General features: G+C 61.8%; 60 protein-coding genes, 2 pseudogenes and 1 riboswitch (2 of these 63 cut by a window edge). Of the genes and pseudogenes, 31 read left to right on the top strand and 31 right to left on the bottom strand.

The genetic code is table 11. The features are described from left to right. From I6L36_RS14965 to I6L36_RS14925, 9 genes are all read left to right on the top strand, one after another. Positions 1-190: the 3' portion of a transcriptional regulator gene (locus I6L36_RS14965; protein ID WP_010675859.1), read on the top strand. Its footprint begins 173 nt before the window's first position; the window shows 190 of its 363 coding nt (coding positions 174-363); the start codon falls outside the window, past its left edge; the stop codon is at positions 188-190. Further along, entirely contained in the window at positions 191-556 is a 366-nt protein-coding gene (locus I6L36_RS14960; RefSeq protein WP_010675860.1) for an SFCGS family glycine-rich protein, read from the top strand. It begins immediately after the preceding gene. Then, the gene (locus tag I6L36_RS14955; protein ID WP_041211841.1) at positions 556-852 is read left to right on the top strand and encodes a DUF4312 family protein; all 297 of its coding nucleotides are present in this window, start codon (positions 556-558) and stop codon (positions 850-852) included. The genes I6L36_RS14960 and I6L36_RS14955 overlap by 1 nt, the downstream gene beginning before the upstream one ends. A gap of 25 nt (positions 853-877) precedes the next feature. Next, on the top strand, positions 878-1,654 hold the full coding sequence (locus tag I6L36_RS14950) for a DUF4311 domain-containing protein (protein WP_010675862.1): 777 nt from the start codon (positions 878-880) through the stop codon (positions 1,652-1,654). An 11-nt stretch (positions 1,655-1,665) separates the two neighbouring features. Continuing rightward, on the top strand, positions 1,666-2,316 hold the full coding sequence (locus I6L36_RS14945) for a DUF4310 family protein (protein WP_041211843.1): 651 nt from the start codon (positions 1,666-1,668) through the stop codon (positions 2,314-2,316). Between the two features lie 142 nt (positions 2,317-2,458). Next, positions 2,459-3,598, top strand: a complete 1,140-nt coding sequence (locus tag I6L36_RS14940) for an amidohydrolase/deacetylase family metallohydrolase (protein WP_109113027.1) — start codon at positions 2,459-2,461, stop codon at positions 3,596-3,598. Further along, positions 3,582-4,697, top strand: a complete 1,116-nt coding sequence (locus I6L36_RS14935) for a DgaE family pyridoxal phosphate-dependent ammonia lyase (protein ID WP_109113026.1) — start codon at positions 3,582-3,584, stop codon at positions 4,695-4,697. Before I6L36_RS14940 ends, I6L36_RS14935 begins: the two co-directional genes overlap by 17 nt. Further along, positions 4,697-5,437, top strand: coding sequence for a KDGP aldolase family protein (locus I6L36_RS14930; RefSeq protein ID WP_109113025.1), 741 nt, complete (start codon positions 4,697-4,699; stop codon positions 5,435-5,437). Before I6L36_RS14935 ends, I6L36_RS14930 begins: the two co-directional genes overlap by 1 nt. Before the next feature lie 103 nt (positions 5,438-5,540). Next, positions 5,541-7,445 (top strand): transcription antiterminator, encoded by a 1,905-nt coding sequence (locus tag I6L36_RS14925; protein ID WP_216986726.1) that lies wholly within the window; start codon positions 5,541-5,543, stop codon positions 7,443-7,445. Between the two features lie 15 nt (positions 7,446-7,460). Here the strand turns inward: I6L36_RS14925 and npr are convergent, their stop codons facing one another. The 10 genes from npr to I6L36_RS14875 all read right to left on the bottom strand — a co-directional run bounded on the left by npr (position 7,461) and on the right by I6L36_RS14875 (position 14,272). Then, complete coding sequence (npr, locus tag I6L36_RS14920) at positions 7,461-7,733, bottom strand: PTS phosphocarrier protein NPr (protein ID WP_010675868.1); 273 nt, start codon at positions 7,731-7,733, stop codon at positions 7,461-7,463. Positions 7,734-7,753: 20 nt separating this feature from the next. After that, entirely contained in the window at positions 7,754-8,620 is an 867-nt protein-coding gene (gene rapZ / locus I6L36_RS14915) for an RNase adapter RapZ (protein WP_010675869.1), read from the bottom strand. A gap of 40 nt (positions 8,621-8,660) precedes the next feature. Next, positions 8,661-9,107 (bottom strand): PTS IIA-like nitrogen regulatory protein PtsN, encoded by a 447-nt coding sequence (gene ptsN, locus I6L36_RS14910; protein WP_010675870.1) that lies wholly within the window; start codon positions 9,105-9,107, stop codon positions 8,661-8,663. A 2-nt stretch (positions 9,108-9,109) separates the two neighbouring features. Further along, on the bottom strand, positions 9,110-9,397 hold the full coding sequence (gene hpf, locus I6L36_RS14905) for a ribosome hibernation promoting factor (protein WP_005305957.1): 288 nt from the start codon (positions 9,395-9,397) through the stop codon (positions 9,110-9,112). A gap of 20 nt (positions 9,398-9,417) precedes the next feature. Next, positions 9,418-10,857: an RNA polymerase factor sigma-54 gene (locus I6L36_RS14900; RefSeq protein ID WP_039040474.1), complete on the bottom strand. Its 1,440-nt coding sequence runs from the start codon at positions 10,855-10,857 to the stop codon at positions 9,418-9,420. 65 nt (positions 10,858-10,922) lie between these two features. Further along, entirely contained in the window at positions 10,923-11,648 is a 726-nt protein-coding gene (lptB, locus tag I6L36_RS14895; RefSeq protein ID WP_010675872.1) for an LPS export ABC transporter ATP-binding protein, read from the bottom strand. 12 nt (positions 11,649-11,660) lie between these two features. Next, a complete protein-coding gene (gene lptA / locus I6L36_RS14890) occupies positions 11,661-12,179 on the bottom strand; it encodes a lipopolysaccharide transport periplasmic protein LptA (RefSeq protein WP_010675873.1) in 519 nt (172 codons plus the stop codon). Beyond that, a complete protein-coding gene (gene lptC, locus I6L36_RS14885) occupies positions 12,166-12,726 on the bottom strand; it encodes an LPS export ABC transporter periplasmic protein LptC (protein ID WP_109112475.1) in 561 nt (186 codons plus the stop codon). Before lptC ends, lptA begins: the two co-directional genes overlap by 14 nt. Further along, the gene (kdsC, locus tag I6L36_RS14880; RefSeq protein WP_042864828.1) at positions 12,723-13,277 is read right to left on the bottom strand and encodes a 3-deoxy-manno-octulosonate-8-phosphatase KdsC; all 555 of its coding nucleotides are present in this window, start codon (positions 13,275-13,277) and stop codon (positions 12,723-12,725) included. Before kdsC ends, lptC begins: the two co-directional genes overlap by 4 nt. Beyond that, the gene (locus I6L36_RS14875) at positions 13,277-14,272 is read right to left on the bottom strand and encodes a KpsF/GutQ family sugar-phosphate isomerase (RefSeq protein ID WP_029314845.1); all 996 of its coding nucleotides are present in this window, start codon (positions 14,270-14,272) and stop codon (positions 13,277-13,279) included. Before I6L36_RS14875 ends, kdsC begins: the two co-directional genes overlap by 1 nt. 206 nt (positions 14,273-14,478) lie before the next feature. On the opposite strand from I6L36_RS14875, the gene mlaF reads away from it, so the two are divergent. The 7 genes from mlaF to murA are packed head-to-tail and all read left to right on the top strand — an operon-like array spanning position 14,479 to position 19,000. After that, positions 14,479-15,279, top strand: a complete 801-nt coding sequence (gene mlaF / locus I6L36_RS14870; protein WP_039040471.1) for a phospholipid ABC transporter ATP-binding protein MlaF — start codon at positions 14,479-14,481, stop codon at positions 15,277-15,279. Further along, positions 15,279-16,058 (top strand): lipid asymmetry maintenance ABC transporter permease subunit MlaE, encoded by a 780-nt coding sequence (gene mlaE, locus I6L36_RS14865; RefSeq protein WP_010675878.1) that lies wholly within the window; start codon positions 15,279-15,281, stop codon positions 16,056-16,058. Before mlaF ends, mlaE begins: the two co-directional genes overlap by 1 nt. Positions 16,059-16,065: 7 nt before the next feature. Then, on the top strand, positions 16,066-16,563 hold the full coding sequence (gene mlaD / locus I6L36_RS14860; RefSeq protein ID WP_010675879.1) for an outer membrane lipid asymmetry maintenance protein MlaD: 498 nt from the start codon (positions 16,066-16,068) through the stop codon (positions 16,561-16,563). 2 nt (positions 16,564-16,565) lie between these two features. Beyond that, positions 16,566-17,198, top strand: a complete 633-nt coding sequence (gene mlaC / locus I6L36_RS14855) for a phospholipid-binding protein MlaC (RefSeq protein ID WP_039040470.1) — start codon at positions 16,566-16,568, stop codon at positions 17,196-17,198. Then, positions 17,195-17,467: a lipid asymmetry maintenance protein MlaB gene (locus I6L36_RS14850; protein WP_010675881.1), complete on the top strand. Its 273-nt coding sequence runs from the start codon at positions 17,195-17,197 to the stop codon at positions 17,465-17,467. The genes mlaC and I6L36_RS14850 overlap by 4 nt, the downstream gene beginning before the upstream one ends. Then, positions 17,467-17,724: a BolA family iron metabolism protein IbaG gene (ibaG, locus tag I6L36_RS14845; protein WP_109112474.1), complete on the top strand. Its 258-nt coding sequence runs from the start codon at positions 17,467-17,469 to the stop codon at positions 17,722-17,724. The genes I6L36_RS14850 and ibaG overlap by 1 nt, the downstream gene beginning before the upstream one ends. Positions 17,725-17,743: 19 nt before the next feature. Next, complete coding sequence (murA, locus tag I6L36_RS14840) at positions 17,744-19,000, top strand: UDP-N-acetylglucosamine 1-carboxyvinyltransferase (RefSeq protein WP_109112473.1); 1,257 nt, start codon at positions 17,744-17,746, stop codon at positions 18,998-19,000. A 164-nt stretch (positions 19,001-19,164) separates the two neighbouring features. On the opposite strand, the gene I6L36_RS14835 is transcribed toward murA, so the two are convergent. From I6L36_RS14835 to glpX, 3 genes are all read right to left on the bottom strand, one after another. After that, on the bottom strand, positions 19,165-19,416 hold the full coding sequence (locus I6L36_RS14835) for a YkgJ family cysteine cluster protein (protein WP_010675884.1): 252 nt from the start codon (positions 19,414-19,416) through the stop codon (positions 19,165-19,167). Between the two features lie 128 nt (positions 19,417-19,544). Further along, positions 19,545-20,873 carry an IS4 family transposase gene (locus I6L36_RS14830; protein WP_010676218.1) on the bottom strand — a complete coding sequence of 443 codons (1,329 nt, stop codon included), beginning with the start codon at positions 20,871-20,873 and terminating at the stop codon, positions 19,545-19,547. A gap of 121 nt (positions 20,874-20,994) precedes the next feature. Then, complete coding sequence (gene glpX, locus I6L36_RS14825) at positions 20,995-22,005, bottom strand: class II fructose-bisphosphatase (RefSeq protein ID WP_039040467.1); 1,011 nt, start codon at positions 22,003-22,005, stop codon at positions 20,995-20,997. Positions 22,006-22,223: 218 nt separating this feature from the next. Between glpX and I6L36_RS14820 the strand changes: the two genes are divergently transcribed. Next, positions 22,224-23,282, top strand: a complete 1,059-nt coding sequence (locus I6L36_RS14820) for a porin (RefSeq protein ID WP_029313567.1) — start codon at positions 22,224-22,226, stop codon at positions 23,280-23,282. Between the two features lie 82 nt (positions 23,283-23,364). On the opposite strand, the gene I6L36_RS14815 is transcribed toward I6L36_RS14820, so the two are convergent. Then, entirely contained in the window at positions 23,365-23,844 is a 480-nt protein-coding gene (locus I6L36_RS14815; protein WP_109112472.1) for a GNAT family N-acetyltransferase, read from the bottom strand. 272 nt (positions 23,845-24,116) lie between these two features. On the opposite strand from I6L36_RS14815, the gene I6L36_RS14810 reads away from it, so the two are divergent. The 3 genes from I6L36_RS14810 (at position 24,117) to I6L36_RS14800 (ending at position 28,056) form a co-directional block, all read left to right on the top strand. Beyond that, on the top strand, positions 24,117-26,159 hold the full coding sequence (locus I6L36_RS14810) for a TonB-dependent siderophore receptor (protein WP_109112470.1): 2,043 nt from the start codon (positions 24,117-24,119) through the stop codon (positions 26,157-26,159). Between the two features lie 65 nt (positions 26,160-26,224). Next, positions 26,225-26,845, top strand: coding sequence for a PepSY-associated TM helix domain-containing protein (locus I6L36_RS14805; RefSeq protein ID WP_162540576.1), 621 nt, complete (start codon positions 26,225-26,227; stop codon positions 26,843-26,845). Between the two features lie 176 nt (positions 26,846-27,021). Then, positions 27,022-28,056, top strand: a complete 1,035-nt coding sequence (locus I6L36_RS14800; protein ID WP_104455145.1) for an acyltransferase — start codon at positions 27,022-27,024, stop codon at positions 28,054-28,056. Here I6L36_RS14800 and I6L36_RS14795 read toward each other — a convergent pair. Next, the gene (locus tag I6L36_RS14795) at positions 28,028-28,384 is read right to left on the bottom strand and encodes a helix-turn-helix domain-containing protein (RefSeq protein ID WP_042015355.1); all 357 of its coding nucleotides are present in this window, start codon (positions 28,382-28,384) and stop codon (positions 28,028-28,030) included. The genes I6L36_RS14800 and I6L36_RS14795 overlap by 29 nt on opposite strands. 121 nt (positions 28,385-28,505) lie before the next feature. Here I6L36_RS14795 and I6L36_RS14790 point away from each other — a divergent pair, with 121 nt between their 5' ends. Beyond that, positions 28,506-28,811 carry a monooxygenase gene (locus I6L36_RS14790; RefSeq protein ID WP_041212361.1) on the top strand — a complete coding sequence of 102 codons (306 nt, stop codon included), beginning with the start codon at positions 28,506-28,508 and terminating at the stop codon, positions 28,809-28,811. A gap of 12 nt (positions 28,812-28,823) precedes the next feature. Here I6L36_RS14790 and I6L36_RS14785 read toward each other — a convergent pair whose 3' ends face one another. Beyond that, on the bottom strand, positions 28,824-29,438 hold the full coding sequence (locus tag I6L36_RS14785; protein WP_103259388.1) for an outer membrane beta-barrel protein: 615 nt from the start codon (positions 29,436-29,438) through the stop codon (positions 28,824-28,826). 201 nt (positions 29,439-29,639) lie between these two features. On the opposite strand from I6L36_RS14785, the gene I6L36_RS14780 reads away from it, so the two are divergent. Then, entirely contained in the window at positions 29,640-30,278 is a 639-nt protein-coding gene (locus I6L36_RS14780; protein WP_010672675.1) for an exopolysaccharide biosynthesis protein, read from the top strand. Positions 30,279-30,341: 63 nt separating this feature from the next. Here I6L36_RS14780 and I6L36_RS14775 read toward each other — a convergent pair whose 3' ends face one another. Together I6L36_RS14775 and I6L36_RS14770 are read right to left on the bottom strand one after the other, a co-directional pair. Next, the gene (locus I6L36_RS14775; protein ID WP_109113052.1) at positions 30,342-31,232 is read right to left on the bottom strand and encodes a sensor domain-containing diguanylate cyclase; all 891 of its coding nucleotides are present in this window, start codon (positions 31,230-31,232) and stop codon (positions 30,342-30,344) included. A gap of 406 nt (positions 31,233-31,638) precedes the next feature. Then, on the bottom strand, positions 31,639-32,223 hold the full coding sequence (locus I6L36_RS14770; RefSeq protein ID WP_010672673.1) for a hypothetical protein: 585 nt from the start codon (positions 32,221-32,223) through the stop codon (positions 31,639-31,641). A gap of 223 nt (positions 32,224-32,446) precedes the next feature. On the opposite strand from I6L36_RS14770, the gene I6L36_RS14765 reads away from it, so the two are divergent. Together I6L36_RS14765 and I6L36_RS22295 are read left to right on the top strand one after the other, a co-directional pair. Beyond that, positions 32,447-33,082 (top strand): Vat family streptogramin A O-acetyltransferase, encoded by a 636-nt coding sequence (locus tag I6L36_RS14765; protein ID WP_109113051.1) that lies wholly within the window; start codon positions 32,447-32,449, stop codon positions 33,080-33,082. A 204-nt stretch (positions 33,083-33,286) separates the two neighbouring features. Next, positions 33,287-33,646: a ParA family protein gene (locus I6L36_RS22295; protein ID WP_216986725.1), complete on the top strand. Its 360-nt coding sequence runs from the start codon at positions 33,287-33,289 to the stop codon at positions 33,644-33,646. On the opposite strand, the gene I6L36_RS14755 is transcribed toward I6L36_RS22295, so the two are convergent. Next, positions 33,555-34,505 (bottom strand): IS1595-like element ISKpn3 family transposase, encoded by a 951-nt coding sequence (locus tag I6L36_RS14755; protein WP_216986719.1) that lies wholly within the window; start codon positions 34,503-34,505, stop codon positions 33,555-33,557. The genes I6L36_RS22295 and I6L36_RS14755 overlap by 92 nt on opposite strands. 123 nt (positions 34,506-34,628) lie before the next feature. Between I6L36_RS14755 and I6L36_RS14750 the strand changes: the two genes are divergently transcribed. The 4 genes and pseudogenes from I6L36_RS14750 to I6L36_RS14735 form a co-directional block, all read left to right on the top strand. Then, complete coding sequence (locus tag I6L36_RS14750; RefSeq protein ID WP_162540720.1) at positions 34,629-34,970, top strand: ParA family protein; 342 nt, start codon at positions 34,629-34,631, stop codon at positions 34,968-34,970. Positions 34,971-35,246: 276 nt separating this feature from the next. Next, positions 35,247-36,278, top strand: coding sequence for an IS630-like element ISAhy2 family transposase (locus I6L36_RS14745; RefSeq protein WP_001809438.1), 1,032 nt, complete (start codon positions 35,247-35,249; stop codon positions 36,276-36,278). Next, positions 36,259-36,648 carry a hypothetical protein gene (locus I6L36_RS14740; protein ID WP_216986724.1) on the top strand — a complete coding sequence of 130 codons (390 nt, stop codon included), beginning with the start codon at positions 36,259-36,261 and terminating at the stop codon, positions 36,646-36,648. The genes I6L36_RS14745 and I6L36_RS14740 overlap by 20 nt, the downstream gene beginning before the upstream one ends. 301 nt (positions 36,649-36,949) lie before the next feature. Continuing rightward, positions 36,950-37,317, top strand: a pseudogene (locus tag I6L36_RS14735) (transposase); the annotation flags it as partial. Between the two features lie 21 nt (positions 37,318-37,338). Here I6L36_RS14735 and I6L36_RS14730 read toward each other — a convergent pair. Next, positions 37,339-38,952, bottom strand: a complete 1,614-nt coding sequence (locus I6L36_RS14730) for an IS1634-like element ISAs25 family transposase (RefSeq protein WP_049636888.1) — start codon at positions 38,950-38,952, stop codon at positions 37,339-37,341. A gap of 90 nt (positions 38,953-39,042) precedes the next feature. Between I6L36_RS14730 and I6L36_RS14725 the strand changes: the two are divergent. Then, positions 39,043-39,876: pseudogene (locus tag I6L36_RS14725) on the top strand (IS3 family transposase); the annotation flags it as partial. Positions 39,877-40,314: 438 nt separating this feature from the next. On the opposite strand, the gene thiH reads toward I6L36_RS14725, so the two are convergent. The 8 genes from thiH to I6L36_RS14685 all read right to left on the bottom strand — a co-directional run bounded on the left by thiH (position 40,315) and on the right by I6L36_RS14685 (position 48,450). Beyond that, a complete protein-coding gene (gene thiH / locus I6L36_RS14720; RefSeq protein ID WP_234888211.1) occupies positions 40,315-41,385 on the bottom strand; it encodes a 2-iminoacetate synthase ThiH in 1,071 nt (356 codons plus the stop codon). Positions 41,386-41,582: 197 nt separating this feature from the next. After that, positions 41,583-42,350, bottom strand: coding sequence for a thiazole synthase (locus tag I6L36_RS14715; protein ID WP_109112539.1), 768 nt, complete (start codon positions 42,348-42,350; stop codon positions 41,583-41,585). A gap of 85 nt (positions 42,351-42,435) precedes the next feature. Beyond that, positions 42,436-42,636, bottom strand: a complete 201-nt coding sequence (gene thiS, locus I6L36_RS14710; RefSeq protein WP_109112538.1) for a sulfur carrier protein ThiS — start codon at positions 42,634-42,636, stop codon at positions 42,436-42,438. Positions 42,637-42,638: 2 nt separating this feature from the next. Next, the gene (locus tag I6L36_RS14705; protein WP_109112537.1) at positions 42,639-43,418 is read right to left on the bottom strand and encodes a HesA/MoeB/ThiF family protein; all 780 of its coding nucleotides are present in this window, start codon (positions 43,416-43,418) and stop codon (positions 42,639-42,641) included. Further along, the gene (gene thiE / locus I6L36_RS14700) at positions 43,408-45,015 is read right to left on the bottom strand and encodes a thiamine phosphate synthase (protein WP_109112536.1); all 1,608 of its coding nucleotides are present in this window, start codon (positions 45,013-45,015) and stop codon (positions 43,408-43,410) included. Before thiE ends, I6L36_RS14705 begins: the two co-directional genes overlap by 11 nt. Then, positions 45,012-47,015, bottom strand: coding sequence for a phosphomethylpyrimidine synthase ThiC (gene thiC / locus I6L36_RS14695; protein ID WP_109112535.1), 2,004 nt, complete (start codon positions 47,013-47,015; stop codon positions 45,012-45,014). Before thiC ends, thiE begins: the two co-directional genes overlap by 4 nt. A gap of 263 nt (positions 47,016-47,278) precedes the next feature. Further along, positions 47,279-47,392: riboswitch (TPP riboswitch) on the bottom strand. A gap of 62 nt (positions 47,393-47,454) precedes the next feature. Beyond that, a complete protein-coding gene (locus I6L36_RS14690; RefSeq protein ID WP_109112534.1) occupies positions 47,455-47,943 on the bottom strand; it encodes a hypothetical protein in 489 nt (162 codons plus the stop codon). A gap of 78 nt (positions 47,944-48,021) precedes the next feature. Then, positions 48,022-48,450, bottom strand: coding sequence for a hypothetical protein (locus tag I6L36_RS14685; RefSeq protein ID WP_109112533.1), 429 nt, complete (start codon positions 48,448-48,450; stop codon positions 48,022-48,024). Positions 48,451-48,540: 90 nt separating this feature from the next. Here I6L36_RS14685 and I6L36_RS14680 point away from each other — a divergent pair, with 90 nt between their 5' ends. Together I6L36_RS14680 and I6L36_RS14675 are read left to right on the top strand one after the other, a co-directional pair. Next, positions 48,541-49,209 carry a response regulator transcription factor gene (locus I6L36_RS14680; protein WP_049637286.1) on the top strand — a complete coding sequence of 223 codons (669 nt, stop codon included), beginning with the start codon at positions 48,541-48,543 and terminating at the stop codon, positions 49,207-49,209. Continuing rightward, complete coding sequence (locus tag I6L36_RS14675) at positions 49,206-50,462, top strand: HAMP domain-containing sensor histidine kinase (protein ID WP_048208915.1); 1,257 nt, start codon at positions 49,206-49,208, stop codon at positions 50,460-50,462. Before I6L36_RS14680 ends, I6L36_RS14675 begins: the two co-directional genes overlap by 4 nt. A gap of 154 nt (positions 50,463-50,616) precedes the next feature. Here the strand turns inward: I6L36_RS14675 and rimK are convergent, their stop codons facing one another. From rimK to metH, 3 genes are all read right to left on the bottom strand, one after another. Further along, complete coding sequence (rimK, locus tag I6L36_RS14670) at positions 50,617-51,513, bottom strand: 30S ribosomal protein S6--L-glutamate ligase (protein ID WP_010672657.1); 897 nt, start codon at positions 51,511-51,513, stop codon at positions 50,617-50,619. 192 nt (positions 51,514-51,705) lie between these two features. Next, positions 51,706-52,779, bottom strand: a complete 1,074-nt coding sequence (locus I6L36_RS14665) for a Gfo/Idh/MocA family oxidoreductase (protein ID WP_109112532.1) — start codon at positions 52,777-52,779, stop codon at positions 51,706-51,708. Between the two features lie 67 nt (positions 52,780-52,846). Next, a protein-coding gene (metH, locus tag I6L36_RS14660) for a methionine synthase (protein WP_109112531.1) crosses the window boundary here: on the bottom strand, positions 52,847-54,134 show its 3' portion. It continues 2,408 nt past the right edge of the window; the window shows 1,288 of its 3,696 coding nt (coding positions 2,409-3,696); the start codon falls outside the window, past its right edge — the gene reads right to left on this strand; it ends in the stop codon at positions 52,847-52,849.

Here is a 54,134-nt window from a genome sequence, read left to right as displayed (position 1 = left end):
TTACAGCGGGGAGTCCCTGCCGGAGGTCGACCTCAGCCTGTTCGAGGAGATCTCCCCCCTCTCCCTGCGCCTGGCCGAACAGGTCGTCGCCTGGCTCGACCGCCTCGCCTACGAGGAGGCGCACCTCTTGTCCGTCCATTTTGAAGTGGCCAAAGAAAACGAACTCAGCTCAGTAAAAGGAGAAAGCTAAATGACTGCCATCAAACTCGTGATTGGAGATCGTCTCGGCAAGGGTCAGAAAGTGGGGGCCGGCGCAGAAGCCGCCGGCGCCACCGTGACCGTCATCCCCGGCATGGCCGCCGACATGAAGCTCGGTGATGTGATGAACAAGGAGCAGGCCGACCTTGGCATCTCCTTCTGCGGCAGCGGTGGCGCGGGCGCCATCACGGCCCAGACCAAGTACGGCTACAAGTGCCGCTACGGCATGCGATCCATCGAAGAGGGTGTCACCGCCATCAACGAGGGGTGCGTGGTACTGGGCTTCGGCTTCATGGACAAGGAAGAGCTGGGCCAGAAGCTGATCGAAGCCTTCGCCAAGAAACACGGACGCGCCTGATGAAAGAGCACTTCACCACCCGGATCACGGTCAACGGCAAGGGGGCGACTCGCCAGCAGGCGTTCGCCGCCGCCCTCAGCCAGGTGCAACCCAGCCTGCTCAAGGAGAGCCCCAAGGTGATGCTGCGCATCGAACCCCTCGAGGTCGAGGTGCTCGAGGCCGAGGAGTCGGTACGGGTGGAGAAGTTCCTGTTCTTCTTCCTGCCACGCCAGCGCCATGAGTTCCGGGTCCGGCTGGCGATCACCGTCAAGGTCACCAGCCTGGATGTCGACAAGGTGGATTTCACCCGGGCCTGACCCCACAACCAAAAGGACAAGTTGGATGTTTCTAATCATTTTGATGAAGTCACTCATCATCGGCGGCCTGGTAGGCGTCGGGGTGGGAGCTGGCGCGGCGCGGATGTTCCACGCCCCGACCGTGCAGGGGATGGGCGCGTTCCGTACCCTGGGCGAGCTCAACTCCTGCGAAGGGGACCCCGCTTCCCACTTCTCGTTCGGTCTGGGCTTCTTCTTCAACGCCTGGGCCTCCACGGTCGCGGCCGGCGCCTTCACTCAGGACGTGGATCACCGCATCCTGCCGAACTGGGGTGCAGCGGCCCTGATGATCAAGAACCGGGATCTCGCCACCACCCTCCATGACCCGAAGAAGATGGCCATCGCCTGCGGCATCATAGGTGCCATCGTAGTCGCCTTCCTCAACAGCACCGCCGCCGCCGTGCCAGCCGCCCTGCAGGTCACCGCGGTCAAGGTACTGGTGCCCGCCGCCAACCTGCTGGTCAATACCGTCATGCCGGTGATCTTCTGGCTGGCCGCCATCGAGGCAGGCAAGAAGTCCGGCTTCTGGGCCACCATCTTCGGCGGTCTGGCCCAGCTCATCATGGGCAACGCGGTACCAGGCCTGGTGCTTGGCATCCTGATCGGCAAGGGGGTGGAAGAGAGCGGCTGGAACCACGTCACCAAGGTGATGATGAGTGCCATCGTCCTGCTGTTCGTGCTGAGCGGCTTCTTCCGCGGCTTTGACATGAAACTCATTGAATCCTTCCACCTGGGCGTTCCCCTTTGGCTGGAAAACGTCCACAACCTCATGAGCGGCAAATAAGGGAGCACACCATGGATGAGAAACTGAGAAACAACTTCTGGTATGCCGACTGGTCCTTCCCCATCTTTGTCGGTCTGCTCTCTTCCGGCGTCTTCGCCGGTACCCACATGTTCTACCTCTACGGGGTCGGCGCCTTCAACGAGGTGGCCTTCGTCGCCATGCTGAAAGCCGGCATGGACACGGGGGCCTATGGTGCAGTCGCCGCCTTCGGTGCCAGCTTCCTGTTCGCCCGCATCATCGAGGGCTCCCTGGTGGGGATCCTCGACATCGGCGGCGCCATCCAGACCGGAGTCGGCCTCGGGGTGCCCGCCCTGCTGCTGGGGGCCGGCATCGTCTATCCGGTGGAAAATTTCACCGCTTCCCTGATCACCGGCATGGGGATTGGGATGGCCATCGGCTACGTGATCATCCTGGCGCGCAAGTTCACCATCAACCAGAGCAACTCCACCTACGGGGCGGACGTCATGATGGGGGCTGGCAACAGCTCGGGCCGCTTCCTCGGTCCCCTCATCATCCTCTCCGCCATGGGCGCCTCCATTCCCATCGGGATAGGCTCCCTGCTGGGTGCCCTGCTGTTTTACATCTGGGAGAAGCCCATCACGGGTGGCGCCATTCTGGGGGCCATGCTGTTCGGGACCTTCTTCCCCATCGCTCTGGCTTAATCCAAAGCCGTCTCTTGGGCGGCATTCAAGAACCTGTTTGCGCTCTGTCGCGAGAGGTCGTCAGCAAGGTGAAGAGCAACACATGAGCCTTGGAAGCGGCCTCGCAGTAAGAGCGCAAGCAGGTTCCAAGAGGGATATCAGCATGTACGACATGATCATCAGGGCGGGACGCCTGGGAAACGGGCAGCTCGTCGACGTCGCCATCAAGCATGGCAAGATAGCGGCGCTGGGTTCGCTGCCAGAAAGCTCGGAGGCGAAGCAAACCCTCACTCTGGGCGGGCAGGTCCATGTGAGCGCCGGCTGGATTGACGGCCACACCCACTGCTACCCCGCCTCCCCCCTCTATCACGATGAGCCGGACAAGGTGGGCGTGGAATCCGGCGTCACCACCGTCATCGACGCCGGCAGTACCGGGGCCGACGACGTGGACGACTTCCAGCGTCTCGCCGCCGGCTGCAAGACCCGGGTGCACGCCCTGCTCAACATCTCCCGCATCGGCCTGCTGCGCCAGAACGATCTGGCGGATCCGGCAGACATCGATCCCGCCCTCGCCCAGGCGGCCATCCGGCGCCATCCCAGCTTCATCGTCGGCATCAAGGCGCGCATGAGCGGCAGCGTGGTGGGTGAAAGCGGTCTGCAACCCCTACGCATGGCCAAGCAGATCCAGCAGGCCAATGGCAACCTGCCACTGATGGTGCACGTGGGCAACACGCCGCCGGATCTGGACGAGATCGTCGCCCTGCTGGGGGAGGGCGATCTGCTGACCCACTGCTTCAACGGCAAGCCCAACCGCATCCTGACCCCGGCGGGTGAACTGCGCCAGGCGGTACGCGAAGCGATGCGGCGGGGACTCTTGCTCGACATCGGCCACGGCGGCGCCAGCTTCAGCTTCGAAGTGGCGGAGCTGGCCATTGCCCAGGGCATCCTGCCCCACACCATCAGTTCAGACATCTACTGCAAGAACCGCATCAAGGGGCCCGTCTACAGCCTTGCCCACGTGATGTCGAAGTTCTTCGCCATCGGCATGACCCTGGAGCAGGTGCTCGCCTGCGTCACTCACCAGGCCGCCGATGCCCTGCGCCTGCCCGGCAAGGGGCGACTCGAGGTGGGCGCCGATGCAGACATCACCCTGTTCGAGGTGAGCTGCGGCCCCACTCTCTTTACCGATACCGAGGCCGGCACCCGCAACGGTGACCGGCAACTGCTCCCTCTCGCCGCCCTGGTGGGCGGCGAACTGGTTCTGACTCACTACGGGAAATCACACCATGCCTTCTGTGTATGAGAAATACCGGCTCAAACCGGTGATCAACGCCTCCGGGCGCATGACCATCCTCGGCGTCTCCACCCCCGAGCAGGAGGTGGTCGATGCGGTCAACTTCGGCCTCGGCCACTACTTCGAGGTGAAGGATCTGGTCAACAAGACCGGCGCCTACCTGGCCGATCTGCTGGGCGTTGAAGATGCGGTGGTGGTCTCCTGCGCCAGCGCCGGCATCGCCCAGTCGGTGGCCGCCGTGATCGTGCGCGGCGACCCCTATCGCCTCGAGCAGTTGCATGCTCATGCCCACGACGTGCCGAGCGACATCGTGCTGCCCAAGGGCCACAACGTGAACTTTGGTGCCCCCGTCGGCACCATGGTCAACCTGGGGGGCGGCAGGGTGGTGGAGGCAGGCTACGCCAACGAGTGCTCACCCGCCCAGCTGGCCGCCGCCATCCATGCCAATACCGCCGCCATCCTCTACATCAAGTCCCACCACTGCGTACAGAAGAGCATTCTGTCGGTGACCGAGGCGGCCGAGGTGGCCAAGGCCCACGGGATCCCGCTCATCGTCGATGCAGCGGCCGAAGAGGATCTGCGTCTCTACTACAACCAGGGTGCGGATCTGGTCATCTACAGCGGCGCCAAGGCCATCGAAGGGCCCACCAGCGGCCTGGTACTCGGCAGACGTCAGTATGTGGAGTGGGTCAAGCAGCAGGCTGGCGGCATCGGCCGTGCCATGAAGGTGGGCAAGGAGGGGATCCTCGGCCTGACCCACGCCATCGAGCGCTACCTGGCCAAAGAGAAGGAGAGCGGCACCGCCATGGTCGCCAAGATGACCCCCTTCATCGAGCGCCTCAACCAGCTGCCCGGCGTCAGCGCCAAGGTGGTGTGGGACAGCGCGGGGCGCGACATCGCCCGCACCGACATCGCCTTCGACCACCAGCAGATCGGCATGACCACGGTGGAAGTGGTCTCCCGTCTGCAACAGGGTACCCCCGCCATCTACTGCCGCGGCTACAAGGCCAACGAGGGGCACATCGAGATAGACGTGCGCAGCGTCACCCAGCCCCAGCTCGACCAGATCCACTCCGCCATTGCCCACCTCGTTCAGGAGAACAACTGATGTCTCTTACCCCCAATTACTACCGCGATCGGGTCTGCCTCAACGTGCTGGCAGGTTCCAAAGAGAATGCCGTCGACATTTATGAGGCTGCCGAGGGCCACGTCCTGGTCGGTGTGCTCTCCAAGAACTACCCGGACATTCCCTCTGCCGTCGCCGACATGGAGGCCTACGCCAAGCTTATCGACAACGCCCTCTCCATCGGGCTGGGAGCCGGTGATCCGCGCCAGTCCGCCATGGTGGCCGAACTGGCCCGCCAGCTGCAGCCCCAGCACGTCAATCAGGTGTTCACCGGGGTCGGGGCCAGCCGGGCGCTGCTCGGTCAAGCTGACACCCTGGTCAATGGCCTTGTCTCCCCCACCGGCACCCCCGGCATGGTGAAGATCTCCACTGGCCCCCTGAGTAGCCAGCAGCCTGACGGCAATGTCCCCATCGATACCGTCATTGCCCTGCTCAAAGACATGGGGGGCAACTCGGTCAAATTCTTCCCCATGGGGGGACTCGCCTGCCGCGCCGAGTATCAGGCGGTGGCCGAGGCCTGTGCCCGCCACGGCTTCTGGCTGGAGCCCACCGGCGGTATCGATCTTGAGAACTTCGAGGAGATAGTGCGGATCGCGCTGGAGGCAGGAGTCGAGAAGGTGATCCCCCATGTCTACAGCTCCATCATCGACAGCGAGAGCGGCCAGACCCGGCCGGAGGATGTGCGTACCCTCCTCGCCATGGTGAAGGCACTGCTGGCATAGCAACCCCACAGGCACCGGTCCGATCACTGGGCGGTGCCTGGCTTGTTAATGACCCCCTTGTTAACATCGACCCACCATCCGCGACAGGAGTCCCCACCCCCTCATGACCAAGCTGCCCCACCCCAGACTCCAGCAACTGCTCGCCCTGCTTCACGCCGAGCCCCTGCCACAGGAGGAGCTGGCCCGCCGTCTCAATGTTTCCACCCGCACGGTGCGTACCGACGTGGCGACCCTGAACGAGCTCATCGCCACCCGGGGCGCCCACCTGATCCATCAGCGGGGCAGCGGTTACCAGCTCAAGATCTACAATCAGGGACTGTTCGATGCGCTGCTGGCCGCCCAGGGGCAGGAGAGCCCCCTGCCTCGCACCAGCCGCGAGCGGGTGCTGCACCTCCAGGTCTTGCTGCTGACGGCGGAACAGGGGATCAAGCTCGACGAGCTGGCGGACACCTGGTATCTGAGCCGGGCGGCTTTGCAAGGGGACATGACGGAGGTGCGGGAGCGGCTCGCCCACTTCGGGCTCACCATCGACAGCAAACCCAGAGTGGGGATGCGCATTGCGGGAAGCGAGATGGCGATCCGCGCCTGCCTCACCCAACTGCTCTGCCAGGAGCTGCTGCACCAGCATCCGCTCCAGAGCCTGTTGCCCACCCTCTGCCCCAGCAAGACGCTGGAGGTAGTGGGCAACCACATTCACGAGCAACTCGGTCGCCATCAGCTGCGCCTGGCCGACGAGAGCCTGCAGCAAGTCATCGTCTACTGTGCCGTCGCCCTGCTTCACCAGGCGTCTGGCCACGAGTTGCGCCAGTTTGCCAGCGACGACATCACCCCGCCCCTGGCAGTGGTGGCCCGCGACATCTATGCCGAGCTGCCGACCCTGACTTCACCGGGGCAGGAAGAGATCGCCTGTCTCGCCATCCAGATCCAGGCTCGCCTCACTGCAGAGACGCCCCTGCTCAGCCCGGCCATGGCGGCCGAGAGCGAGCAGCTGACGGCGCACCTGCTGGGTTACATCCACCAGCACTACCCCTATGACCTGCGCGGCGACCCGCAATTGCGAGCCGACCTGCAGACCCACATCGGCGCCATGCTGCTGCGGGTCAAATACCAGATTGGCAGCCACAATCCCCTGGCGGATCACATCAAGCAGTATTACCCCCTCGCCTACGACATCACCCTGGCGGCCATCTCTGAGTGGATCAGGCAGACCCCCTACCGATTGACCCACCACGAGATCGGCTACCTGGTGATCCACATCGGGGTCGGCCTGGAGCGCCACTACGACATCGGTTACACCCGGCGCCCCCAGGCGCTGCTGCTGTGCGATGCGGGCAACGCCACCTTCCGGGTGCTGGAAGCACGCATCCGGCGGGAATACCCCCAACTGCAGCTGACCACGCTGGAGTCGGTGCGGGATTACGAAGGGCTGGCGCGGATCGAGCAGGATTTCGTCATCAGCACCCTCAAGGTGAGCGAGAAGAATGCTCCCGTGGTGCAGGTCTCCCCCTTCCCGACCCAATACCAGCTGGAGCAGCTCGGCAAGCTGGTGCTCGTCGATCGCACCCGTCCCTATCTGCTCGACAAGTATTTCGATGCCGACCACTTCATGGTGCTTGATGAACCCATCAGCCAGGGGGTGCTGTTTGATCGCATCTGCAGCCAGCTTGAGGCGGAGGATCTGGTGCAGAGCGGATTCCGGGGATCCTTGCAGGAGCGGGAGCGGATCGTCTCCACCCTGCTGGGGGACGGCATCGCTCTGCCCCACTCCCTCGGCCTGCTGGCGCGCCGCACCCTGGTCTATACCGTGCTGGCCCCCCAGGGGATCGACTGGGGCAACGGCGAGAGCGCTACCCTCATCTTCGTGCTGGCCATCGCCAAGGCGGATTATGAGGAAGCCATGGGACTTTATGATCTGTTTCTGGCACTGATGAACGAAAAAGCCAGCAGAAGTCTGCTGGCTTGTCGGGATTTTGCCGCTTTCAAGACGCTGGCTCGCAGCGCACCTTGAGCACGCCGAGGCGTATTACTCCTCATTGAAGCCCGAGGTGAACAGCGCCACCACGGCGGCCAGGGCCTCCACCTCTTCGGGGCCCTCCACCTGCACCTCCACCTGTTTGCCCTGGGCGGAGTCCAGCATCAGCAGGCCGATCACGCTGTCCGCGTCGGCCTCGACCCCCTCTTCGTTGCGCAGCAACACGTGGGCATCGAACCCCTGCACCAGCTCGAACAGCATCATGGCCGGTCGCGCGTGAATGCCTAACTTGTTTTTGACTTCTACCGAGGCGGAAACGGTCATCTGAGCATCCTGTGGATCTGTCAGGCGGGGTTTGAACGCTTGTCCAACGTGCGATGGCGGATCTGCACGTTCTTGCCAAGCAACCGGAATGCGCTGGCCAGCCGCTCGGCGATGAACACCGAGCGGTGTTGTCCGCCGGTACAGCCAATCCCGACGGTCACATAGCTGCGATTGTTGCGCTCCAGGTGGGGCAACCAGGTCCCCAGCATATTCTCGATCTGCTGGATGAACAGCATGACATCCGGCTGGCTGGAGAGGTAGTTGGCCACGGGCTCATCCTTGCCGGTGAAGGGCTTGAGCTCCGGGATCCAGTGCGGGTTGGGCAGGAAACGGGCGTCGAACACGAAGTCCGCATCCTTGGGAATGCCGTACTTGAAACCGAATGACTCGAACACCAGCACCAGCTCGTTCTCTTTCTTGCCGAGCACCCGGGTTTTGATGAGCTCGCTGAGATCGTGAATGCTGAGGTTGGTGGTGTCGATGCGCAGGTCGGCGGTCGAGGAGAGCGGTGCCAGCAGATGGGTCTCTTCCCGGATCGCCTCGTCCAGCGAAAGCTTGTTGCGGGACAGAGGATGCAGACGGCGGCTCTCACCGTAGCGTTTGAGCAGGGTCGCGTTGTCCGCATCGAAGAAGAAGCTCGAAAACTTGACTCGCCCCTCGTTGCGCACCTGGCTCAGCAGGTTCTCCAGCCTGTCTGCCTGGGCAGGCAGGTTGCGCACGTCGATGCTGACCGCCAGCTTGTCATACTGGCTCTCCACCGACACGATCAACTGGGGCAGCAGGTTGACCGGCAGGTTGTCCACGCAGTAGTACCCGAGATCCTCGAGCACCCTCAGGGCCACCGTCTTGCCGGAGCCCGAACGACCGCTTACTACTATTAACTGCATCTTGTCCCCTCACGCCAACGTGGCAGTGTCAGACCCGGCCTCAGGCCGACGTCATGATCTGATAGAGTTCTTCGTCGCTGGTCGCCTGGCGCAGCTGGCGGCAGACGGCCTTGTCACCCAGTTTGGATGCCATCAGGGAAAGAGTCTTGAGGTGCTGCTTGCACTCGCTTTCCGGCACCAGCAATGCAAAGAGCAGGTCAACCGGTTGATTGTCGATAGAATCGAAAGGGATGGGCTCGGAGAAGGTCATCAACACGGCGGTCGGCGCGAAGGCGTCGTCAATCCGGCCGTGGGGGATGGCGATACCGGCTCCGATCCCGGTACTACCCATCTTTTCTCGCGCCAGCAGGCTTTCAAACAGGACCTGGCGGGAAGCGCCGAGGCGCTCTGCGGCCAGTTCACTGATGATCTCGAGCGCGCGTTTCTTGCTGGTACAAGGGACCGCACTCTTGGTGCAGTCCCGACTCAGTATGTGTTCAAGTTGCATAGTTATTTTTGATTTAACTTATCTTTGTGCTTGATGATCTGCCGATCCAGTTTATCCAGCAGGGTATCAATCGCCGCATACATGTCGGCATGCTGCGAATTGGCGAACACCTCTCCCCCGCTGACATGCAGCTTGGCTTCGGCGATCTGGTTCAGTTTTTCGACGCTCAACACCACGTGTACGTTGTTGATATGGTCAAAGTGACGCTCGAGTTTGGCAAATTTGTTGTTCACATAATCACGCAGAGCTTCGGTAATCTCGACATGGTGTCCGGTCAGGTTAATTTGCATAACGTCTTCCTTTTGTTTGCCTAAACCAGGCGTTTGCGCTGATTGGATGGCGGGATCAACAAGGATTCACGGTACTTTGCGATCGTGCGTCTCGCCACCATAATACCCTGTTCGGCCAGCAAATCCGCGATCTTGCTATCACTAAGCGGCTTGGCGGGGTTTTCCGCCGTCACCAGCTTCTTGATCAGGGCGCGAATAGCGGTCGATGAGCACTCTCCTCCTCCCTCCGTATTGACGTGACTGGAGAAAAAAAACTTCAGTTCAAAAATGCCGCGGGGCGTATGCATGTACTTCTGGGTCGTGACCCGTGAAATGGTCGACTCATGCATCTCCACCGCTTCCGCGATGTCGTTGAGTACCATGGGTTTCATGGCCTCTTCGCCGTACTCGAAAAAGCCCTGCTGCTGCTCGACGATGCAGCTGGCCACCTTGAGCAGGGTGTCGTTACGACTCTCCAGGCTCTTGATGAACCACTTGGCCTCCTGCAAATGAGAACGGATGAACTGGGTATCCGTGCTGCTGCGGGCATTGCGCGCCATGGCCGCATAGGCCTCGTTGACACGGATGCGCGGAGCAGAATCCGGATTGAGTTCAACCACCCACTTGCTACCCTTCTTGACCACGGACACATCCGGGATCACGTACTGGGATTCACTCTGGATGATGCCGTTGCCGGGTCTGGGCTCCAGTTGCTGGATGAGATCCAGCACCTCCTTGAGATCGCTCTCCTTGAGGCGGGTCTTGCGAGCCAGGGTGCGGTAGTCGCGATTGCCGAGCAGGTCCATGTGTTCGCGGATCACCTCTCTGGCTTCGTCGAGCCAGGGCAGGTCCGGCGAATACTGGCCGAGCTGGATCAGCAGACACTCTTGCACCGAACGGGCGGCGATGCCGACCGGATCGAAATGCTGCACCCGCTTGAGCACGGCTTCTATCTCATCCAGTTCGACTTCTACCTCCTCGCTGCTGACTGCAGCCTGAATATCCTCGAGGGTGGCAGTCAGATACCCGGATTCGTCGATGGCATCGATGATGGCAAGGGCGATGGCAGCATCCACATCACTGAACGGGGTGAGCCGCATCTGCCACAGCAGGTAGTCCTGCAGGTTCTCGGTGGTCTCCCCCTGATAGACGCTGTCTTCCCCGTCATGGATGGGACCTGCGCTCTGGGCCGTACCGGCCGAGTAGACCTCGTCCCAGGTGGTGTCCACCGGCAGTTCATCCGGCATGCTCTCCTGGGCCATGGCATCGCTGGAGTCGAGTTGACTGGCGTCCTGTGTCTCTGTCTGACTGGTTTCCTGCGCCTCGTTCTCCTCTTGCTCCAGCAAGGGGTTGTTGTCGAGCGCTTGCTGAATTTCCTGCTGGAGTTCCAGGGTGGAGAGCTGGAGCAGACGAATCGCTTGTTGTAATTGTGGCGTCATGGTCAGGGACTGACCGAGACGCAACTGTAATGTCGGCTTCATCTACGTCGGGATATCCTTATGTTCAGCGAGGCAGTCACCTAACAAAAATGAGGGGTGCCCCCTTACTATAGACTGAATTGATCGCCCAAATAGACGCGCTTGACCTGCTCATCGGCGAGGATATCGGCCGGCGCGCCCTCGGCAATCATCTTGCCGTGGCTGACGATGTAGGCCTTCTCGCACACATCCAGCGTCTCTCTGACGTTGTGGTCCGTTATCAGCACACCCAACCCGCGTTCTTTCAGATGCTGGATGATCTTTTTGATATCGATGACTGAAATAGGATCAACACCTGCGAAAGGCTCATCGAGCAGAATGAATCTCGGCTCTGCCGCCAGCGCCCGGGCGATTTCCACCCGGCGCCGCTCCCCACCCGAGAGGCTCTGGCCCAGGCTGTCGCGGATATGGGTGATATTGAACTCTTCCAGCAACTGTTCGACCTTATCTTCCCGCTCTTCGCGGCTCAACCCCTTGCGGGTCTGCATAACCCCCATCAAGTTGTCGAACACCGACAGGCGCCGGAAGATGGAGGCCTCCTGAGGCAGATAGCCGATGCCATTGCGGGCACGGATATGCATGGGCTGCAGGCTGATGTCCTGCTCGTCGATGGTGATGAGGCCGGCATCCCGCTGCACCAGGCCCACGATCATGTAGAAGGAGGTCGTCTTGCCCGCGCCGTTCGGGCCGAGCAGGCCCACGATCTGGCCCGTACCCACCTCCAGGCTCACATCGCTGACCACCATGCGGCGCTTGTAGCTCTTTTGCAGACCCGTTGCTTTTAACACTGCCATGGCTGTTGTTTCCTACTTCTTCTGATCGGCGGGTTTGTCAAAGTTCTCCACCTGATCCGGCAGGAACACCGTCTTGACGCGCTGGGTGGGCCCCTTGCTCTCGGCAATCATCTTCTGCTTGACGATGTCGTAGCGAATGAGATCGCCGGTCACCTGGCTGTCTTCCTGCTTGAGCTGGCCATTGCCGGTGATGGTTACCAGCCGGTTCTTAAGCTCGTAGCGGATGCTGTTGCCATGGGCATTGACCGGTTTGCCGTTGTCCAGCACCTGGAAGAAAGTGGCTGGGTTGCCATACGCGGTCATCACCTCGGCGCCCTTGTCGCCGGAGCGGATCACCACCACCTTGTCGGCCTTAATCTTGATGGTGCCCTGGGTGATGATGACATCCTCGCTGAAGGTGATGCGGTTGTCCTGCATCTCGGCCACCTGCTTGACCGCATCCACATAGACCTTCTCGGCGAAATCGGACTCTTTGGCATTCAGGGAACCGCACAGCAACAGGGCCGTGAGGGCCAGATTAACGTTTTTCATTGAAATAAGTGGCATGGCCTTTATCCAGTAACTCGAAATATTTACGTTCCAGGTGACCCTTGAGGCCAACGCCCTCGGTCTGGAACTCCTGGCCCACAATGCTGATGTGCTGGTTGCTTCTCATCCCCTGCGTCACCAGATCCAGCTCCAGATAGGAAGTATCCAGCGTGGAGATGAAGGACGCGGGCAGCAGACCGTCCAGATGCACCTTGTCACGGAGGATCACATTGTCATCGGTGTTGAGCACCCCGGTTTCGGCCGTCAGCTTCCATTCGGCCGCGCCCTTGTCATCGAACAGGTAGACCACCGGCTTGGTGAAAGTGGCCTGCTCGAGTACCTGGTAGTACTCCGCATATTCGGATTCCAGCCGCTCGGTGCGCTTGCCCTGCTCGTTGAAACGGGTCGTCACCAACTCTCTGGCGGTGAAGTCCGGTTGAAAATTTTCCGTCTTGGTGGTCGGCTCGGGGACCAGCTCGATCTCCCCCAGCTGCCAGGCCGCCAGCGCAGCCAGAAACAGCAGGCCGAACAGCACAGTCTGTTTGTTCATCGCGACGCCTCGGGTTGATAGTCAGCCAATCCCTGGGCCTGCAAGATCAGGTCGCACACCTCGCGCACGGCCCCGACGCCACCGCCAAGCCGCGTCACCAGATCCGCCTTCGCCAGCACAAGCGGATGGGCATCGGCAACGGCGATACCCAGGCCGCAAGCCTGCATCACCGGCAGATCGATGGTGTCATCTCCCATATAGGCGGCTTGCGATGCATCCAGCCCGAGCTTGGTCAGCAAGGCCTCGAAGTGGGGCAGCTTTTTGTCTGCCCCCTGCACCAGGTGCTGGACTCCCAGACTCTTCATGCGATCGCTGACGATGCGGGAGTTTCGCCCCGTGATGATGGCAATCTCGATGCCCGCATTGAGCAGGGCACGCATGCCGGCACCGTCACGGGTGCAGAAAGTCTTCAGCTCTTCGCCGTTATTACCCATATAGATGAAGCCGTTGGAGAGCACCCCATCCACATCGCACACCAGCAGGCGGATCTGCGCCGCCTTCTCGTACTGGCTGCGCGTCACCGGACCATAGAGGGTCGGTACGTCTTGCATCAAATTACTCCGGCTTTCAGCAGGTCATGCATGTTGAAGGCACCCAGCGGGTGTCTCTCCCCATCCACGACCAACAACCCGTTGATTTTCCTGGTTTCCATCAGCTTGACGGCCTCGGCCGCCATCATCTCAGGCCCTACGGTAACACAGTTCACCGTCATGACGCGGCTGATGGGGGTGTGATGGATGTCCACCTGCAGGTCCAGAATGCGGCGCAGGTCACCATCGGTGAACAGACCGGCAAGCAGCCCTTGATCGTCCACCACCGCCGTCATGCCGAGCCCCTTGCGGCTCACTTCCAGCAGCGCCTGGCTGATGGTGGCATCTATCCCCACCTTGGGCAACAGCTCGCCGCTGTGCATCAGATCGCCCACTCGCAACAGCAACCGCTTGCCGAGGGACCCGCCCGGATGCGACAGCGCAAAGTCATCGGCGGTGAAGCCACGGGCCTCCAGTAGGGCCACGGCCAGCGCGTCCCCCATCACCAGGGTGGCGGTAGTGCTGGATGTCGGGGCCAGACCGAGGGGGCAGGCCTCTTTCTCCACCTTGATGCACAGGTGCACGTTGGCCTCTTTCGCCATGGTGGAAGCCGGATTGCCTGTCATGCAGATGAGTGGAATGCCGCGGCGCTTGAGCACCGGCAGCAGGGCCAGGATCTCGTCGCTCTCGCCGGAGTTGGAAATGGCGATGATGAGATCCCCGGCTGAGATCATGCCGAGATCCCCGTGGCTCGCCTCGCCCGGGTGCAGGAAGAAGGCGGGCGTTCCCGTGCTGGCCAGGGTCGCGGCAATCTTGTTGCCGATATGACCCGACTTGCCCATGCCGGTCACCACTATCTTGCCGCCACAGCGCAGCACCATCTCGCAGGCGCGCTCGAACGCCTCGTCAAGGTACTGGTAGAGTCCATCAATGGCTTGTTTTTCTATGTCCAGCACCGCTCGGGCGCTGCGACGGAAATCGAACAATTCAGACACTTTTTCAGGCTTTACAGACATAAAGGCACAGCTCCGGGCCGAAATTTGCTGCGGGATTATAAAAAAGTCTGCCGAGATAAGCGAATCGGATGCGGAATGGGCGGTCATTGACGCAGGTTGTTACATAAAACTGTCGCGTACTTGGGGGGGAAACCCGCTCAATAGTTGTTCCTCGCTGTTGCTTAGACCTAGACTAGCCCATAAAATTCGCTCTTCATTTATACCGGATGGACAATTGTTTGAACGATGACCTGATCACCATCTCCGACCTGACCTTCAGTCACGGGGATCGGCTGCTGTACGACAGGATCAACCTGACCATTCCCCGTGGCAAGGTCACCGCCGTCATGGGTCCGAGCGGGATCGGCAAGACCACCTTGCTGCGCCTGATCGGGGGCCAGCTCAAGCCTGAGTCCGGTCATATCCTGTTTGACGGGGAAGACATTCCCACTCTCTCCCGTTCGCGCCTGTATGAAGTGCGGAAACGGATGAGCATGCTGTTCCAGAGTGGTGCATTGTTCACCGGCATGACCGTCTTCGACAATGTGGCCTTTCCGCTGCGGGAGCACTCCGGCCTGCCGGAAGAGCTGATCCGCACCATCGTCATGATGAAACTGCAAGCTGTCGGTCTGCGCGGGGCGGCCAAGCTGATGCCGTCCGAGCTCTCCGGTGGCATGGCGCGTCGCGCGGCCCTGGCGAGATCCATCGCGCTGGATCCAGATCTCATCATGTATGACGAGCCCTTCGTGGGGCAGGACCCCATCACCATGGCGGTGCTGGTGAAGCTCATCAAGGAGCTCAACGATGCACTCGGCATCACCTCCGTCATCGTCACCCACGACGTGAAGGAAGTGCTGAGCATCGCCGACTACGCCTACATCATCGCCAACCGCAAGGTAGTGGCACACGGCACACCGGAGCAGCTGCGCGAGGAGCACAATCCCGAAGTCGAGCAGTTCCTCAAGGGATTGCCCGACGGTCCTGTTCCGTTTCATTTTCCGGCAGGCGACCTGCTACAGGATCTGTGATGTTGACAAGTCAGATAAGCAAGCTGGGCCGCAGCGGTGTGCGTTTCATCAACGCCGTCGGCCGGGCAACCATCATGCTGTTTCATGCACTGGCAGGACGGCCCCAGCCACGCAAGCACTTCCCGCTGCTGGTGCAGCAACTGTATGTGGTGGGAGTGCAATCCGTCGCCATCATACTGGTGTCCGGCCTCTTCATCGGCATGGTGCTCTCCCTGCAGGGTTACAACGTATTGAAGGATTTCGGCGCCGAGCAGAGCCTGGGGCCTCTGGTTTCCCTCTCCCTGCTCCGTGAGCTGGGCCCTGTGGTCACCGCCCTGCTGTTCGCCGGTCGTGCAGGCTCCGCCCTCACCGCCGAGATCGGCCTGATGAAGGCCACCGAGCAGCTCTCCAGCCTGGAGATGATGGCGGTCGATCCGCTGCGTCGGGTCGTGGCGCCCCGCTTCTGGGCCGGGGTCATCAGCATGCCGCTGCTGGCCTTCATGTTCAGCCTGATCGGCATCTTTGGCGGCAAGCTGGTTGGTGTCGACTGGCTGGGGGTGGACGAAGGCAGTTTCTGGTCCGCCATGCAGGCCTCCGTCGACTGGCAGGACGACATCATGCAGGGCGCCATCAAGAGCCTGATCTTCGCCCTGGTGGTGACCTGGATAGCGCTCTTCAACGGCTATGATGCCAAACCGACCTCGGCCGGGATCAGTCAGGCGACCACCCGTACCGTGGTTCACTCATCCCTGGCCGTGCTCGGTCTGGATTTTATACTCACCGCAGTCATGTTTGGATAAGGGAAAGATGAAGTTCAGCAAAGTAGAATTTCTGGTTGGCGCCTTCATGCTGGCTGGCATCGCGGCCATTCTGGCATTGGCACTGCAAGTGGCGGGATTGAGTTTCAAACCGGAAGGAGAAACCTATACCCTGCGCGCCCATTTCGATAATATCGGCGGCCTGAAAGTACGCTCGCCGGTCAAGGTCGGCGGCGTCGTCGTCGGTCGTGTCAGCGACATCACCCTGGATCCCAAGAGCCAGGTCCCCATCGTTTCCCTGCAGATGCAGAAGAGTGCCGGCGAGTTCTCCGAGACCAGCACCCTCTCCATCCTGACCTCTGGCCTGCTCGGTGAGCAGTACATCGGTCTGGCACCGGGGTTCAGCGATGAGGAGATGGGCACCAGCATGCTCAAGGATGGCGACATGATCGAAGACACCAAGTCCGCCATCGTGCTGGAAGATCTGATTGGCAAGTTCCTCTACAGCCAGTCCTCCCCGGCCAACACACCCGCAACCAAGGAGTAACCATGTTCAAGAAGATCGCCCTGATGCTGGGTCTGATGACCAGCATGCTGTTCTCCCTCGTCGCCCGTGCGGATGTTAACACTTCGGACCCCTATGCCCTCGTGGATCAGGCCGCCCAGCAGACCTTTGCCCGCCTGAAAGCCGATCAGGCCCAGGTGAAGAGCAACCCCGATCACCTGCGCGTCATCATCCGCGAGGAGCTGCTGCCCTACGTGGACAACCGCTTCGCCGCCTACAAGGTGCTCGGCAACCAGATCAAACAGACGACCCCTGCCCAGCGTGACGCCTTTGTGGACGTCTTCACCGAGTACATGGTGAGCTCCTACGCCGACGCCCTGGCACACTTTGACAAGCAGACCGTCAAGGTCCAGCCCGGCAAAGCCGCCGAGAGCAACATCACCGCCGTCAACGTCAGCGTGAAAGAGGCCGGCAAGCCGGACATCTTCCTCGAGTTCAAGCTGCGCAAGAACAACAAGACCGGCGAGTGGAAAGCCTTCGACATGGTTGCCGAAGGGATCAGCCTGCTCTCTGCCAAGCAGAACGAGCTGGGTGGCCTCATTCGCCAGAACGGCATCGATGCGGTGATCGCCCAGCTGCGTGAACACAATGCCAAGCCGCTGGTGATCAAGTCATGATCCTGAGCGGTGACTTGCAGGCCCCGCAGGTCAACGATCTGTGGCAACGCCGCGCCGACTGGTGGCAGGACGACCGGCTCGAACTCGGTGCCGTCACTACCCTGGATTCCGCCGGCCTTGCCCTGCTGGTCAAGTGGGCCAAGGCGGCACTGGCACGGGGTGCCACTCCGACACTGGTTGGTGCCTCCAACGATTTCCATACGCTGGCCAACCTTTACGGGGTGGCCAGCCTCTTTCATTCAACCCCGCTCACAACTGAGGACTCATAATGCAAGTCTCTGAAATTGAAGCGATACTCCTCGAGGTTTTGCCATTGTCCGAAGTCCATGTCAAAGGGGACGGCAGTCACTACCAGGTGATCGCCGTCGGCGACATGTTTGACGGCATGAGCCGGGTCAAGAAACAACAGGCCATCTATGCCCCGCTGATGGACAAGATCGCCACCAACGAGATCCACGCTCTCTCCATCAAGGCCTATACCGACGCCGAGTGGAAACGCGAGCGTAAATTCCAGCTGCCCTCCTGATTTGGTAAAGAAGTAAACCATGGACAAATTCAAGATCACCGGCCCCTGCACCCTCTCCGGTGAAGTGACCATCTCCGGCGCCAAGAATGCCGCCCTGCCCATCCTGTTTGCCACCCTGCTGTGTGACGAAGAGGTTCAACTCTCCAACGTACCGCGCCTGAAAGACGTGGGTACCACCCTCAAGCTGCTGGAGATGCTGGGCGCCACCACCAAGGTCAACGGCAACGTGACCGTGCTGACCGGCGCGGTAAACAATCATGTCGCCCCCTACGAGCTGGTGAAGACCATGCGTGCCTCCATCCTGGCCCTGGGCCCGCTGGCAGCCCGCTTCGGTGCAGCAGACGTCTCCCTGCCCGGCGGCTGTGCCATCGGTGCCCGCCCGGTCAACCTGCATGTTCACGGCCTGGAGCTGATGGGCGCGAAGATCGTCATCGAAGAGGGCTACATCAAAGCCCGCGTCGACGGCCGCCTGAAAGGTGCCCACATCCTGATGGACATGGTTTCCGTGACCGGTACCGAGAACCTGATGATGGCCGCCACCCTGGCTGACGGTCGCACCGTGATCGAAAACGCCGCCCGTGAGCCCGAGGTGGTCGATCTGGCCAACTTCCTCAACGCGCTGGGCGCCAAGATCCAGGGCGCGGGCACCGATACCCTGACCATCGACGGCGTAGAACGTCTGCACGGTGGCAGCTACAGCGTGCAGCCCGATCGCATCGAGACCGGCACCTTCCTGGTGGGCGCCGCCGTGACCGGTGGCAAGATCACCTGCCGCAACACCGACCCCAGCCTGCTGGAAGCCGTACTGGTCAAACTGGAAGAGGCTGGCGCCCTGATTGAAAAGGGTGACGACTGGCTCACCCTCGACATGACAGGTCGTACCCTGAAACCTGTCACCATCAAGACCGCCCCCTACCCGGCGTTCCCGACCGACATGCAGGCACAGTTCACCGTGCTGAACGCGGTCGCCCAGGGCACCGGCATGGTCACCGAGACCATCTTCGAGAACCGCTTCATGCACGTGCCCGAGCTGGTACGGATGGGTGCCGACATCGAACTGCAGGGCAATGTGGCCATCTGCCGCGACACCCAGCAGCTCAAGGGTGCCCAGGTGATGGCGACCGATCTGCGCGCCTCCGCCAGCCTGGTGCTGGCCGGCTTCGTGGCCGAAGGGGCCACCATCGTCGATCGCATCTATCACATCGACCGTGGCTACGAAGACATCGAGCACAAGCTGCAAGGCCTGGGTGGTCGCATCGAGCGCATCAAGGAATAAGCTGGCTTCACCATGAGCCGACGATAAAAAAGGCCCCCTCGCCAGGCGAGGGGGCCTTTTTCATGACTCCGAATGGCGGCACCCCCTTCTCCCCTTGCGGGAGAAGGGGCGGAGATGAAGGGAGACAAGCAGACACCCTTTCCCCGAGGGAGAGGGTCAAGGGCTCAGGCGGTCAGCCGCTCCAGCTCGCCGATAAGCCAGATGGCCTCCTGGCGATGGGAGCCGCACACGTCCGCCATGGGGCGAAAGCCGCCGCACACCGCCGGGCGCTCCGGCTGGCCGAAGATCTTGCACCCCAGGTGCGCATCGAGCTGCACACAGGGCACACCGGCGGGCTTGCCGTCCGGCATGCCGGGAATGGCACTGCTGATGCTGGGGGCGATGCAGCAGGCACCGCATCCCTGACGACATTCCATGTGATTTTTCCTCTGTGGGGCACCGCAGTGTAGCAAGGAGTCCGGTTTCTCCTAAGCCTTATCCCTGCCCGGGCACCCTGGCGCCCTGCAGAGCGCAAAAAGCCCGGCAGTGCCGTAATGCCAGTCAGTTAAGCCTGACTGGCATTGTTTTTACTAGGTTTTCTCGTCGCATACTTCTGTGGTTTGGCTTTGATGCACCTTGGGTAACTTCGTTCTCGGCGGGCGGGTAACTTGAACTGCTCTGCCTGTTTGTCCAACTCAGCGACACGCCCTGGAACCATGCCCGGTGACACAAACGGCAGGCAACTGAGTTCATGCAGCAGATACACCGATGCCATGTGAAAGCTCAACTGGCTGGCCGTATAGCCCTTTAAGCTCGCCGCCATCCTAACCATCTGATATCTCAGTAGGTTATAGGCCAATACCAAGCCCCATAGCTCCTGCCTTACTCCATCGGGTTTCTTGCTGCGCAGCGTCAGCCGGTGCTGTTGCAGGCTATGTTTCATCTCCCGATAGCCCAGCTCGATTTCCCAGCGATTCTGGTATAGCTCCATCAACTCGCTGGCCGGGAAGCGCAGCGGGTCGGTGAGCGAGGTCAGCACCTGCCGCTCCTTGCCGTTTACCGTCCGGGTCAGCAGCCGGGCTTCGAACTGCTCCGGCAACTCGCTCCACTTCTTCTTGGCCTGCGGACTGGCTCTGAGGCGTACCAGCACATCCTGCCGCCCCAGCTTGCGGATGACCTCGTATTGAGCCCCCTTTTTCAGCGGAATAAGCCAGTGACGCGCTACGCCCTGGCGTTGCCAGGCATGGAGTAACCCCAGTGAGTAGAAGCCCTTATCGAACAGGGTCAGGCTATTATCGGGTGTTTTTTCAATCAGTTGCTCTGCCAACACCATCTCGTTTACCGCACAGGAGTCCATCACTGTCTGGGTCAGCAGATGACTGGTCAGCTCCATCTGACACAACATGCGGACCTGGGGATATTGCGTCTCCCCCTGGACGGTTTTCGACTTGGCAAAGGCGCCGGCATTGTCCGGAGTATCGGGCGTGCGCCAGACCACCCCGTCCACGGCCAGCAGCTGCAAGCCGGCCCAGGTGGGGTGCTGACACAGCTGATGCCAGAGTGTGGCGGTCTGCTGGAACACCTGTCGAACGGCTTGGTCAGCCAGTTTTTGGCGCGCCTGGATGAAGGCGCTGGGGACGACAAACGGCCGGTCGCCGGGTAACAGGATATCGAGCTGGTTGGCCAGCTGGGCCATAGGGACATGACGAAACAAGGACATCCCGATAATGGCCCATAGCACCCGCTCCATGGGCATGCGCCGTCGGCGCAAGGAGACGGAGCCCGTCTCGGCCAAGCAAGCCTGCACCAGTTCAGGTGACAGCAGGTCAGACAGGGACTCAAACTTTCCGGGAGGACAGGCGTGAATGAAGTCGAGAGCTTGGTCGATACGCATAAAAAAATCCGAAACCCAACAAGGAGTTTCGGATTCTTACACAGCCTGAGGATCGGTCAATGGATCCTTAACTGATCGGCATTACGGCAGTGCCGGGCTTTTTGCTGCGGGAGTCAGCACATCACAGGATGATGTCGCGTACCACACTGTCCTTGCGATCCAGGAAGTGGATCGACTTGATACGACGGATGGTGCGCGATTTGCCGCGGATCAGCAGGGTCTCGGTGGTTGCCATGACGCCGTCGCTGGTGATCCCTTCCAGCAGATCACCCTTGGTGATGCCGGTGGCCGAGAAGATGACGTTGTCATTCTTGGCCAGATCTTCGAGCTTGAGCACCTTGCTCACGTCGATGCCCAGCTCCTCGCAGCGCGCGATCTCCTGTTCACCCAGGGCGCGAACCTCGGGGCTGTCACCCTTGACCTGGTGGCGGGGGATCAGGCGAGCCTGCATGTCGCCGTCCAGGGCGCGGATCACCGCGGCGGAGATCACCCCTTCCGGTGCGCCACCGATGCCGTAGAGCATGTCCACTTCGCTGTCCGGCAGACAGGTGAGGATGGAGGCGGCCACGTCACCGTCGGGAATGGCGAACACCCGCACCCCCAGGCCCTGCATCTCCTTGATCGCCTTGTCATGACGCGGCTTGGCCAGAGTGATGACGGTCAGACGGGAGAGGGGCTTGCCGAGCGCCTTGGCCACGGCCTTGAGGTTCAGCTCCAGGGCCTGATCGAGATCGATGGCGCCTCTCGCCTTGGGGCCCACGATCAGCTTTTCCATGTACATGTCGGGAGCCTTGAGGAAGGATCCCTTGTCGCCCACCGCCAGCACGGCCAGGGCATTGGCCTGACCCATGGCGGTCATGCGGGTCCCTTCGATGGGGTCGACCGCGATGTCCACGGCGTCGCCCTGACCCGTGCCCACCTTCTCGCCGATGTAAAGCATGGGGGCTTCGTCGATCTCCCCTTCGCCGATCACAATCTCGCCATCGATCTGGATCTGATTGAGGATGTGGCGCATGGCCGCCACGGCCGCGCCATCGGCGATATTCTTGTCACCACGTCCGAGCCACTTGTAGCCAGCCAGTGCAGCCGCTTCCGTCACTCGGGAAAATTCGATTGCCAGTTCACGTCTCATCGCATATCCAACCTTAGGAGCTCGAAAACGGGCGGCATTCTACCACAAGGGCAAACCTTTGCGCGTAAAAGTGGCGACCAGCCACATAAATCCCGGTTTTCATCCCGCTGACATGGAACCGACACGGTTTGTTCATTGCACGGTCACCCGACTGTCATCTGTCACTTCTAGCATGGCCCCGTCTTTTAAAACAAAAGCTTGCAACACAAGGGATCATGATGAAAAAGCTGACAGTAGTAGCATTGGCTCTTACCGCCGCCTTCCAGGCTCAAGCCGTCGAAGTGTACAAAAACGAGAGCACCCTGCTCGACCTCTACGGCCGCATCTACGCCGGCCAGTTCTTCGGCGAGAAGAAAGAGCTGGACGCCAACGGTGACATCAAGAACGAATACAGCGACAAGCAGGGGGCCAACCAGTTTGTCCGTCTGGGCGCCAAGGTAGAGAGCGAGATCAACCCGGGTCTCAAGGCGCTGGCCCAGTACGAACTGCAGATGTACATCAACGACAGCGAGAAGACCGTCAGCGAGAACTCCGACAACCTGCGTACCCGTCTGGCGTTCGCCGGTGTCGGCGCCAACTGGGGGACCGTCACCTTCGGTCGCCAGAAGGGGGCTCCTGGCTTCCTGGCGGACTGGACTGATGTCTCCCTCTCCGATGGTTACGGCAACGAGGCACTGGGCGCCAAGACCGACACCTTCGCCACCAACCGCGCCGGCTCCGTGCTGAAGTACTCCGGCCTGTTCAACGGTTTCCAGGTAGATACCAGCTACAAGTTCGATGGCGGTGACACCGAAGAGACCTCCAGCAAGGACAGCGATGCCGCCTACGGTGCCGCCGTGGCCTACACCTTCCCGTTCAACCTCTCCCTGGGGACCGCCTACAACGTGGGCATCCGCGACAAGAGCGGTGAAGAGGATGCCAAGCTGTGGCTGCTCTCCGCCAAGTACGACAACAAGGCCCTCTACGCCGCTCTGAGCTATGCCGACGGCAGCGACTTCCTGGCCACTGGCAAGGATCACACCGGCTGGGAAGGGGCGCTGGGTTACAACTTCGAGAGCGGCTTCGGCCTGATGGCCCTGTGGAACAAGCAGAAGGTGGAGCAGGCTGGCAAGTCTGACTACGACTCCATCGACTACTACACCCTGGGTGCCCAGTACAAGTTCAACAAGAACCTGCGCGTCATCGGCGAGTACCGCATCAACAACCTCGACAGCCATGACAGCGGCAAGCTCAACACCAAGGATGACTTCCAGCTGGCGGCCCGCTACGACTTCTAAGTCGGCAACCACCTGACGACACGGCGCACAGAGCACTCTGCGCGCCGTTTTTCATTTGGGATGATCGCGTTGTCACTGAGGCTCAGAGCTTCTTCTGCCAGAACATGGCCCGGCCCACCTCAGGATCGAGCTCATAACCCGCAAAGCCGCTGGCGCGATAGGCAGCCTGGGCCACCTTGTTCCCCTCCAGCACCTCCAGGGTCAGCTTGCAGCAACCGAGCTCCCGGGCGAGCCGCTCCGCCTCCGCCAATAGCTGCTTGCCGATGCCGTGACCGCGATGAGCAGGGTGCACCGCCATGTCGTGGATATTGAGCAGCGGCTGACAGGCGAAGGTCGAGAAGCCCTCGAAGCAGGTGGCAACGCCAGCGGGCTCCCCATCGACCCAGGCCAGCAGCACATGGGCACCGGGTCGCGCGGCCAGGGCGTCGGCCAGATTCGCCTTCACCTCGTCCGCCAGCGCACTGCCGCCCCCCATCTCGTCCCTGGCGTATTCGTCCAGCATCGCGATCAGCGCCTCGCCGTGACGAGGGTTGTGCAGATCCGCCCTGATGATCTCGACCATGTTTATCTCCCTGTGTGTGCCGGATGGTGCGCCAAGGCGCGAGGCCACCATGGTAGCGTCCCCTCCGAACCGAACCAAGGTTCCCCCGGCCTTTTCCCCGAGGTTCCAGCCCCCTCAATGCCTGCCCGCCAATGATCTCTTTTTCTTGCATCTTCTCCTTGCAAAGCAAATGAAAATCAATATCATTAGCAACCTCTCGCGATGAGAGAAATCAATAATTACAAATAAATCAACAAGTTCAGGCCGATTGGTCGACAAAGAGTCACACCCAGATGAACCATTCCATCCCCCCGCGCGCCTTGCTGGGCGTCGCCTTGCTGGCGGTTTGCACCAGCCCCCGTGCCGAAGACGAAACCCTGACCGTGGTCGGCAAACGCAGCCAACATGAAGAGGTCGCCACCGCGACCCGTACCGCCACCCCGGCCAAGCTGGTGCCCCAGAGCATCGAGAGCGTCAAGGCAAGCGAGCTGACCGCCTTCGGCCAGCCCACCCTGAGTGAAGCCCTGACCGGCATCCCTGGCGTCAACGCCAGCGGCGACACCCGCTTTGACGGCGTCACCATCCGCGGTTTCAGCGCCAGTAACGACTTCTACCTCGACGGCCTGCGCGACGACATGCAATACACCCGCGACCTTGGCAACATCGAACGGGTCGAAGTGCTCAAGGGCCCCGCCGCCGTGCTCTACGGCCGTGGCAGCACGGGCGGCATCGTCAACCGGGTCAGCAAGGTTCCCCAGAAGGGGCAGGCCTCCAGCGTCAGCGCCCAGGTCGGCAGCTTCGACAGTCGACGCTTCGCCGCCGACCTCAACGGCGAGGCAGGAGAGCGGGTACAGGTGCGCCTGAACCTGGCCCAGGAAGACAAAGACAGCTTTCGCGACGACGTGACCAGCAAGCGCACCCTGCTGGCCCCCTCCGTCAACTGGGAGATCACCGACACCCTGAACTGGCTGGTGCAGTACGAGCGCAACGAGCACGATCGCACCCCGGATCGCGGCATTCCCGGCGTCGATGGTCGCCCGGCGGATGTCCCCATCGAGAGCGTCTACAGCGACACCCGCCGCGACTTCATCGACGATGTGGCCCAGTCCACCCGCTCCCGCTTCACCTGGGACATCAACGATCAGTGGCAACTGCGCCAGCAGCTCGGCTACACCACCCTCGACAGCCAGTTCGACAACACCTATGTCACCAGCGTCAAGGGTGACAAGGTGACCCGTGCCCGCTGGCAGCAGGATCTCAAGGCCAGTAGCCTCACCAGCAACACCGAGGCGGAAGGCCAGCTGCAAACCGGCCCCATCGCCCATCGTCTGCTGGTGGGCCTGGAGCAGGGCTGGCAGGATCGCACCCCCAAGCTCTACCAGAATGCCAACCCGATCCCGGCAGGCAACCTCTATGATCCGGGCTCCCTGCCCACCTACGACGGCGCCATGAAACTCTCCAGCGACGCCCATCACAGAGTGCGCGGTGTCGGCCTCTATGTGCAGGATCAGCTCAGCCTGGGCGACTGGCACCTGCTGGCAGGCCTGCGCCGCGACGACTTCACCGTCAGCAGCCGCCGCAACGACCTCGACAAGGAAGAGACCCTCTCGGTCACCAGCCTGAGTCCGCGCCTGGGCCTGGTGTGGAACCCCATCGAGGAGCATGCCTTCTACACCTCCTACAGCAAGACCTTCACCCCGGTGGGCGGTGAGCTTATCGGCATCACCCCGGGGGACAAGAACAACAACCTGGATCCCCAGCACACCCGGCTCTATGAAGGGGGAGTGAAGAGCGACTGGCTGAACGGCCGCCTCGCCACCACCTTCTCTCTCTACCGGCTGGAGATGTACAACAAACGCAGCAAGGATCCGCTGGATCCCACCCGGGTGATCCTCACCGGTCTGCAGCGCACCGACGGCATCGAGCTGAGCGCCCGTGCCCAGCTGACCGACGAGATCTATCTGCGCGGCGGCGTCGCCATCCAGGATGCCGAGCAGGTCAAGGCAGATGCGGACCTGCAAGGCAAGCGGCCGATGAACGTCTCCCGCCAGAACGGCCAGCTGTTCGCCGGCTACCAGAGCGGCAAGCAGGGCTGGTTCGGCGAGACTGGGGTGACGGCGGTGGGGGATCGCTTCGCCGACAACGCCAACACCACCACCTTGCCCGGTTACGCCCGCTTCGACGCCCGTGCCGGCTATCGCTGGCCCCAGTGGGAAGCCCAGCTGAGCGTGGAGAACCTGACCGATCACGACTACTTCGTCAGCGCCACCAGCGCGGCCCAGATCATGCCGGGCACGCCCCGTCAGCTGCACCTGACCGCCGCCTACCGCTTCTGATCCTCCCTGTTTACCGACCCCTCTGGCCAGCGTTCGCTGGCCAGATTGTTATGAAGCACCGAACGATGACACGCAGAAAACTCCCCCTGCACAACAACAAGTGGGTGCGCCGCATCCACGCCTGGGCAGGCTTTGCCACCCTCACCCTGATGCTGCTCTACGGCCTCACCGGCCTCTGGCTACAACACAGGGCCGTGCTGCCCCTGCCCGGTCCCCACACCGCCAAATCGAGCGAAGAGATAGTACTGAGCACGCCGCTGGCCAGCCCGGATGAACTGAAAGCCCTGCTGCAACAGCGTTATGCAGACATGTTCGAGGAGGGGCGACCCCAGATCACCCCGCCCCAGACCCTGCCCACACCATCCGGCTCTCTCACCCTGCCGGCCCGCTGGGAGCTGCGCGGCGTCACCCTGAGCGAAAGCGTGGCCGCCAGCTATGTGGAAGGCACCCTGCTGGTGCGCACCGAGCTGCAGCAGGCCAACTTCGCTGCCAGCCTCAACCGGCTGCACCGTGGCATGGGCACCGGCCTGCCCTGGCAACTGGTGGGGGATCTGGCGGCCCTGGCCATGCTGCTGCTGGCCCTCACCAGCCTGCTGATGTGGAACAAGCTGCACGGCCCCGCCGGTCGCGGCATCACCCTGCTGCTGCTGGGCGCCCTGGTCGCCGTGCTGGTGGCCCTGCTCTAGCCCTTTTACCGACACCAAAACGGGATCCCGCTCCCGGCGGCGGTAACCTTGCCCGCACCTCGGGTAACAAAGGGTAACCGGCCGCCTATGGGGGTCACAGTTGGCGACCAGGCGGCTGGATAGGGAACGCCTGCGGCTGATAGGGTGCGCCCAGCTCCCGAACGCCGCGAGGAATCATGCGCATCTCCAGCATCGAATGCGGGCGAGTGGTGGCCATCCTGGCCGTGATGACCATCCATCTCTCCCCCTTCAGCAACCCCTTCGACCCCGCCCTGTGGGACGGCACGCCCTACCCTCTGGTCGGGGCCGTCATCAACCAGCTCTGCCGCTTCGCGGTGCCGCTGTTCTTCCTGTGCGCCGGTTACTTCTTGCAACCCGCCCTCGCTGCGGGCCACCCGCTGACGGTCGCACTGCGCTACTGCCGACCCCTGCTGGGGCTCTGGCTGGCGTGGAGCCTGCTCTACGTGCTGATACCGTTCAACCCGCTCGCGGCGGTGAGCGAGGGCTACCTGCCCGCCATGGCGGGCCAGTGGCAGATGCAGCTCGGGGATCATCTCAACGTCTGGTGGGTGGGCGGCATGATCCACCTCTGGTTCCTGCCCGCCCTGATGGTGGCGGTGCTGATCCTGGGGCTCTGCCAGCAGGTCCGCCTGCCGAGGCTGGCCCTGCTGCTGGGGGCCCTGCTCTACGCCCTGGCCCTGATCGGCGGCTCCTATGGCTCGCTGCTCGGGGGCGAGTGGGCCCTGCTGACCCGCAACGGCCCCTTCTTCTCCCTGCTGTTCGTGGCGCTTGGCGCCGAGCTGCGCCTGCGTGCCTGGCAGCCGGACGCCAGGCGCTGCGCCCTGATGATGATGGTGGGGATGGGGCTCTACGCCCTGGAGGCCGCAGGGCTGCTGCGCGCTGCCGCCGTGCCCCTCAATCGCCACGACTACCTGCTGGGTTCGCTTCCCTGGGCGCTGGGGCTGTTCGGCCTGCTGCTGGCCAACCCCGGCTGGGGCCAGGGCAGCTGGCTCGAGCGCCAGGCCCCCAAGGTGCTCGGCCTCTACTGTCTGCACATGATGCTGGTGGTGTGGCTGATGATCTTCGGCCCCCAGGGCAAGCAGGTGTGGTGGGAACTCCTCAAGGTACCCGCGCTGCTGGCGCTCACTCTGCTCGGCTACCGACTGCTGGCGGCCACCGCCCTCAGCCGCTGGTTGCTGCGGGCTCGCTAGAAACAGGACCCTGACCAGCCAGCAGATCAACGTGGTTCAGCGCAAAATCGTGCATCTGTTGAAGCAGGGGGATCAGGGCGACGCCAAGGGGGCTCAGGCTGTACTCCACCCTGGGCGGTACGTCGGGGTAGAGGGTGCGGATGATGACACCGTCGCTCTCCAGCTCCTTGAGCTGGGCGGTGAGCACCTTCTGGCTCACCTCGGGCAGGCAGCGGCGCAGGTCGCCAAAACGCAGGGTCTGTTCGCGCAGATGAAACAGAATGGCCGGCTTCCATTTGCCGGTCAGCAGGCGCAATACCTGATAGGCGGGACAGGGCAGTGAGGGCACGGTATGGCTCGTGAGTGGTTACTTTGCGGTAACTATGCCACGAAAATGTGCCTTCTTGCAGCCAAGATGCGGGCTTCCTATGATGCGGATTCCGCCAATCAACGCCCACGAGAGGTTTATCATGCCCAGCCTGCTGCAGATCCATTTCAACTTCCCCGCCCAGATGATGGGACCGGCCCTCACTGCTGCGGCCATGCCGCTGGCCGACTCCATCACCCGGGAGCCCGGCTTCATCTCCAAGATCTGGACCGAGAACCCGCGCACCGGCGAGGCGGGCGGCATCTATCTGTTCGAGGATGAGGGGAGCGCCCTCGCCTACGCCACCATGCATGAGCAGCGGGTGCTCGCCATGGGCGCCAGCGCGGTGCAGTACAAGGTGTTCGACGTCAACGAGCCCCTCAGCCGCGTCACCAAGGGCATCGCCTAGTCCGAGCGGGGCTCAGAACCTCAGGGTCAAGCCGATATTGGCCTGCCACTGGGTGATCAGCTCCCCTCGCACCCGAAAGGCGCAGATCTCGGGGTTGCAGAGAAACTGGCTGTCGTCGTTGACCAGGGCACCATAACCGCGCACCTCGGCCCGCACGGCCAGATGTTCGGTCAGGCGCGGCTGCACCCCGAGGGCCAGGGACATGGAAGGGGCCGTCTCGCTATCGTAGGCATCGAAGCGGGTGACCCCGATCCCGGCACCGATATAGGGGGCCATCAGGTTGTCCGAGAGAGTCAGGGCACCGGCGAAGTGCAGGGTGTCCACCGTCAGCCTGTCGGGCAGTTCGGGGGACACCCGGGTCGACTGGTGGCTGTAGAGCAGCTCCACCATGCCGGGGTCATCCACCTCCCTGCTGATGAAGAGCCCCCAACTGCCGGAGCGCTCCCCTTGCAGGGTGTCGATGTCGCTCCCGTGCGGCGTGGGGGCCGGCTCGTCCATGGCCCGAAAGTCGATGGCCGAGCTGTATCCCGCAAAGGGAGTCAGCTGCCAACCCGTCGCCGGGGGCTCGGCTGCCCAGCCCGCCAGGGGCAGCAGCAACCCCGGCACCATCCCCATCGCTCCTCTCATGTGCTCATCCTTTGGTGAAAAGACCTGCGCAAAGCATATCAGAGCGCCCGTCTCCCACACTGGACGGGGGCTGTACCAGCCTCATTGCCCCGCTCCCGATGGAAATATCTTTGCTCCCCGGGGTTATTCATCCGGGATTAACCTCGGCCCCGTAAGCTGGCGGCGCCACAGCGGTGGCATCAACAAACGAGGATCTCAGGAATGGTTGCCGCGCAACTCAACGACCCCCAAAGCACGCTCTCCGATACCCTGAGGGCCACCGCCCACGCCATCGAGGAGAGCCACATCAGCCTGCGCCAGATGTTGGCCCTGGTGGGCGAACAGGGCATGCTGCTGTTTTGCGTGCTGCTCACGGTTCCCTTTCTGCTGCCGGTTTCCATTCCCGGCGTCAGCACCCCCTTTGGCCTGCTGATCCTCTTCATCGGCATCGGCATCACCCTCAACCGGGTGCCCTGGCTGCCCGCCTTCCTGATGGAGCGCCGCTTCGCCGCCGAGCACCTCAAGCCGACCCTGCACAAGGGGGCGGATCTGCTGGCCCGCATCGACCGCTTCATCCGCCCGCGCCTGCTCATCCTGACCGGCAGCGTGACCATCAACCGCTGCAACGGCCTGCTCATCATGCTGGCCGCCCTGCTGCTGATGCTGCCGCTGGGCGCCATTCCCTTCACCAACGCCATGCCCGCCTGGGCCATCCTGCTGCTGGCCATCGGCATGTTGCAGCGGGACGGACTCTTCGTCGCCCTCGGCTATGCCCTGGTCGCCGCTACCCTGGTCTGGTTCAGCGCCCTGGCCATCGGCCTGCTGATGGCGGGACAGAATATCTCGACCCTGTTCGGCTGATCTGACCCGGCCAAATGAAAGAGGGCGACCCCGGGTCGCCCTCTTTCCTGTTCACTGCGCCCCTCAGGACGCCCCATCGTGGGCCACCCGGTTGCGCCCGCCCCGCTTGGCCCGATAGAGCCACTCGTCCGCCCGGGCCAGCACGGTGCCAAGATCCTCTCCCGGCTGGATCAGGGTGGTGCCCAGGCTCACGGTCACGGGGGCGGGATCCGGCGCCATGGCCGCCACTGCGGCGCGGATCCGCTCCGCCACCTTCAGCAATATCCCCTCGTCGATCTGCGGCAGCAGGATCAGAAACTCCTCGCCACCGCTGCGCACGAAGAGATCCTCCCCCCGCAACTGGGCAGAGACGCACTCGCAGACCCGGCACAAGACCTTGTCTCCGGTCTGGTGGCCGAAGCGATCGTTGATCTGCTTGAAGTGATCGAGATCCAGCATGATGAGGCCGGTGAGATGCTGCCCCTGCACCCTGTGGTGATACTGGTCGAAGAAGAAGTGGCGGTTGTAGAGGCCGGTGAGCTGATCCGTCTCCCCGAGCCGCTTGAGCCGCTGTTGCAGCTCGTGCTGGCGGGTGATGCTGCGGGTCATCCAGGCCACCGCCCGCTTCCCCTCATATAAAGAGGGCAAGGGCGCTATCTTGCCCTCGAAACGCTGCATTCCCTGGGGCCCGGCGTCGGCGTCGATGCCGTCCACCTCGGCGGGAGAGAGGTCATACTCCACCACCTGCACCTGGCCGCTGGCGAGGGCCTGAGCCACCTGCGCCATCACCCACTGCGCCTTGTCCTCGGGCAGCACGTCCAGCAGTTGTCTGCCGATCAGCGGGTTGCCGTTCTGGTAGGACTGCTGCTCCATCCCGCCGATGTACTCGATGTAGTAGCCATCTTCGCTGAGGATGAAAACGGGATCCGGCAACTGGGCCATCACTTCGTAGAGTTGTGCCACTGAGAGCGCCATCCGAGCTCCTTGCTATCCGTGGGAGTGGGTCCCTGTACTCCTGTTATACAAGACTCATGGAGTATCGCACAGGGGCAGAAAGCTGCCTGCCGGGCGGGAAGGATGCGATCGGTGACGTGTTCACCGGACAAGCCTCCGGCAAAGTGAATGGTAGCAATCGGGGATGCTGTCAGAACCAGGGTTGTCAGACAGTCAGGAAGGTGTTTTTGCCTTCAGGCAGTGCGACATCTCAACCCCTGTGACGTCAGGAGCGCCACAGGGGCATTCCCGCCCCCGGACAAGGGGGGCAGGGCCGGATCCCGGTCAAGTGGGATCCGGCGAGCCGGCATCAGCGGGCAGCGGATCGACTGGCATTCCAGAGCAGTTCGCCGCTCTTGAGATCCATCAGGCTCATGGCGAGCCGGCATCAGCGGGCCGCGGATCGACTGGCGTTCCAGAGCAGTTCGCCGCTCTTGAGATCCATCAGGCTCATGGCGAGCCGGTAGCGGCCCCCTTCAGAGAGGAGATCCCCGTAGAGCATGTAACCCGCCCCGGTCTGACGACCCAGGCGCACCAGGGAGGCGGGGTTCATGCCCCCCTGCTGGTATTCGAGCTGACCCGTGATGGCCGCCACCTGACCCGGGTCTGCGAAACGAAAGCCGCTATTGGCCTGAATGCGCTGGATCATGGCCACCGCCAGGGGCTGGGTGCTGAAGGGCTCACCTGTACCGTTCTGGGGCGCCATCAGCAGCAGTACCGGGCTGCTGCCCGCCAGCGCCTGCACATCGGCGGCCTTCAGGAAGTCATCGGCCAGGGCGACCGCCAGCCCCGTCGGTGCCACGGGTTTGGGAGCAGGCACCGGCTCGGCCTTGTCAGGCTCGGCCACGGGTTTCTCTGGTTTGGTCACCGGCTTGTCCGGCTCGCCGACCGGCGCAGGCGTCCCCCCATAGGGATTGACCGCACATCCGCCCAGCAGCAGGGCACCCACCATCAACAAGGAACGCAGCTTCATCTTTTCTCTCCGCCAGAAGTGTGCAAGGCGCACTTCGTCCATCATCCATTTTGACGGAGCCAGACTCCGCCGCCCTTCCATGCTAGAGACAAACCCGCCCCGGGTCGATGCGCACATGGGCAGGGGGCGACAGAGACTGGCGAAGCGGAGGGCACAAAAGGGTGGCAAGGCTCCACCCGATTCCGTTAGGGTAGCCAGAGCCCAGACCCCAGAGGAGCCCCCCATGCACGGACCCGATCCCGCCAACCCCCACCCCATGAACGGCTTCCCCCAGGTGTGCTTTATCAAGAACACCATCAAGGGACCCAATATCGAGGTGGGTGACTACACCTATTACGACGACCCGGAGGATGCGGCGGGCTTCGAGCGCAACGTCCTCTACCACTTCCCCTTCATCGGCGACAAGCTCATCATCGGCAAGTTCTGCGCCATCGCCCGCGGGGTGAAGTTCATCATGAACGGCGCCAACCACCAGACCTCCGGCTTCTCCACCTACCCCTTCTTTATCTTCGGCAACGGCTGGGAGAGCGCCGCCCCCGCCCCGGGCAGCCTCCCCTACAAGGGCGATACCGTCATCGGCAACGATGTCTGGATTGGCTATGAGGCCCTGATCATGCCAGGGGTCAAAGTCGGCAACGGCGCCATCATCGCCGCCCGCTCCGTGGTCACCGGCGATGTGCCCGACTACGCCGTGGTCGGCGGCAACCCCGCCAAGGTGCTCCGCTATCGCTTTGACGACGACACCATCGCCCGTTTGGGCGCACTCGCCTGGTGGGACTGGCCGGTGGAGCGGATCAGCCGGAATTTGAACTTGATCGGCGGCGGGGAAGTTGGCGAGTTGGAGAGGGGGGGAGTATAAAAAATTAGCGAATGTATATTCATTTTACTGATATCACAGCTGAGGTATCTCACACCTTTGAACTCAAACGCTTTAGACAAAGCCTAGGCAGATGTACACTGGCCCACAAGATATAATAAGTGTCTTGACGAACTTATTATAACGAGGTCTTTTTGTAAGCTTTTCAATGTAAATTACATACTGAAATTATCACGGGGAGATGTTATGGAAGCGTACGCTATCTGGAATAACAAAGGTGGGACAGGTAAAAGCACTGTCACATTCCATGTCGCATCAAGATTTGCGGAGTTACATCCTGAAAGGAAAGTATTAGTAATTGATTTGTGCCCACAAGCCAATAGTTCAATGTTAATTCTTGGAGGGGGTGTCGGTGGTGAAAATGAAGTTCTCACATTGTGCTCAATGGCTACACCCAAGAGTGTCGTAGGATATATAAGTGATGCAATTTTAAACAGAACTATCCCTGACCTGATTACCCATGACCCTCAGCCAGCTTCAAGAGCCGATATGGCATCGGAGGGCTTGCCACGACTGCATGCCCCAATTCAACCAACATGCTCTTGAGGTCAAAACGATGATTAAACCGGAAGCAGTATTCCGCAAGATGCCTTGGTAAATGCTTCGCTCCGAGCGTATGGCAACTGCCCCGCAGCGAGTTTTTCACATTTCCTATCATCGTGTTTACCCAGTTGAATGCCGGATGATCCAGCCAGTCCAGGTTGCCCCCGGTGACAACACCCAGGTGCTCACAATTGGCCTCCTTGACCGCTTTGAAACAGGCCAATCCATCGGATATCACCGCGCTGCCACTGGCAATATGCCGTTTTGCCCAATCAGCAACGGACTTGGTTTTGAAACCATCGACCACCGTCATCCGCATCTTGATTGGATGTCCTTCCTTGTTCAGGGCCACTGCTGCCACAAACGGCGTCTTGCCTGCCGCGCCCCGACCCCGTTTGCCACCACGGCGCTCGCCCCCCCAGTAGACATCATCGAGCTGAATGATGCCGCTGATGGGCTGCTTGTCATCGGACTCTTTCATGGCTTGCAGCAGCTTGTGCTTGAGCATCCAGGCGGTGTCATATTTGACGTCCAACTGGCGCTTTAGCTCCATCGCTGACAAGCCAGTTTTGGTCTGTGACAACAGGTGCATTGCCAGAAACCACTTGGTCAGTGGGAGCTTGGTGTTTGCGAAAATCGTGTTTCCAGTCAATGACATCTGGTGACGGCAGTGATTGCATTGCCACACACGTGGCCGCCTTCTCAGGCGACAACAGGTCTTGTTGGCACATTCAGGGCAGACAAAGCCGTTAGGAAAACGCCAAGTGAACAGCGCGTTTTCGCACTGAGCCTCAGTGCCATAGTCCTTGAGAAACTCAAACAGGCTGTAGCCTTTCTGGAATTGGATTTTGCTTTTGGCCATGATCTCGCACCTCGATAACTGTACGTAAGTTCAGTATAGTTCGTGGTAACTGACTGCTAATCATGGGTAATCAGGATCCCTGATATAAAAAACTTCTACATTCAGGTATCAACAAAAAATGCAATGATGCCTGATAATCTTTATCTTCTAAGTGGAGATGGAAATTTAGAGCTTATGGCGCCGGCAATAACAGAGGAGGCTGGACGTACACCAATTCCTGGCTTGGGAGATCCTTGGAAATGGGTTCATGAGATTTTCCAAAGATTATTATCTAGTCTGGAACAGGATGAATGGACTGTATTTTTCGACACGAATCCTTCTTTCTCTATCTATACTGAACTCGCAATTTGTGGCGCATCACGGTTACTTGTCCCAATGAATGCTGATGATTCTTCAAGGGAAGGTGCGAATAAGTCATATGGCACGAGAGCATTTACTGGTAACCCATTGATATTGAATGACTAAAATTTTCATTTTTTGTTCTTGGGATACTTGTTCGCACTTTCCCAAGAGTCGCAGTAAAAGCACTCTTTGCACTTATACATGGAACAACACAACCACACCCATTTTTTGGAAATTATACATTTTCAGCAAAAGCGAGCCAAAGGAATATGCCTCTTCCTAAAGTTCACCTAAATAGCTGTTCCGAATAGTAGATCACCGGAGGAAGGGAACTCAGTCCAGTTTGTGCGATCTGATTAGTCGCTAAACAAAACAAGCCACACCCAAAGGACTGAGTTGATGCCTATCCTACCACCTCTGCCACGACCACAACGGCGCCGCATTCACAAAATCATCCATGCCACCCGTGATAAAGGACATGCTCGTCGCTTGATGGCCATCTTGCTGTTACATGAAGGACGCACGATCACCGATGTTCATCACCTTACCGGCGCTGCGCGCTCGACCATCGGTCGTTGGCTTCGGTGGTATCGAGATGAAGGCATAGATGCGCTAGAAGCCTTACCGGCTGGCCGTGCCCCAGTCTTACCTATCGCCAAGATTGTCACCCTACTGGTGCTGCTCATGCAGTTTTCTCCGCAAGATTTTGGTTATCAGCGCAGCCGTTGGTGTACTGAACTATTGGCTATAAAAATCAATCGGTTAACAGGGCTCAATGTGGCAGCCTCCACGCTCCGCCGATGGTTACCTCGTATGGGCATTGTCTGGCGCAGGCCCGTGCCGACCTTGCGGATAAAAGACCCAGCCTATCAGGAAAAAATGGCGAATATCGACGCCGCGCTGGCCCGCTGTGATGCCGATAATCCGGTGTTTTATGAGGATGAAGTCGATATAGACCTCAATCCCAAATTAGGAGCCGACTGGATGTTCAGAGCGCAGCAAAAGCGGGTTGTCACACCGGGGCAGAATGCCAAGCATTATCTGGCAGGCGTTCTCCACGCAGGCAACGGAAGGGTACTTTACGTCAGCGGGATCAAGAAAAACTCATCGCTGTTTATTGCCATGCTGGAAAAGCTGCGCCACCACTACCGACGAGCCAAAACCATCACGTTGATCCTCGATAACTACATCATTCACAAAAGCAAACAGACCGAGCGATGGTTGAAGAAGAATCCCAAGTTCTGCCTGGTGTTCCAGCCAGTTTACAGCCCTTGGGTTAATCACATAGAACGGCTATGGCACAAGTTACATGAAACCATCACGCGCAATCATCAATGCAGAGGGATGGCAAACCTGCTGGCCCGAGTGAAACACTTCATGGATACCGTGTCTCCTTTCCCGGGGAATGGCTATGGCACAGCGAAGGTGTAGCACTATTGGGATCAGTTATTTAGCTATTGGGAATAGATTCACTCAGTTTAAAGGTGCTGCGGCGGCCTTCGCTGCATTTTCTGAGGCAACTGCAGATCAACTTTACAATGAGTATATTGCAGACCAAACAAGATTCTCTCCACATGCTATTGCAGCAACTTCCAAAGCAGACTTTTTAGAAAAATATGTTGCTGAATTACGCGATTTTAATACCGCAGGAGTAGTGGCTGCTCATCATGGCACACCATTATCCAGAATGAAGCAAGATTACTATTCTGTTCACAGCGACCCTGATGTAAAAGTGAACAAGGCTCAGATAAATCTAGGCTTGAGCGCTATAGATAATGTTGTTAACAAAATAACTCCATAATCGGTTCACTACTAGATTGCTATAACCATAAGGTGCAATGAATGAAGTGAATTGCACCGTTGGTCGAAGCAAAACAATTAATTAGTGGTGTAATTCGTTCTGCTTATTGCACCCTACAATTACCCTGAGGTTATGGCGGGCACGGTTTTGGCTCCCCCTCTTATTCGCTGAGGCGAGCCCGCTTGTCCAGGCCGCGAGACAGGATGTCGCTAGATTGGCCCCTTGAAGATCCAGACACTTCGCCCCTCTTAACTTAAGAGGTAGTCTTGGAGCTATGTTCAGTACTAGTCACAACGAGAAGATGGTCGAAGTGTTAACAGGGGCCGAGCGCCGTCGACGCCGGACTCCACAAGAAAAGATCGCCATCGTGCAGCAGACCTTTGAGCCCGGGATGACCGTCTCTCATGTTGCTCGCTTGCACGACGTCAACGCAAACCAGCTTTTCAAATGGCGTAAGCAATTCCAAGAAGGGTCTCTCACGGCGATCACCGCCGGTGAGGATGTTGTTCCTGCTTCCGAGTTGGCTGCTGCCATCAAGCAGATCCGAGAGCTACAACGTCTGCTCGGGAAGAAGACCATGGAGAACGAGATCCTCAAAGAAGCCGTGGAGTATGGTCGAGCAAAAAAATGGATTGCGCATGCGCCCTTGTTGCCGGGGGACGACGATTAAGCCGACATTCCGCACCTGATTTAGGAATAAATTTGCCGATAGCGCTCACCCAATACCTCCAAAATGATCTGCTGGTCTCCTGTTAGCTCCGTTACTTGTGGCGGAGCTTCTCCCAGTCGATATTCATGGATGCCACCAAAGCGCAAAAAGATCCAACGGGCCGTCGGCTGCTGGGTCGGTTTCTTTTTCATATCCGCCACACTGCGATTCTGCTCCACTAATCCCTGCCGGATCCGGTGCTCCAACGCTGCGTAAATCATCAGGCTACAGGTCATCACCATGAGCAACGCTTCAATCCGCTCCGGCTTTTTCAGGTACAGTGAGGAGGTTAAAAACTCCGGGCTCTTGAGAAAACGAAAGCCCCGTTCGACATTCTGCTGCGCTTTATAGGTGGCCAAAAGTTCGGCCATGGTCAGCGTATCGCTGTGGTCATTGGTCGCCAGGATGAACACCCCGGTCTGGTTGTGGGCCTCTTCAACGCAAGCCAGGCTAGTTGCCGCCAACCCAGTGATTTGAAACTGATGGCCAATTGGCTCTTCGCCACGCTTGGGTCTGCCACGTCCTGTATAAACGGGTTCACCTACCACTTCGGCATCCAGTTGCAGCAGCATCAAGCTGGCGGTAAAACAGCTCAACTCAGCTTGGGCATCCGCCTCACAAGCAAAGCGTCGGGCACACAATTTGGCGAAGGCTTTGAGCTCGCGGGTACTGTCTTTGAGCAGGTTTTTGGCCAATGTCTGCTGCTCGCGGTGGCTGGCTTGTTCGCTGCGCACCAGCAACCAACGTTGCGCGACCCCGGCATAATTCGCGTGTTGCCAACGGCCATGATAGCCATTGCCCAGAGCGGTCAGCGGTTGTGCACCTATGGTTGCCACGGCCTGCTTTGCCTCATTGAGAGTGACGGGCACCCGGGTCACAAATAGTTGCTGCTGTTGCGCCAGTAATTGCAAGGTATCGGCGCAGTACAGTGCGGCATCGCCGACCAGATAACGGCACTCCTGCGCGGCCTTGAGACTGCTCAAATGGCGACGAACGGTCTGGGCAAAGGCTTTGGTGTCATTACTATTGCCGCTCAGGGCCTGCATATAGACAGGTAGGCCGGCCTGATTTTCACAGATGAGCTCAAGGATCACTTGATTCAGCTCTGGCCGGTGATCACGACTATAACCACGCACCAGTTGCAGCTTACCGACCAGATCCCCATCGGCACAGTCATAGGCGCCATCGACGTGGAAGCTGGTAATATCGAGGTGCACTGCGGTGCTTTTGAGCCCCAGCCGCTCGACAACTTGCGCCGCCATCACCTGATACAAGGCGCTGACATCGGCCTCAAAGAGGGCATCGAGACAGCGACCGAGCACATCATCATTGAGGTCATCAGCACAGATCCCGGGGCCAATCAGGCGCTCAACCGGCTTGTTAGCGAAGAATTGCGGGAACATGTGCAGGGTGCTGCTGTGAAAGCCGAGGCCGTTCACTATCATGGCGACCAAGGCTTCACCATGTGAGACCTTGAAAGGCGGGGTTTTGGGGAGCAAGGCATCGATCATGCGGGCAATGCCCAGTTCCTGGCAGAGTGCGGCGACCAAACCAAGGTGATCGAGGTTACGGATCGAGATAGCGGGTGCGGCCATGATGATCTACCTGCAAAAGAGAGTAATAGATCAGAACGGCCGATCGCCGTCAAGCACTGAAAATAGCAAAATCAGGTGCGGAATGACGGATTAAGTGCTGTGAGCCAGGCTCTTAATGTATCGCGTGCGCAGCTATCCGTTCGTGTTCATCGAAAACCGGGTTGGCAAGATGGTCGTCATCATCGCCAGCGTGATGATGCAGCCTTACTTGGCCGTATCATGGAGGCGATGGCAGAGCTTCCCTCCTATGGCTATCGCCGGGTCTGGGCGCTGTTACGGCGCCAGTCTGAGGCAACAGAACAACCTGTGGTAAACGCTAAGCGGGTATATCGCGTAATGCGCGAGCATGGCTTGCTGCTGGAAAGAAAACCAGCAGCACCATTGGCCCAGCAGGCACATAAGGGGCGTGTTGCCGTCAAGGAGAGCAATCGACGGTGGTGCTCAGATGGCTTCGAGTTTCGCTGTGATAACGGTGAAAAACTACGTGTCACGTTCGCCATGGATTGCTGCGATAGGGAAGCGTTGGACTGGGCGGCCAGTACTGGGGGTTACGACAGTGACACTGTGCAAGATGTCATGCTGAGGTCTGTCGAACGTCGCTTTGGGGATTCGTTGCCGGCATCACCGGTGGAGTGGCTGACTGATAATGGCTCGGCGTATCGAGCCCATGAGACCCGCGCGTTTGCACGAGAAATCGGGTTGGAGCCCAGAACTACTGCGGTGAGAAGCCCACAGAGCAACGGTATGGCGGAGAGCTTCGTGAAGACGATGAAGCGAGACTATATCGAGATGATGCCAAAACCGGATAGCCGAACAGCGGTAGGCAATTTGGCTATCGCGTTTGAGCATTATAACGAACACCACCCGCACAGCGCCTTGGGATACCGTTCACCCCGGGAATTTCTGCGCAGTCGGGTATCACAATCCTAAGCGGGAAAAAGTGTCTGGACCTATGGGGTCAAATCCAGTCGCCGCGTGCCGTCGGACAAGCGGGTGTGCCGAAGGAACCCGACAAAGTCGGGCGAATAAGCGGGGAGAAGACCTTTGGTGCATTTTTTGATAAGAACGGGTCTTTCCAAAGTCACTCGCCCAAGCCCGAAGGGCGGGCGAAACCCTTTCGAGGCCAACGGCCTCGCGTCCTGCACGGCACAGCCGAGCCATCCATCACACACACCACAAAGCGGACGATTACGCCTGATGGCTTATCGACCCTACGATGGCAATGAAATATCGCATCAAGACCCCTCCCTAGCCCTCCCCTTCGCAGAGGAGGGAGCCAAAGCGTCGCCACCAGCAAGGTGTGTGGCCGAACACCGCCCAACCATGCCGGATGCCACCGGCAAAGAGGGGGCGTGGCCGCCCCTATCGGCCCAGGAAGGGCTCCCAATCCTTGAACACAGGCTGCAACCCGGCCTGCCGCACGGCGGCAGCCACTTCCCCCACCGGGCGGTCGTCGTGGATGGCGAACTGCTCCAGCTCCTCTGTATCCCCCTCGGCATAGCCACCCGGCTGGGTGCGCGACTCGGCCGACATCTGGGTGATGCCAAGGCGCACCGCGCCGTTGCGAAAAGTGGCCGACTCGCGGGTGGAGAGGGACAAGTCCAGCGTGGGCGAGAAGAGGCGCCAGGCACAGATAAGCTGGGCCAGCTGGCGATCCGACATGATGACGGCAGGCTCCAGCCCACCGGTGCAGGGGCGCAGGCGCGGGAACGAAAGTGAATAGCGGCTCTGCCAGTGGTGGCGCTCAAGCCAAGCGAGGTGCTCGGCGACAAAGTAGCTGTCGGCGCGCCAGTCCGATGAGAGACCGATGAGCGCCCCCAGCCCGATTTTATCGATCCCGGCGCGGCCCAGCCGATCCGGCGTGGCGAGGCGCCATGCGATGTCCCGCTTGTTGCCGCGCAGGTGGTGGCGGGCGTAGGTGGGAGCGTGGTAGGTCTCCTGATAGACCATGACCGAATCGAGGCCGAGGGTCTTGAGCTCGGCGTATTCATCCTGCGAGAGGGGCTGCACCTCCATCGCCACCGTGCTGAAGTGGCGGCGAATGATGGGCAACACCTGCCGAAAATAGGCGAGCCCCACCTTGTGCTCGTGCTCGCCGGTCACCAGCAGCACACTGTCAAAACCGCGCGCCTTGATGGCCAGACACTCGCGCTCAATCTCCTCGCTATTCAAGGTCTTGCGCTTGAGGCGATTGCTCATGGAGAAGCCGCAGTAGGTGCAGTCGTTGGCACAGAGGTTCGACAGATAGAGCGGCACATAGAAGCCGATGGTGTTGCCAAAGCGCTGGCGGGTCAGGCGCTCGGCCTCGGCCGCCATCTGCGGCAAATACGCCTCGGCAGCTGGTGAGATCAGCGCCATAAAATCGCTCAGGGTACGGCGGGGTGAACCCAGCGCCCGTTCGACATCGGCGGCGGTCTTGGCGCGGATCTGCATGCCGATATCGTCCCACTCCAGCTCCTGCCATCTATCGAGAAAACTCTCCGACTTTCTCTCAACCCCCTCCCGGCCTCCCCCTTCACAAGGGGGAGGTGTTAATCCGCCCCCCCGCTCTCCTACTTCACAAGAGGGCGGAGTCGACACTCCCTCCCCTGGCAAGGGGAGGGTCGGGGTGGGGTCATTGGCATGCTGACTCATAACGCCCCCAGAAAATCGGTAAGCGGGCTGGAGGCTTGCGCCTGCAGGGCACGGGCGCCGAGGCCCGCCTCATAGGCGCTGCGCCCGGCTGTGCAGGCCAGCTCAAAGGCGCGGCCCATGGCGACCGGGTCGCCGCTCACCGCAATGGCGGTGTTGACCAGCACGGCATCGGCCCCCAGTTCAAAGGCGGCGGCCGCATGGCTCGGCGCACCGATCCCCGCATCCACCACCACGGGCACATTGGCTTGCTCGACGATGATGGAGAGAAACTCCCGGGTCACCAGCCCCTGATTGGAGCCGATGGGGGCGCCCAGCGGCATCACGGCGGCGCAACCCACCTCTTCGAGCCGTTTGCAGAGCACCGGGTCGGCACCGCAGTAGGGCAGCACCACAAAGCCCTCTTTCACCAGCTGCTCGGCGGCTTTGAGCGTCTCGATGGGGTCTGGCAGCAGGTAGCGGGGATCGGGGTGGATCTCGAGCTTGAGCCAGTTCGTCCCCAGCGCCTCGCGGGCTAGGTGGGCGGCAAATACCGCCTCGGCGGCGGTCTTGGCCCCCGAGGTGTTGGGCAGCAGCTTGACCCCGAGTTGCCGAAGGGGCGTGAGGATATCGTCGTGGGCCTTGCCCGGTTCGAGCCGCTTGATGGCCATGGTGACCAGCTGGGAGCCACTTGCCTCGATGGCGGCGGCCATCAGCTCCGGGCGGGCAAACTTGCCGGTGCCGGTGAAGAGGCGCGAAGAGAAGGTGTGATCGGCAATCTTGAGCATGTCAGCCTCCCGCCACAGTGGTAAGAAGAGATGAAGTGCCGCCGCAAGGCAGAACACGCGAAGATGGGACTGCGAGCATCATGGGTCAGCCTCCGGCAATGGCGGTGAAGAGGTGGAGTTCGTCCCCGTCATTGAGACGGGTCTCGGCCCAGCGGCCACGGGGCAGCACGGCGCCGTTGAGGGCCACCGCTACCCCCTGAGGGGGAATCTCCTTCACCGCCAGCAGCTCAGTCAGGCGCTGGCCGGTGGGCAGCGTCAGCTCGATATCGTTCAATCGGATCTTCATGGTTAATTCTCCTGAGCCGGGTGGGTGCTGCCGCAAACCGGGCAATCGGGATCGGGAGCCAGCGTGAGGGTCTGCCACTGATGGGTCAGGGCATCGAAGCGACGCAGAGTGCCCGCGACCGGGCTCGGCATCCCGAGCAGCAGTTTCAGTGCCTCCAGCGCCTGCAAAGAGCCCATCACCCCCACCAGCGGGCCGGTGACGCCGCTGGTCTCGCAGCTCTGGGCGAGCTTGGTATCCAGCGGATAGAGGCAGGCGTAGCAGGCGTGATCGCTGCTGGTGCGCACCATCAGCTGCCCCTGCCAGCCCACTGCGGCGGCACAGATCCAGGGCTTGCCCTGGGCCACGCAGGCGGCGTTGATGGCCTGGCGGGTGGCGAGGTTGTCGCAGCAGTCGATCACCAGATCCACCTCGGTCACAAACTCCGGCAGGCTGGCGGCATCGAGTCGCTGATTGATGGCAATCAGCTCCACCAGCGGGTTGTGGGCGGCCAAGCGCTCGCGGGCCAGCTCCGCCTTGGAGTGGTTGACCGCCTCGCTATCGAACAGGATCTGGCGCGGCAGATTGCTGGAGTCCACCGTATCGCCATCGGCCAGCCACAAGGTGCCCACCCCGGCCCCCGCCAGATAGAGGGCCAGCGGCGAGCCGAGCCCGCCGAGACCGACGATCAGCACGGACTTATCTTTCAGCCGCGCCTGACCGGCTTCCCCCACTTCCGCCAGCATCAGCTGGCGGCCGTATCGCAGGTACTCTTTGTCACTGAGAGAAGCGGCATCAGAGCGCATGTTCTGCCTCCCGTATCACGCAGGCCGAGCGCGGTTCATCCCCCGCCCCCACGGCGGCGAGCAGCCGCTCGGTCGCCCCCTGCCAGTCGTCGCTCGCCGTGATGGCCGAGACCAGCGCAATGCTGCCGACCCCGCTTGCCTTGACCGCCGCCACCCGCTCCTCGCTGATGCCACCGATGGCCACCGTGGGCCACTGCGCCATCAGGGCGCGGTAGTGGTGCAGCCGCGCCAGCCCCTGGGGGCGCGAAGGCATCGCCTTGGTGTTGGTCGGGAAGATATGGCCCAGCGCGATATAGGAGGGGGCAAGCTCGCGGGCCCGCATCAGCTCGAAGTAGCCGTGGGTGGAGATGCCAAGGCGCAGCCCCGCCGCCTGAATGGCGGCGAGATCGGCGGTCTCCATATCCTCCTGCCCCAGATGCACGCCCCAGGCACCCGCCTCGATGGCCTGCTGCCAGTAGTCGTTGATAAAGAGCCGCGCCCCATGGCGGCGACCGAGCGCGACCGCATCACGAATGGCCGGCGCCACCTCTGTGGCGGGCAGATTCTTGATCCGTAGCTGGATGGTCTTGACCCCGGCCCCCAGCAGACGCTTGAGCCACTTGACCGAATCCACCACCGGATAGAGACCGAGGTGGTGTTCGGTCGGCGCGAAGGGGGCCTGCGGCAGGCGGGCGCTGCTTCTCTCATACAGGCCGAAATGGCGATCGAGCGGTGAGCCTGCCAGCACGGCGCGGGGGAAGTGGGCCAGATCGGCAGGCCAGCCGAGATGGGCGATGGGCCCCGGACCTGCGCCCACTCCTTGCGCCGCCGCCAAGCCCTGTTGCAGGTAGGCCCGCGCCAGGGTGATGGCGTCCTCCACCGGATAGTCCTGCGCCACCACGGCGGCGATGGCGCTGGCGTAAGCGCAACCGGTGCCGTGACCGTGGCGGGTATCGAGGCGCGGCGCGGCGAGCCAGAATTCGCGGGTCTCGTCCTGGTAGTAGTCGAGGCTGAGATCCCCGCCCCATTCAAGGTGGCCCCCCTTGACCAGCACGGCGCGGGCGCCGAGTTCGCGCAGCCGCCGGGCGGCGAGGCGCACCAGTTCGGGACTGGTGGCGGGCAGGCCGGTCAGGGCTTCCAGCTCGGGACCGTTGGGGGTGATGAGCGACAGACGTGGCAGCAGGTGCTCGCGCACCGCCACCAGCATGCCGGGCTCCGCCATGGGGGTGCCGGTGCTGGCGATGGCCACCGGGTCGTAGACCACGAAGGGAGCCTCGACGGTCGACAACCTGCGTGCCAGCACCTCCACATGCAGCCGGGTCGGCAGCAGGCCGATCTTGATGGCGGCGGGTGGCAGATCCAGCCCCAGGGCATCGATCTGGGCGGCGAAGGTCTGCATCAGCACGGGGTCGACCATCTTCACCGCCACCGAGTTCTGGGCGGTGATGGCGGAGATGACGGAGCAGCCGTGCACGCCGAGGTCATGCATCGTGTGCAAGTCGGCCTGAATGCCGGCCCCGCCGCCGGAGTCGGACCCGGCGATGGTCCAGACCACGGGGCGGGCCTGCGTCACAGGCGACAGGTCGGCGGGGCTGACAGCCCCGCGCTCGCTGCTCACGCCTCCTCCCCTGCGGCCTGCTTCAGAGTCGCCGCCTGATGGTAGATCTCGCCGCCGGTCTCCTTGAAGGTTTCAGCCATGCGGGCCATGCCGCTCTCCACCTCGGCCACCACCCGCTCCTGCTGACCGTCCATGCCGACCAGCTTTATCTCTACGGCTTCCAGCTTGGCGGCATAGTCGCGCACGTCCTGGGTGATCTTCATGGAGCAGAACTTGGGCCCGCACATGGAGCAGAAGTGGGCCACCTTGCCGGACTCATGGGGCAGGGTCTCGTCGTGGTAGGCGCGGGCGGTGTCGGGATCCAGGGCCAGGTTGAACTGATCCTCCCAACGGAACTCGAAGCGCGCCTTGGACATGGCGTTGTCGCGGATCTGGGCGCCCGGGTGGCCTTTGGCAAGGTCAGCAGCGTGGGCGGCGATCTTGTAGGTAATGAGCCCCTGCTTCACGTCCTCCTTGTTGGGCAGGCCCAGGTGTTCCTTGGGGGTCACGTAACAGAGCATGGCGCAGCCGTACCAGCCGATGAGCGCGGCGCCGATGCCGGAGGTGAAGTGATCGTACCCTGGGGCAATGTCGGTGGTGAGCGGGCCCAGGGTATAGAAGGGCGCCTCGTGGCAGTGCTCCAGCTGCTCGGTCATATTGCGCTCGATCATGTGCATGGGCACGTGGCCGGGGCCCTCGATCATCACCTGCACGTCGTATTCCCAGGCAATTTTGGTGAGCTCGCCCAGGGTGCGCAGCTCGGCGAACTGGGCCTCGTCGTTGGCGTCGTAGACGGAGCCCGGACGCAGACCGTCCCCCAGCGACAGACTGACGTCGTAGGCGGCGCAGATCTCGCAGATCTCGCGGAAGTGTTCGTAGAGGAAGTTCTCCTTGTGATGCGACAGGCACCACTTGGCCATGATGCTGCCACCACGGGAGACGATGCCGGTGAGGCGCTTGGCAGTCATCGGCACGAAGCGCAGCAAGACGCCGGCGTGGATGGTGAAGTAGTCCACCCCCTGCTCGGCCTGCTCCAGCAGGGTGTCGCGGAACAGCTCCCAGGTGAGATCCTCGGCGATGCCGTTGGTCTTCTCCAGCGCCTGATAGATGGGCACGGTACCGATGGGCACCGGGCTGTTGCGCAGGATCCACTCGCGGGTCTCGTGGATGTAGCGGCCGGTGGAGAGATCCATCACGGTGTCGGCGCCCCAGCGGGTGGACCAGACCAGCTTCTCCACTTCCTCTTCGATGCTGGAAGTGACCGCCGAGTTGCCGATGTTGGCGTTGATCTTCACCAGGAAGTTGCGGCCGATGATCATCGGCTCCGCTTCCGGGTGGTTGATGTTGCTGGGGATAATGGCGCGACCGGCGGCCACCTCATCGCGCACGAACTCAGGCGTGATGTTCTGGGGCAGTCTGGCGCCAAAGCCCTGACCCGGGTGCTGGGTGCGCAAGAGCTCGGAGCGCACCCGCTCGCGGCCCATGTTCTCGCGCAGGGCGATAAATTCCATCTCGGGGGTGACGATACCGGCGCGGGCATAGTGGAGCTGGGTGACCCGGCGGCCCGGCTTGGCACGGCGGGCCTTATGTTGCGAAGAGTGCAGATGTTCGAAGCGCAGGTGATCCAGCCCCTCGTCCGCCAGCCGCTCCTGAGTGAAAGTGGAGCTCAACCCCTCCAGCGCGTCGGTGTCAGCACGCTCCAGCACCCAGGCTTCGCGCAGGCGCGGCAGACCGCGGCGCACGTCGATGGGGGCAGCCTCTTCCCCATAGGGGCCCGAGGTATCGTAAACCGGCACCGGCTCGTTGGGCTCGAACTGGGGAGCGTCCTTGGTGCCGCCGACGAAGGTGTCGGCCAGCTGGATCTCCCGCAAAGGCACCCGGATGTCAGGGCGAGAACCCTGGATAAAGATGCGGCGGGAGTTGGGGTGAGCCATCCCCTTGAGGTTGTCGATAAAGGTCTGGGCGCTGGAGCGCTGCTCGCGGCGGCTGGATTTGGTGGTATCAGAAACATTGGTAGACATAGCAAAACTCACATTAACTGGTTGAAGTTATGGGTGTTTGCTTGTCTGGAGTTCGAGGAGAAGATGAACTTGCGGCGGGGTGTGCTCGGGGGAGTGAGTCGGGCATGGATCTTCCCTGCTCTGCCGTCCCGGTGTTTCCCTAGTCTGGAAACCCGGCGCCCTAAGGACAACCGGACGGGACAACCTCCCCCTGTGCGCCTGTGCCAGCCAGAGGCGGTCTGCCTCCAGCTGGCGGGAAGGTGTGCCTTCCCCGGCGCGGTAACCCGCAAGTTACCCTTGTTTCCCTTCGCAGGTCTTAACCTGATCAGGTTCCACGGATCCCGAATTAACGGTCTCAGCTTAGCGTCGTTCGACGGTCAGCACTCCGACAAGATGTGCGCCAGTATAAGTGGGGAAATTTAAAGTACAAGCCATTAACAAGGGGAAAGGGAGAGAGGTCTCACTCTTCGGCGTCGAGGGGATGCTCGGGGTCAGGAATGAGGATATCGGTGAGGCGGCCCTCTTCATCCCGGCTCAGCACCAGGCGGCGACCCGGTTGCAGATCGGCGGCGCTGCCGTTGATCCAGCGAGTGTCAGCATCAAACACCAGCACGCCGAGTTCCTGTAGCAGCAATGCCTGCTGATTGTGGGTGAGCAGTCGATCCTCCGCCCGCCGCCAGCTGGCCCCGAGTGCCGGATCCGGCGCCCCGTCGAGCACCCGGATCGTCTCGGCGACGCCGTAGCGGCTCTGGATCGCGAGGTGCATGCCGGGCACGAGCCCGTCCGGCTGCGCCACGCCGTGCAGTTCGGCACTGCCGAGCTCCAGCTCAGCCCCCTGGAATTGCAGGCGCACCCCGTCGTTGTGCTCCAGCTCCACCAGCCAGAGCTCGGCGTCGTCGGCAAGGGTACAGAAGGGCAACAGCAGCAGGCAGAGTGCGGTTCGGGTCATGGCAGGCGGTCCGGGGTCACGGGGTGAGGTTTAACTATGGCCCCGGACGGGCAATTTTTCCCGGTCCGCACTGACCGGTCAGTCATCCTCCCGGCACTGGCTCAGGCGCATGCCGTCAAACTTGCACTCCAGCTCCAGCCAGCGCCCCTCGAACGGGGAGAGGCTCCCATCCGAGGTGACATAGCCCCAGATCCGCCCCCCTTCCACCGGCCCTTCCAGCTCCATCTCGTCCTCCTCTTCCAGCGCCTCCACCTCGCGAACGAGCCGCCGCTCCCCTGCCGCCGTCTCCTGCACGACCCCTTCCAGATCGACCCAGGTCCCGCCGAGATCGTCCTCATCCAGGCCATCCTTGAAGCGGGCGCGCTCATCGATCACGAAGGGAATGCCGTTGACCATCAACTGGCCAAGCTGCCAGGTGGTGCGGCCCGTGAGCTTGAACTCGGCCGCCTGCACCAGACCAAAAGGCAATAGAATCAATAACCAGAAGGCGCAGAGAGACTTCTTCATCGGGGATCCTCGGGGTTACACTGGCACACAGGATGTCCCATCCGGTGTGAAATGGCCGTGAAATAGCGGTACAGACCAGGAGATCAGAGCATGAAAATACTGGTGGTGGAAGACAGTCCCCAGGTGGCGGAGACCATCATGGACTATCTGGCGCTGGCCGGGCACAGGGTGGACTGCGCCTATCATGGCCAGGCCGCCCTGCAACTGCTGGCCCAGGAGCGCTTCGACGTCATCATCATGGACGTCATGATGCCGCGCCTAGACGGCCTGCGTACCGTGGAGCGGCTGCGTGCGGACGGCATCGCGACCCCGGTGCTCTTTCTCACCGCCCGTGACAGCCTGGAGGACAAGCTGGCAGGCTTTCGGGCGGGGGGCGACGACTATCTGGTCAAGCCGTTCGCCATGGAGGAGCTGGAGGTGCGCCTGGAGGCCCTCAGCCTGCGTGGCCCCAGAGGGGACATGGGCGTCCTCGGCTTTGGCGATCTGACGGTGGATCCCGCCAGCGGCCGCGCCACCCGCGCCGGGGTGGAGCTCAAGCTCGGCAAGATCCCGTTCCAGATCCTCACCCTGCTGGTGAAGCGCGCGCCCCAGCTGGTGACGCGCCAGGAGGTGCTCGACACCGTCTGGGGCGACGAGGAGCCCGACTCAGACGCCCTGCGCAGCCACATCTATGCCCTGCGCAGCGCCCTCGACAAGCCCTTCCCCACCCCCATGCTGGAGACCCTGCACGGCCAGGGCTACCGGCTGGTGACCCCATGACGAACCCGACGCCGCCCCTTGCCTCCGGTCTGCCGAGCCTGCGCCGGCGCCTGGTGCTGGCGCTGGGAGGGGCCGGTCTGCTGCTGCTGGTGATCCTGAGCCTGCTGATGGTGGTGGCCGAGAACAAGATGGAGGAGCTGAGCCTGCGCCACTGGCTGGAGGCGGAGGCAACCCGCTATGACGACGACTGGTTGCGCCTCGGGATGGCGGCCCCCGCCCCCAGCCCGCGCCAGTTCTCCAGCTACTGGACAGAGGCGGGCCGCCTGCCCGCCTGGCTCAAGGCCTACCAGAGCCCCGGCTTCTTCGAGCATCAGCTGGGCCGGGAGGACAAGCACTTCCTGGTACGCGCCCACCCCTCGGGTCAGGGGCTGCTCTATCTGGTGTTCAACGACGATGCGGACGACTACCTGGACCCTTACGAAGCCAAGCTGCATCTGGTGACCCGCCTCATCGGCCTGGCTCTGCTGCTGGGGAGCCTCGCCTTCGGCATCTGGCTGGTGCGTCACATCACCAGGCCGCTGGAGCGGCTGCGCCAGCGGGTCGCCCACCTGACCCCGGATCAGGGGGACTTCGTGCCCGATGCCCCCTGGCAGGAGCTGCGAGAGATAGAGCAGGCGCTGCTGGCGGGCAAGCACGAGGTAGCCGCCGTGTTTGCCCGTGAACAGGAGTTCAGCCGCTTTGCCAGCCACGAGCTGCGCACCCCCAACATGGTGATCCAGGGATCCGCGGCCCTGCTCGGCAAGGTGAATGACCTGCCCGCCCCGGCAGCCCGCGCCGTCAGCCGCATCCGCGCCGCCGCCGACGAGATGGCCCTGCTCACCGAAACCTTCCTGCTGCTGGGACGCAAGGAGGCCGTGGAGCGCCCGCCCCAGCAGGTGGCGCCGCTCATTCGCCGGGAGCTGACCCGCCTCGCCCCCCTGCTGCAACGGGAGACGCTGGACATTCGCCTGCAACTGGACGAGGAGAGCGAGGTGCAGGCCCCCCTCTCCCTGCTCGCCATCGCCCTCGGCAACCTCTTGAAAAACGCCCTGAGCTACGCCGAGGGGCACATCGAGATCACTCTGCACGAGCAGGTGCTCACCATCAGCAACCCAACCGCCGCCGCGCCGGATCAGATCCTCGGCTACGGCTGCGGTCTCACCATCATCCAGCGCATCTGCGAGAAGCTGGGCTGGCAGATTGAGACCCATCTGGTGGAGGGGGTCTTCAGCGCCCGGCTGGTGATGATCCCCGGCGCCCCCGGGGCGGCATAGCCCCCTCATCCCCGGCCCTTCTCCCCGGCTGTTCAACACAACGGGAGAAGGGAGACACTTCCCGGCAAGCCCGCAGCCTTCCAGCCCACCCTCCAGATAGCAACAAGGCGCCCGAGGGCGCCCTGTGCTTACCTGTATAACACTCGTTTGGGGCTCATTCCGCCGGCTTGTGCTTGCGGCTCGCCTTGAGCTCGAGGAACTCGATGATTTTGCCCGCCACGTCCTTGCCGGAGGCGGCCTCCACCCCCTGCAGGCCGGGGGAGGAGTTCACCTCCAGCACCAGCGGGCCGCGGGCGCTACGCAGAATATCCACCCCGGCCACGTCCAGCCCCATGATCTTGGCGGCCTGCACGGCGGTGGCACGCTCTTCCGGCGTGATCTTGATGGCTTCGGCGGTGCCGCCCCGGTGCAGGTTGGAGCGAAACTCCCCCGGCTGGGCCTGGCGGCGCATGGCGGCCACCACCTTGCCGTTGACCACCAGGCAGCGGATATCGGCGCCGTTGGCCTCGCGGATGTACTCCTGCACCAGGATGTTGTTGTTGGTCTGGATAAAGGCCTCGATGACGCTCTCGGCGGCCTTCTGGGTCTCGCACAGCACCACGCCAATCCCCTGGGTGCCCTCCAGCAGCTTCACCACCAGGGGGGCGCCCCCCACCATGGTGATGAGATCCGGTACGTCGTGGGTGCTGTGGGCATAGCCGGTCACCGGCAGGCCGATGCCGTGACGGGAGAGCAGTTGCATGGCGCGCAGCTTGTCCCGGGAGCGGGAGATGGCCACCGAGCTGTTGAGGGCCATGGTGCTCATCATCTCGAACTGGCGCAGCACGGCGGTGCCATAGAAGGTGATGCTGGCACCGATGCGCGGGATCACGGCGTCATAGCTCTCCAGCTCCCGTCCTTCGTAATGGATGGAGGGGCTGTGGGAGGCGATGTTCATGTAGCAGCGCAGGGTGTCGAGCACCTCGACCTGATGCCCACGGGCCCGGGCCACCTCGACCAGACGGCGGGTGGAGTAGTTGTTGGGCTCACGGGATAAAATGGCAATATTCATGGAAATGGCAGACCTGATAATCGGACTGGAGAGTATAAGGTGCCATGAACGACTGGCAACGCCAATCCTTTCCCCTCACCATGCGCGGTTCTGCAAGAACGGGCAAAAACCGAGAGTGCCGTACTCAAGAACGGACCGTTCTGCAAGACGGCGCCAGCCACCAGCCCTCATGCCCGATGACGCACAACGACGTCAATGGGGGCCGCGCAGCCCTTGCTGCAACTCAAGCAGCAGGGCGACCTCCTGCAAACGGCGCGCCGTGGTGCCGGCCCAGCCTCCCAAAGGCACGGGGGCCAGCAGGGTCTGGGCGATGCAGTGGCGATAGAGGGGCCCCTCATGTTGCCAGCCCCGCATCCCGTCGACGTCGTGATGGTGCAGCCACTCCAGGTTGCTGCGGCGAAGCAGCTCGATGCGCCGCCCGTCTTTGAAGTGCAGGCAAAGCCCCTTCTTCTCCACCCCGGGACCGGCATACTTGTCGAGCCAGAGGGTCAGGGGCACCCCTGCCGCCTCGCCACGCAGGCAGGCTCGCCCCTCGGCGGTCTCCAGATCCCCGCGCCGGATGGGCTGCCCCAGCCGGTCGCAGACGCCCTCCGCGATCAGGTGCAGGCGGTCGTCCCCACCCAGGGCCACCAGCAGTTCCCGGATCATCGCCAGCAGATGGGTGCCGATGTCGAGGATCACCCCGTCTGGATGGCGCAGGACCCGCCGATCCGGCTCCCCGGTGGCGAAGTTGAGGGCACAGGGATGCCCCGCCTCGTCCAGGCCACAGGGTTCCAGCAAAAAGCCCTCCACCGCGCTGATATCGGCGAGGGTGGCCAGCACGACCCCGGCGCCCTCTGGTTCCCGAGGCTGCCAGCCTTCATCCAGTTTGCCGCTCAGCAGCAACTGCTGGACGGCATTGCGGGCCATCCAGTGATCCAGCGCCAGCACCCTGGCCCTGGCTGCGACCTCGGGGTCCGCCAGCAGGGCGTGCAGACGATCGTGCTGGGCCAGGGTGGCCACCACGGGTTTCTCCACCAGGATGAGGGGAATGGCGCTGGCCAGTGCCTGCTCCAGCACGGGCAGATGCAGCAGGGAAGGCGTGGCGATCACCAGCCGATCCAGGGGTTCGGCCAGCAGGGCTTCCAGGGTCGGGGCGGACATGACGCCGGGCAGGGTGATGGCGGGATCAAAACCCCATATCTCGGTATTTTCCGCCAGTGCGGCGAGTGCAGGCAGATAGGCTGTCTGCACCACAGCCCCCAGACCGACAAATCCAATCTTCATGGCAACCTCGATATGGCGTGCATACCCGGCGTCTGCCCCGCACTGCGTGAAGCGGGGCAGACGGGGATCAATGCAGGTTGGGCCCCAGCCAGCGTTCGGCCTCTGCCAGGGTCATCCCCTTGCGCATGGCGTAGTCTTCCACCTGATCCTGCTGGATCTGGGCCACGGCGAAGTATTTGCTCTCGGGGTGGGAGAAGTACCAGCCGGATACCGCCGCCCCCGGCCACATGGCGTAGGACTCGGTGAGCTGCATACCGATGGCCTGCTCCACCCCCAGCAGCTCCCAGATGCTCCCCTTCTCGGTGTGCTCCGGGCAGGCCGGGTAGCCCGGCGCCGGACGTATCCCCTGGTAATTTTCGCGGATAAGCTCTTCGTTGCTGAGCGCCTCGTCCGGGGCATAGCCCCAGTGCACTTTGCGCACCTGCTCGTGGAGGTATTCGGCAAAGGCCTCGGCGAGGCGATCGCACACCGCCTGGATGAGAATGGCGTTGTAGTCGTCGTGGTCCGCCTTGTAGGCCTTGGCGATGGCCTCCTCGCCGATGCCGCCGGTCACCGCGAAGGCGCCGATCCAGTCGGGCTTGCCGCTCTCCTTCGGCGCCACATAGTCCGCCAGACAGTAGTTGGGGAAGCCCTGCTTCTCGCTCTGCTGGCGCAGGTGGTGCAGCACCTTGCGCACCTGGGTGCGGGTCTCGTCGGTGTAGACCTCGATGCTGTCCCCCACGGCGTTGGCGGGGAACAGGCCGACGATGCCGGCACAGCGCACGCTCTGATCCTTCTCCAACTGGTCCAGCATGGCGTTGGCGTCGGCGTAGAGGCGCGTCGCTTCCTCCCCCACCACCTCATCTTCCAGGATGCGGGGGAACTTGCCCGCCAGCTCCCAGCTCAGGAAAAACGGCGTCCAGTCGATGTAGGGGCGCAGCACAGAGATGGGCACGTTTTCGAAGGTCTGCACGCCGGGCTCCCGGGGCGCCGGGGGCTCATAGCCCACCCAGTCCAGCTGATGGCGGTTGGCGCGGGCATGGGCCAGGGAGACCGGCTTGGAGCGCGGCTGCTTGCGGGCATGCTGATCCCGGGCAATCTCGTACTCCTTGTCGATGCGGGCGACGAAGGCGGGCTTGAGCTCCGGGCTCAGCAGGCTCTGGGCCACCCCCACGGCGCGGGAGGCGTTGGAGACATAGACCACGGGCTCGGAGTAGTTCTGCTCTATCTTCACCGCGGTGTGGGCCTTGGAGGTGGTGGCACCGCCGATGAGCAGCGGCAGCTTGAACCCCTGACGCTCCATCTCCTTTGCTACGTGCACCATCTCGTCCAAGGACGGAGTGATGAGGCCCGACAGGCCGATGATGTCGGCGTTC

This window comes from Aeromonas sp. FDAARGOS 1406 (assembly GCF_019048565.1).
GTDB classification, from domain to species: domain Bacteria; phylum Pseudomonadota; class Gammaproteobacteria; order Enterobacterales; family Aeromonadaceae; genus Aeromonas; species Aeromonas caviae.
This window is presented reverse-complemented; position numbering and strand designations above follow the sequence as displayed.

Excerpts from the sequence above, each read along its gene's own strand:
- I6L36_RS14960 (WP_010675860.1), top strand. The coding sequence starts at position 191 with ATGACTGCCATCAAACTCGTGATTGGAGATCGTCTCGGCAAGGGTCAG.
- I6L36_RS14955 (WP_041211841.1), top strand. The coding sequence starts at position 556 with ATGAAAGAGCACTTCACCACCCGGATCACGGTCAACGGCAAGGGGGCG.
- I6L36_RS14950 (WP_010675862.1), top strand. The coding sequence starts at position 878 with ATGTTTCTAATCATTTTGATGAAGTCACTCATCATCGGCGGCCTGGTA.
- I6L36_RS14945 (WP_041211843.1), top strand. The coding sequence starts at position 1,666 with ATGGATGAGAAACTGAGAAACAACTTCTGGTATGCCGACTGGTCCTTC.
- I6L36_RS14940 (WP_109113027.1), top strand. The coding sequence starts at position 2,459 with ATGTACGACATGATCATCAGGGCGGGACGCCTGGGAAACGGGCAGCTC.
- I6L36_RS14935 (WP_109113026.1), top strand. The coding sequence starts at position 3,582 with ATGCCTTCTGTGTATGAGAAATACCGGCTCAAACCGGTGATCAACGCC.
- I6L36_RS14930 (WP_109113025.1), top strand. The coding sequence starts at position 4,697 with ATGTCTCTTACCCCCAATTACTACCGCGATCGGGTCTGCCTCAACGTG.
- I6L36_RS14925 (WP_216986726.1), top strand. The coding sequence starts at position 5,541 with ATGACCAAGCTGCCCCACCCCAGACTCCAGCAACTGCTCGCCCTGCTT.
- npr (WP_010675868.1), bottom strand. The coding sequence starts at position 7,733 with ATGACCGTTTCCGCCTCGGTAGAAGTCAAAAACAAGTTAGGCATTCAC.
- rapZ (WP_010675869.1), bottom strand. The coding sequence starts at position 8,620 with ATGCAGTTAATAGTAGTAAGCGGTCGTTCGGGCTCCGGCAAGACGGTG.
- ptsN (WP_010675870.1), bottom strand. The coding sequence starts at position 9,107 with ATGCAACTTGAACACATACTGAGTCGGGACTGCACCAAGAGTGCGGTC.
- hpf (WP_005305957.1), bottom strand. The coding sequence starts at position 9,397 with ATGCAAATTAACCTGACCGGACACCATGTCGAGATTACCGAAGCTCTG.
- I6L36_RS14900 (WP_039040474.1), bottom strand. The coding sequence starts at position 10,857 with ATGAAGCCGACATTACAGTTGCGTCTCGGTCAGTCCCTGACCATGACG.
- lptB (WP_010675872.1), bottom strand. The coding sequence starts at position 11,648 with ATGGCAGTGTTAAAAGCAACGGGTCTGCAAAAGAGCTACAAGCGCCGC.
- lptA (WP_010675873.1), bottom strand. The coding sequence starts at position 12,179 with ATGAAAAACGTTAATCTGGCCCTCACGGCCCTGTTGCTGTGCGGTTCC.
- lptC (WP_109112475.1), bottom strand. The coding sequence starts at position 12,726 with ATGAACAAACAGACTGTGCTGTTCGGCCTGCTGTTTCTGGCTGCGCTG.
- kdsC (WP_042864828.1), bottom strand. The coding sequence starts at position 13,277 with ATGCAAGACGTACCGACCCTCTATGGTCCGGTGACGCGCAGCCAGTAC.
- I6L36_RS14875 (WP_029314845.1), bottom strand. The coding sequence starts at position 14,272 with ATGTCTGTAAAGCCTGAAAAAGTGTCTGAATTGTTCGATTTCCGTCGC.
- mlaF (WP_039040471.1), top strand. The coding sequence starts at position 14,479 with ATGGACAATTGTTTGAACGATGACCTGATCACCATCTCCGACCTGACC.
- mlaE (WP_010675878.1), top strand. The coding sequence starts at position 15,279 with ATGTTGACAAGTCAGATAAGCAAGCTGGGCCGCAGCGGTGTGCGTTTC.
- mlaD (WP_010675879.1), top strand. The coding sequence starts at position 16,066 with ATGAAGTTCAGCAAAGTAGAATTTCTGGTTGGCGCCTTCATGCTGGCT.
- mlaC (WP_039040470.1), top strand. The coding sequence starts at position 16,566 with ATGTTCAAGAAGATCGCCCTGATGCTGGGTCTGATGACCAGCATGCTG.
- I6L36_RS14850 (WP_010675881.1), top strand. The coding sequence starts at position 17,195 with ATGATCCTGAGCGGTGACTTGCAGGCCCCGCAGGTCAACGATCTGTGG.
- ibaG (WP_109112474.1), top strand. The coding sequence starts at position 17,467 with ATGCAAGTCTCTGAAATTGAAGCGATACTCCTCGAGGTTTTGCCATTG.
- murA (WP_109112473.1), top strand. The coding sequence starts at position 17,744 with ATGGACAAATTCAAGATCACCGGCCCCTGCACCCTCTCCGGTGAAGTG.
- I6L36_RS14835 (WP_010675884.1), bottom strand. The coding sequence starts at position 19,416 with ATGGAATGTCGTCAGGGATGCGGTGCCTGCTGCATCGCCCCCAGCATC.
- I6L36_RS14830 (WP_010676218.1), bottom strand. The coding sequence starts at position 20,873 with ATGCGTATCGACCAAGCTCTCGACTTCATTCACGCCTGTCCTCCCGGA.
- glpX (WP_039040467.1), bottom strand. The coding sequence starts at position 22,005 with ATGAGACGTGAACTGGCAATCGAATTTTCCCGAGTGACGGAAGCGGCT.
- I6L36_RS14820 (WP_029313567.1), top strand. The coding sequence starts at position 22,224 with ATGAAAAAGCTGACAGTAGTAGCATTGGCTCTTACCGCCGCCTTCCAG.
- I6L36_RS14815 (WP_109112472.1), bottom strand. The coding sequence starts at position 23,844 with ATGGTCGAGATCATCAGGGCGGATCTGCACAACCCTCGTCACGGCGAG.
- I6L36_RS14810 (WP_109112470.1), top strand. The coding sequence starts at position 24,117 with ATGAACCATTCCATCCCCCCGCGCGCCTTGCTGGGCGTCGCCTTGCTG.
- I6L36_RS14805 (WP_162540576.1), top strand. The coding sequence starts at position 26,225 with ATGACACGCAGAAAACTCCCCCTGCACAACAACAAGTGGGTGCGCCGC.
- I6L36_RS14800 (WP_104455145.1), top strand. The coding sequence starts at position 27,022 with ATGCGCATCTCCAGCATCGAATGCGGGCGAGTGGTGGCCATCCTGGCC.
- I6L36_RS14790 (WP_041212361.1), top strand. The coding sequence starts at position 28,506 with ATGCCCAGCCTGCTGCAGATCCATTTCAACTTCCCCGCCCAGATGATG.
- I6L36_RS14785 (WP_103259388.1), bottom strand. The coding sequence starts at position 29,438 with ATGAGAGGAGCGATGGGGATGGTGCCGGGGTTGCTGCTGCCCCTGGCG.
- I6L36_RS14780 (WP_010672675.1), top strand. The coding sequence starts at position 29,640 with ATGGTTGCCGCGCAACTCAACGACCCCCAAAGCACGCTCTCCGATACC.
- I6L36_RS14775 (WP_109113052.1), bottom strand. The coding sequence starts at position 31,232 with ATGGCGCTCTCAGTGGCACAACTCTACGAAGTGATGGCCCAGTTGCCG.
- I6L36_RS14770 (WP_010672673.1), bottom strand. The coding sequence starts at position 32,223 with ATGAAGCTGCGTTCCTTGTTGATGGTGGGTGCCCTGCTGCTGGGCGGA.
- I6L36_RS14765 (WP_109113051.1), top strand. The coding sequence starts at position 32,447 with ATGCACGGACCCGATCCCGCCAACCCCCACCCCATGAACGGCTTCCCC.
- I6L36_RS22295 (WP_216986725.1), top strand. The coding sequence starts at position 33,287 with ATGGAAGCGTACGCTATCTGGAATAACAAAGGTGGGACAGGTAAAAGC.
- I6L36_RS14755 (WP_216986719.1), bottom strand. The coding sequence starts at position 34,505 with ATGGCCAAAAGCAAAATCCAATTCCAGAAAGGCTACAGCCTGTTTGAG.
- I6L36_RS14750 (WP_162540720.1), top strand. The coding sequence starts at position 34,629 with ATGATGCCTGATAATCTTTATCTTCTAAGTGGAGATGGAAATTTAGAG.
- I6L36_RS14745 (WP_001809438.1), top strand. The coding sequence starts at position 35,247 with ATGCCTATCCTACCACCTCTGCCACGACCACAACGGCGCCGCATTCAC.
- I6L36_RS14740 (WP_216986724.1), top strand. The coding sequence starts at position 36,259 with ATGGCACAGCGAAGGTGTAGCACTATTGGGATCAGTTATTTAGCTATT.
- I6L36_RS14730 (WP_049636888.1), bottom strand. The coding sequence starts at position 38,952 with ATGGCCGCACCCGCTATCTCGATCCGTAACCTCGATCACCTTGGTTTG.
- thiH (WP_234888211.1), bottom strand. The coding sequence starts at position 41,385 with ATGCAGATCCGCGCCAAGACCGCCGCCGATGTCGAACGGGCGCTGGGT.
- I6L36_RS14715 (WP_109112539.1), bottom strand. The coding sequence starts at position 42,350 with ATGCTCAAGATTGCCGATCACACCTTCTCTTCGCGCCTCTTCACCGGC.
- thiS (WP_109112538.1), bottom strand. The coding sequence starts at position 42,636 with ATGAAGATCCGATTGAACGATATCGAGCTGACGCTGCCCACCGGCCAG.
- I6L36_RS14705 (WP_109112537.1), bottom strand. The coding sequence starts at position 43,418 with ATGCGCTCTGATGCCGCTTCTCTCAGTGACAAAGAGTACCTGCGATAC.
- thiC (WP_109112535.1), bottom strand. The coding sequence starts at position 47,015 with ATGTCTACCAATGTTTCTGATACCACCAAATCCAGCCGCCGCGAGCAG.
- I6L36_RS14690 (WP_109112534.1), bottom strand. The coding sequence starts at position 47,943 with ATGACCCGAACCGCACTCTGCCTGCTGCTGTTGCCCTTCTGTACCCTT.
- I6L36_RS14685 (WP_109112533.1), bottom strand. The coding sequence starts at position 48,450 with ATGAAGAAGTCTCTCTGCGCCTTCTGGTTATTGATTCTATTGCCTTTT.
- I6L36_RS14680 (WP_049637286.1), top strand. The coding sequence starts at position 48,541 with ATGAAAATACTGGTGGTGGAAGACAGTCCCCAGGTGGCGGAGACCATC.
- I6L36_RS14675 (WP_048208915.1), top strand. The coding sequence starts at position 49,206 with ATGACGAACCCGACGCCGCCCCTTGCCTCCGGTCTGCCGAGCCTGCGC.
- rimK (WP_010672657.1), bottom strand. The coding sequence starts at position 51,513 with ATGAATATTGCCATTTTATCCCGTGAGCCCAACAACTACTCCACCCGC.
- I6L36_RS14665 (WP_109112532.1), bottom strand. The coding sequence starts at position 52,779 with ATGAAGATTGGATTTGTCGGTCTGGGGGCTGTGGTGCAGACAGCCTAT.